The sequence below is a fragment of the Nocardioides sp. CER19 genome (assembly GCF_029846275.1).
GTDB lineage: Bacteria > Actinomycetota > Actinomycetes > Propionibacteriales > Nocardioidaceae > Nocardioides.
On sequence record NZ_JARVWS010000004.1, the window covers coordinates 112,677 to 166,829 of the forward strand.

The window sequence follows — 54,153 nt, forward strand, 5'->3', positions numbered from 1 at the left end:
GCACCACATGTGGTCGACGTGCCCGTGGGTGACCAGGACCGACACCGGCTTCAGCCGGTGCTCGCGGACCACGTCGGCCACGCCCGGTGCGGCGTCCTTGCCGGGGTCGATCACGACGCACTCGCTGCCGGGCCCGGTCGCCACCACGTAGCAGTTGGTGCCCCACGGACCCGCGGGGAAGCCTGCGATCAACACCGGGCAACCCTATCGAGCGCCCCGAACCTCTGCCGCATCGACGGTCCCGGACAGGACGGGCCGAGTTCTGACTACGATGGGCGCCTGGCCGGGCACGCATGTCGGAGGGAGCCCGGGGCAGTGTGACGACGATGATCGGACAGGGATCACCAGTGACGAGCAACGAGTGGGGCCGGGTCGACGCGGAGGGCAACGTCTACGTGACGGCGTCCGAGGGCGAACGCTGGGTCGGACAGTACCCCGACGGTTCACCGGAGGAGGCCCTGAAGCTCTTCACAGACCGCTTCGACCAGCTCGCCTTCGAGGTCGAGCAGCTCGAGCGTCGGGTCCACACCGCCAAGGCCACGCCCGAGGAGGCGACCGACGCGGTCAAGCTCGTGCGAACCAAGGTCGCCGAGGCGCACGCGGTCGGTGACCTGGCGTCCCTCGCGGCGCGCCTCGACGCCCTCACCCCCGTGATCGCCACCCAGCGCGAGGCCCGCAAGGCCGAGCGGGCAGCCCGGGCTCAGGAGGCCCGCACCGAGAAGGAGCGGATCGTCACCGAGGCCGAGACCCTCGCGCAGGGCACCGACTGGCGAAACGGCGCCAACCGGCTGCGCGACCTGCTCGAGCAGTGGAAGGTGCTCCCGCGCATCGACCGGGCCGGCGACGAGGCGCTCTGGAAGCGGTTCTCGACCGCCCGGACGGCGTACACGCGTCGCCGGAAGGCCCACTTCGCCGAGGTCAACGAGAAGCGGGAGGGCGCCCGCGCCATCAAGGAGCAGCTCGTCGTCGAGGCGGAGGCGCTGGCCGACTCCACCGAGTGGGGCCCGACCGCCGGCCGCTACCGCGACCTCATGCAGCGCTGGAAGGCCGCCGGGCCGGCGCCCAAGGACGTCGACGACGCCCTCTGGAAGCGGTTCCGTGGAGCGCAGGACGCGTTCTTCGGCGCCCGCGACGCCGCGAACGCCGCCATCGACGCCGAGTTCGCCGCCAACGCCGACGTCAAGGAGCAGCTGCTCGTCGAGGCCGAGGCGCTGCTGCCGGTCGAGGACCTCGGCGCCGCGAAGGCCGCCTTCCGCGACATCGCCGACCGCTGGGACGCCGCCGGCAAGGTGCCGCGCGACCGCATCCGCGACCTCGAGGGCCGCATGCGCAAGGTCGAGCAGGCCATCAAGGCGGTCGAGGACGAGCAGTGGCGCAAGTCCGACCCCGAGAAGTCGGCCCGCGCGGACGACATGATCACCAAGCTCGAGGCGGCGATCGCCGAGGTCGAGGACGACCTCGCGAAGGCCCGCACGTCCGGTGACGCCAAGCGGGTCGCGTCGCTCGAGGAGAACCTCGAGTCGCGCAAGCAGTTCCTCGAGATGGCTCGCCGGGCGAGCGCTGACTTCAGCTGAGGCCCTCACGGTGGTCGAGACGACCGCCTCATCGCTGGTCGAGACCACCGGCCCCTCGCTGGTCGAGACCATTGGCCCATCGCTGGTCGAGTAGCCCGAGCCCCTGGGCGAGGGCGTATCGAGACCCCCCACGCTCGGTCTCGATACGCTCGCTAGCGCTCGCTAGCGCTCGCTACTCGACCACCGACGACGGGCTCCCCTCCCCGGTCGAGACCAGCGGCCCATCGCTGGTCGAGTAGCCCGAGCCCCTGGGCGAGGGCGTATCGAGACCCCCCACGCTCGGTCTCGATACGCTCGCTAGCGCTCGCTACTCGACCACCGACGACGGGCCTCCCCTCCCCGGTCGAGTAGCCCGAGCCCCTGGGCGAGGACGCATCGAGACCCGTCCTGTGGAGAACATCCGTCGCGCACCCGCGGCTCGGCCGAGACTCAGCGGCATGGCGTACGTCTACATGCTGCGGTGCTCTGACGGCTCTTACTACGTCGGGAGCACGCGCGACCTCGAGCGCCGTGTCTGGGAGCACAACGAAGGTCTCGGCGCGGTGTACACGCGACAACGGCGACCGGTCGAGCTCGTGTGGCACGCGGAGTACGAGCACGTCGGCGAAGCGTTCGCCTGGGAGAAACGGATCCAGCGCTGGTCGCGTGCGAAGCGCGAAGCCCTCATCCGCGGCGACTTCGACGCGCTTCCCGGCCTCGCCAAGAAGGACTTCCGCAAGCGGCGGTCGGGCGAGTAGCGCGCGGGGTCTCGATACGCTCGCTGGCGCTCGCTACTCGACCAGCGACCAGGTGCTGGGTGCTCGACCAGCGACCGGGCTCCCCGGGGTCAGCTCGTGACGCGGTAGGCGTCGAAGACGCCGGGGACCGAGCGGACCGACTTGAGCACCTGGTCGAGGTGCTTGGCGTCGGCCATCTCGAAGGTGAAGCGACTCTTGGCGACGCGGTCGCGGGTGGTGCTGAGCTGCGCCGACAGGATGTTCACGTGGGCGTCGGAGATCGCCATGGTGATGTCGGAGAGCAGCCGCGAGCGGTCCAGCGCCTCGACCTGGATGTTGACGAGGTACGTCGAGTTGGCGCCGGAGCCCCACTCGACGTCGACCAGGCGCTCGGGCTGGCTCTGCAGCGACGACGCGTTCGTGCAGTCGGCCCGGTGCACCGAGACACCGCCACCCTTGGTGACGAAGCCGATGATGGCGTCGCCCGGTACGGGGGTGCAGCACTTGGCCAGCTTGCTCCAGACGTCCGGCTGCCCCTTGACGAGTACGCCGGCGTCGCTGCTGCGCGCGGTGGTGGCCCGGTGTCGTCGACCGGTGATGGTGACGGCCTCGGCCAGGTCCTCCTGCGCGCCGTCGCGGCCACCGTGCTCCTCGATGACGCGGCGCACGACCGCCTGGGCGGAGAGGTTGCCCTCCCCCACGGCCGCGTAGAGGGCGTCGACGTCGGCGATGTTGAAGTGCCGGGCGGCCAGTGTCAGCGACTCGTGGGACATGAGCCGCTTGAGCGGCAGCCCCTCCTTGCGCATGAGCTTGGCGATCTGCTCCTGGCCCTTCTCGATCGCCTCCTCGCGGCGCTCCTTGGTGAACCAGGCACGGATCTTGGAGCGGGCGCGGTTGCTCTTGACGAAGCCCAGCCAGTCCTGCGACGGGCCGGCCGTCGGCGACTTGGAGGTGAAGACCTCGACCACGTCGCCGTTGTCGAGGGTCGACTCCAGCGGCACCAGCCGCCCGTTGACCCGGGCGCCGATCGTGTGGTGGCCGACCTCCGTGTGGACGGCGTACGCGAAGTCGACGGGGGTGGCGCCGGAGGGCAGGGCGATCACGTCGCCGCGCGGGGTGAAGACGTAGACCTCGGTGCGGTTCATCTCGAACCGCAGCGACTCGAGGAATTCGCCCGGGTCCTCGACCTCGGACTGCCAGTCCATGAGCTGGCGCACCCAGCCCATGTCGTCGAGGTCGCCCTGCTTGTCGGTGTCGACCCCGGCCCGGCCGTCCTCCTTGTACTTCCAGTGCGCCGCGACGCCGTACTCGGCGCGACGGTGCATCCCGAAGGTCCGGATCTGCATCTCGACCGGCTTGCCCTGCGGGCCGATCACCGTCGTGTGCAGCGACTGGTACATGTTGAACTTCGGCAGCGAGATGTAGTCCTTGAACCGGCCCAGGACCGGGTTCCAGCGCGAGTGCAGCACGCCGAGCACCGAGTAGCAGTCGCGGTCCTCGGCGACGAGGATGCGGATGCCGACCAGGTCGTAGATGTCGGCGAAGTCCTTACCGCCGACGATCATCTTCTGGTAGATCGAGTAGTAGTGCTTCGGGCGCCCGGTCACGGTCGCCTTGATCTTCGCCTCGCGCAGGTCGTTCTCGACCTGGCTGATCACCTGGGCCAGGAACTGGTCGCGCGACGGTGCGCGCTCGGCCACGAGCCGCACGATCTCGTCGTAGATCTTGGGGTGCAGCGTGGCGAACGCGAGGTCCTCCAGCTCCCACTTGATCGTGTTCATGCCGAGCCGGTGGGCCAGCGGCGCGTAGATGTCGAGCGTCTCGCGGGCGCTGCGCTCCTGCGACTTGATCGGGACGTAGCGCAGCGTGCGCATGTTGTGCAGCCGGTCGGCGAGCTTGATGACCAGGACCCGGATGTCCTTCGACATCGCGACGATCATCTTGCGGATCGTCTCCGACTGCGCGGAGTCGCCGTACTGGACCTTGTCGAGCTTGGTGACGCCGTCGACGAGCGCGGCGACCTCCTTGCCGAAGTCCTTCGTCAGCTGGTCGAGCGTGTAGGGCGTGTCCTCGACCGTGTCGTGGAGCAGCGCCGCGACCAGGGTCGGCTCGGTCATGCCGAGCTCGGCGAGGATGGTCGTCACCGCGAGCGGGTGCGTGATGTAGGGGTCGCCGCTCTTGCGCAGCTGTCCCTCGTGGCACCGCTCCGCCGTCGTGTAGGCGCGCTCCAGCAGGGCAAGGTCGGCCTTGGGGTGGTTGGCGCGTACGGCACGGAACAGCGGCTCGAGAACCGGGTTGCCGACGGTGCTGCGCTGACCCATCCGGGCCAGGCGCGCCCGCATGCTGCGCCCCGAGGGCGGCTGGGCGACAGGCTGCTGACCGTCAGCCCGTCCCTGGCTCGCGCTCGCTCGAGGCGCCGCCACGGTCGGTTTCTCGGTCATTGCCACAGTCTAGTGAGGCGACCTCAGACCGTCAGCAAAGAGGTGACAGAGAGCGAGCTGACCGCCTGGCGGCCGGGCAGCGCGGACAGTTCCATCAGTACGGCGACGCCGGCGACCGTCCCACCACATCGCTCGACGAGCTCGCGACTGGCCGCGAGCGTCCCGCCGGTGGCGAGGACGTCGTCGACGAGCAGCACCCGCTCCCCCGGCGCGACGGCGTCCTGGTGGATCTCCAGCGTGGCCTCGCCGTACTCCAGGGCGTAGGACACGGCGTGCGTCGGGCCGGGGAGCTTGCCGGCCTTGCGCACGGGTACGAAGCCCGCGCCGAGTGCCAGCGCGACGGGAGACGCGAGGATGAACCCGCGCGCCTCCATCCCGAGCACCTTGTCGACGACGGTCGCGCCCGAGTCGTCGCGGCCGACGTTCGCGAGCGCCTGGACCGTCGCCGTGAAGGCGTCGTGGTCGGCCAGCAGCGGCGTGATGTCCTTGAAGAGGATCCCCGGCGACGGGTAGTCGGGAACGTCCCTGATCAGCTCCTCGAGCGCTGAGGTCAGAGGGAAGGTCACGACTTCTTGCCCCGCTCCGAGCGCGACTGCCGGGTCGGCTGCTGCCGGCCGGAGGCACCGCTCTGGCGGAGAGGACCACGTGCCGGCGGGGCGGTCCGCCCCTGACCGAGGCGGGTCGCCGTGGTGTCGCTACGCGGGCGCGACGGGGTGGTGTCGACCTCGAGCTCGAGGTCCTCGTCGAGCTCCCGCGGCGCCTCGTCGGCGACGGGCATGTCCTCCTTGAACGTCGGCACCGAGGCGTAGCGGTCGGCCTGCGCGCGGGCACGGGCACGCGCGCGCTTCTCCGCGAGCTTGACGTCGGACTCGTTGGACTTGAGGTGGACCAGGATGCGCGGAGCCACCCAGACCGACGAGAAGACGCCGGCGGCCATGCCGACGAACTGCGCCAGCGCCAGGTCCTTGAGCGAGGACGCGCCCAGCTGCACGGCGCTGACGTAGAGGATCGCGCCGATCGGGATGAGCGCCACGATGCCGGTGTTGATCGACCGGGCGAGCGTCTGGTTGACGGCCAGGTTCGCCGCCTCGGCGTACGTCGTCCGCGACTCGCGCAGGTTGCGGGTGTTCTCGCGGATCTTGTCGAACACCACGACCGTGTCGTAGAGCGAGAAGCCGAGGATCGCCAGCAGACCGGTGACCGCCGACGGGGTCACCGAGAACCCGGAGAGCGAGTAGACGCCCATCGTGATGACGATGTCGTGGAACAGCGCGGCGAGCGCTGCCAGCGACATCTTCCACTCACGGAAGTAGAGCCCGATGAAGAGCATCACCAGGACGAGGAAGACGCCGACGCCGATGAGGGCGCGCTGGGCGACCTCCTGGCCCCAGCTGGCGCCGATCGAGGACGGAGAGATCTGCTCGGCCGGGTTCGTGATGGTGACCGTCGACTCGATGACGTCGGTCATCTGCTTGTTGCCCGCGACGTTGAGCTCCTCGGTCACGATCGTGATGCCCGAGGTACCGGACGTCGAGACCGTCGGCTCGTGGGCGCCCGGGATGTCGGCCGCGACGATCGCCTCGCGGAGCTTGTCGACCGTGGCCTGGTTGGCCTGGGACGAGGTGAGGCCGTCCACCTTGTACTGCGTGCCGCCGGTGAACTCGACGCCGAAGTTGAACCCGTTGAGGATCACCACGAGCAGCGCCGCGAGGACGATGCCACCGGAGATGGAGTACCAGAGCGGGCGCTTGTGGACGAAGTCGATCGACTTGCGGCCGGTGTAGAGCTCGTTGCCGAGCCTGGAGAACTTGCCCATCAGGCCTTACCTCCCACGGCGACGGGGGCGTCGGTGCCGAGCGTCTCGGGACTCAGCCCGGAGAGCTTGCCACCGGCGTTGAAGAAGCGGAACCGCGCGAACCACGACACGAGCGGCTTGGTGAACCAGAACAGGACCGCGAGGTCGATGACCGTCGAGAGACCCAGCGCGAAGCCGAAGCCCTTCACGACGCCGGTGGCGAAGAAGTAGAGGATCGCGGCCGACAGCAGCGACACGATGCTCGCGCCGATTCGGGTGTGCCGGGCGCGCACCCAGCCCGTCTCCACGGCCACCCGCATCGACTTCCCGTCGCGCATCTCGTCACGGATGCGCTCGAAGAAGATGATGAACGAGTCGGCCGTGATGCCCACGGCGATGATCAGGCCCGCGATGCCGGGCAGCGTCAGCGTGAACCCGGCGGTCTTGCTCAGCAGCAGCACCATCGCGTAGGTCCACAGGGCGGCGACCGAGAGCGACGAGAGCACCACGATGCCGAGACCGCGGTAGTAGAAGAGGCAGTAGATCATCACGAGCCCGAGACCGAGCGCGCCGGCGATGAGGCCGGTGTTGAGCTGGTTGCCGGCGAGCGTCGGGCCGACGACCTCGACGGACGTCCCCGACTTCTTGAACGCGATCGGCAGGGAGCCGTACTTCAGGCTGGTCGCGAGGCTCTTCGCCTCGGTCTGGTCGAAGTCACCGGTGATCTGCGCGCCGCCGCTGATGCGGGACGACGCCGTCGGGGCCGACAGCACCTGGCCGTCGAGCACGATCGCGAACCGCTGACCGGTGTTGGCGATCGTGCCGGTGGCGTCGGCGAAGGTCTTCCGGCCGTGGCCGTTGAAGTCGAGCGTGACGACGTACTGCACCTGGTTCTGCGGGATGCCGTAGCTCGCGTCGGTCAGGTCGGTGCCCTCGATGATCGCCGGCGAGAGCAGGTACTTCTCGGTGCCGTCGGGGTTGCACGTGATCAGCGGCTGGGACGGGTCGTCCTTGATCTCCGCCGTGGTCGTGGGGCACTGGAAGTCGTTGAACTTCTGGGCCCACTCGGCCGGCGGGTTGTTCATGAACGCGACGGCCTGGTCGAACGTCGACTTGTCCGAGCTCGACCCGGCGGAGCCGGTCGGGGACGCGGTCGGCGAGGTCGTCGGCGAGGTCGTCGGCGAGGTCGTCGGGGACGTGGTCGGCGACGGGGTGGTGTCGGCCTTGCCGAAACCGACGGGCGCACGCGGCGCCGCCGCCGGCGAGGTGGGCGCAGCCGCGCCGGACGGGACCGTCTGGCCGGTGCTGGGAGATGTCGTCGACGTGCCGGAGCCACAGGCACTGGAGGAGTCACACGCCACGAGCCGGAAGCGCATCTGCGCCTGGCGGGCGACGGTGTTGACGAGGTCCTGCCGGTTCTTTCCGGGGATCTCGACGACGATCAGGTTGTTGCCCTGGGTCGTGACACTCGCCTCGGAGACGCCCGAGCCGTTGACGCGCTGGTCGATGATCCCCTTCGCCTCGTCGAGGTTCTCCTTGCTGGGGTTCCCGGCCGCCACGAGCGTGATGCGGGTACCGCCCTGGAGGTCCAGGCCGAGCTGCGGCTTCCAGCTGCCGCCGAGGGCGACCAGCCCGTAGGCGATCGCCAGCCCCAGGAAGAACGCCGCCAGGGTGCGCCCTGGCTTGCGCGTCTTTGGTGCCATCGTTGTCAGTTCTCCTCAGAGTCGGCGGTCTCGCCGGACTCCGGCTCAGCGCTGTCGCGCGTGTCCGTTTCGGTCCCGGTCGTCGTGATCACCTGGGCGATCGCGCCGCGGGCGACCTTGACGGTCACCCCCTGGGCGATCTCGACCAGGATGTGGTCGTCGTGCGTGCTGCTCACCGTGCCGAAGATGCCCGACGTGAGCATCACGTCGTTCCCTGCGGACAACGAGGACTGCAGGTGCCGAAGTTCCCGCTGCCGCCGCTGCTGTGGGCGGAGGATCAGGAGCCAGAAGACGGCGATGATCAGGACGAAGGGCAGCAGAGCGCCAAGTGAGCCCACGGGGGTTTCTCTCCAGCTGACAACGGGAACAGTGCCGACGCGAGTCGGCCGACGGGCAAGTCTAGCCACGGGCGTGGCCTGTGCCACGAATTGGCAAAGAACCCGCGCGTCAGTCCTGGAAGAGAGCTTCCTGTCCCGGGGCGACCGGCGGCGGCGTGAGCCCGAGGTGGGACCAGGCCGCCGGGGTGGCGACCCGCCCGCGCGGCGTACGGGCGAGGAAGCCGTTGCGGACGAGGAACGGCTCGGCGACCTCCTCGACGGTCTCCCGCTCCTCCCCCACGGCGACAGCGAGCGTCGAGAGGCCGACGGGCCCACCGCCGAAGCGGCGGCAGAGGACGTCGATCACCGCCCGGTCGAGGCGGTCGAGACCGAGCTCGTCGACCTCGTAGAGGTCGAGCGCGGCGCTGGCGACGTCGAGCGTGACGACGCCGTCGGCACGGACCTGCGCGAAGTCGCGCACCCGGCGCAGGAGCCGGTTGGCGATGCGCGGCGTGCCGCGGGAGCGGGAGGCGATCTCGGCCGCGCCCTCGTCGGTGAGCTCGACCCCGAGCAGGCCGGCCGAGCGGTGCACGATGAGGTCCAGCTCCGTCGGCTCGTAGAACTCCAGGTGGCCGGTGAAGCCGAACCTGTCGCGCAGCGGGCCGGGCAGGAGCCCGGCGCGGGTCGTCGCGCCGACGAGCGTGAACGGCGGGATCTCCAGCGGGATCGACGTGGCGCCGGGGCCCTTGCCGATGACGACGTCGACCCGGAAGTCCTCCATCGCCATGTAGAGCATCTCCTCGGCCGGCCGCGACATCCGGTGGATCTCGTCGACGAAGAGGACGTCGCCCTCGTTCATGCCGGAGAGGATCGAGGCGAGGTCGCCCGCATGGGTGATGGCCGGGCCGGACGTCAGCCGGAGCGGGGTGCTCATCTCGGAGGCGATGATCATCGCGAGGGTCGTCTTGCCCAGTCCGGGCGGGCCGGACAGCAGCACGTGGTCGGGCGTCCTCCCCCGCTGCCGGGCGGCCTCGAGCACGAGACCGAGCTGCTCCCTCACCCGCGTCTGACCGACGACCTCGTCGAGGGTGCGCGGTCGCAGCGCCGCCTCGACGGCCCGCTCGTCACCCTCGGCCTCGGCGGCGGTCAGCCGGTTGAGGTGGGCGGACTCGGCCGCCGCCAGCTCGTCTTCGTGGAACGCCATCGGCTACGCCTTGCTCAGGCCCTGGAGCGCGGCGCGCAGCAGGGCGCTGACGTCGGGCGTCCCGTCCGGGTCGGGTACGCCGGCCACCGCACGCTCGGCGTCCTTGGCGTTGTAGCCGAGACCCTGCAGCGCCTCCGCGACCTGGTCGCGCCACGGCGCGGCGGCGGCCGGGGCGGCCGCCGCCGCGCGGCCGACCGGTGCTCCGATCCGGTCCTTGAGCTCCAGGATGATCCGCTGGGCGCCCTTCTGGCCGATGCCCGGGACCTTGGTGAGCGTCTTGACGTCGTCGCCGGCCACCGCGACGCGCAACGTGTCGGGCGTGAGCACGGCGAGCATGGCCTGGGCCAGCTTGGGTCCGACACCGGAGGCGGTCTGCACCAGCTCGAAGAGCGACTTCTCGTCCTCGTCGGCGAAGCCGAACAGCGTGAGCGAGTCCTCGCGCACGACGAGCGAGGTCGGAAGAGTCGCCTCGTGGCCGGTCCTCAGGCCAGCCAACGTGCCGGGCGTGCAGAGCAGCTCGAGCCCGATACCACCCACCTCGACGACGGCGCTGGACAGGGTCACGGCGGCGACGGTGCCGCGGACGTGGGCGATCATCGTGTCCTTCCTGCAGCAGCCATCGCTGCTGCCTGAGCTGCGTCGATCCTGGCCTGGGCACCGCCCCGCCAGATGTGCGTGATGGCCAGCGCCAGTGCGTCGGCGGCGTCGGCCGGCTTCGGCATCGCGTCCAGCCGGAGGATGCGGGTGACCATCGCGCCGACCTGGGCCTTGTCGGCCCGGCCGTTGCCGGAGACGGCTGCCTTGACCTCCGACGGCGTGTGGAGCGCGACCGGGATCCCCCGGCGTGCCGCGCACACCATCGCCAGCCCGCTCGCCTGCGCCGTCCCCATGATCGTCGAGACGTCGGAGCGCGCGAAGATCCGCTCCACCGCGACCGCGTCGGGGCGGTGCTCCTCGATCCAGGCCTCGATGCCCTTCTCGATCGTCACCAGACGTTCGGGCACCGCCAGCGTGCTCGTCGTCCGGATGACGCCGACGTCGACGAGCCCGAGCGGACGACCGACCTGGCCCTCCACCACACCCATGCCGCAGCGGGTCAGGCCGGGGTCGATCCCGAGGACGCGCATCAGGCCGCTCCGAGCGTCGAACACATGTTCGCAGGCTACCTGTTCCGGGGCGGGTGTCTCGGTGCGACACGCGCCGGTTGGTTCATCGAGGTATGCCGGGAAATGCACACTTCCCGCGCGGAACTCCGCACGGGAAGTGAGCATTCGTCTGCATACCTCGATGAGCATGCACCGCGAGCAGACCCTCAGGCGTCGATCTCCTCGAGCACCTCGTCGGGGATGTCGGCGTTGCTGAAGACGTTCTGCACGTCGTCGAGGTCGTCGATGACGTCGACCAGCTTCATCACCTTGGTGGCGGCGGTGGCGTCGCCGACCGGGATGTCCATGGTCGCGACGAACTCGACGTCGGCCGAGTCGTAGTCGATGCCGGCGGCCTGGAGCGCCGTACGGACGGCGACGAGGTCGGTGGCCTCGGACTGCACCTGGAAGGAGTCACCGAGGTCGCTGACGTCCTCGGCACCGGCGTCGAGGGTGGCCTCGAGGACGGCGTCCTCGTCGACCTCCTTGCCCTCCTGCGACTTCGGGACGACGACGACGCCCTTGCGGTTGAAGAGCCGCGAGACCGAGCCGGGGTCGGCCATGGTGCCGCCGTTGCGGGTCACGGCGGTGCGGACCTCCATCGCGGCGCGGTTCTTGTTGTCGGTGAGGCACTCGACGAGGAGGGCGACGCCCTGCGGCCCGTAGACCTCGTACATGATCGTCGTGTAGTCGACGGCGCCGCCGTCGAGGCCGCCGCCGCGCTTGACCGCGCGGTCGATGTTGTCGTTGGGGACCGACTGCTTCTTGGCCTTCTGGATGGCGTCGTAGAGCGTCGGGTTGCCGGAGGGGTCAGGACCACCCATCTTCGCCGCGATCTCGATGCTCTTGATCAGCTTGGCGAACAGCTTGCCGCGCTTCGCGTCGATGGCGGCCTTCTTGTGCTTCGTGGTCGCCCATTTGGAGTGGCCAGACATCAGTCCCTCTTCTTCGTCGGTCGAACGTGGGGATCTTACCGTCGCCCGCTCAGCCGAGCAGATCGAGGAAGAGCCGGTGGATGCGGCCGTCGGTCTCCACCTCGGGGTGGAAGCTGGTCGCCAGCAGCCGCCCCTGCCGTACGGCGACCGGGTGGCCTGCTGCCGTCGCGAGCACCTCGACCCCCGGGCCGGTCTCCTCGACCCACGGCGCCCGGATGAACACGGCGTGCACCGGGTCGGTCAGCCCGTCGAGGGCGAGCTGCTCCTCGAACGAGTCGACCTGGCGCCCGAAGGCGTTGCGCCGCACGGTGATGTCCAGCCCGCCGATCGTCTCCTGGCCGGCGGCCCCGTCGACGATGCGGTCGGCCAGCAGGATCATCCCGGCGCAGGTGCCGAAGGCCGGCATGCCGTCCTTGATCCGGGCGCGCAGCGGCTCGAGCAGGTCGAAGATGCGCGCGAGCTTGGCCATCGTCGTCGACTCGCCGCCGGGGAGGATCAAGCCGTCGACCGACTCGAGCTCGGCCGGCCGGCGTACGGCGACCGCCTCGACGCCGAGCGCCGTCAGCGCCGCCAGGTGCTCGCGTACGTCGCCCTGGAGGGCGAGGACTCCGACCCTCGCTGTGGACAGGCCCGTGCTCACCAGCCGCGCTCGGCGAGCCGGTGCGGCACGGGGATGTCGTCGACGTTGATGCCGACCATGGCCTCGCCCAGCCCGCGGGAGACCTTGGCGACCACGTCGGGGTCGTCGAAGAAGGTCGTCGCCTTGACGATCGCCTCGGCCCGCTGGGCGGGGTTGCCGGACTTGAAGATGCCGGAGCCGACGAAGACACCCTCGGCGCCCAGCTGCATCATCATCGCGGCGTCGGCGGGGGTGGCGATGCCGCCGGCGGTGAACAGCACGACCGGGAGCTTGCCGTCGCGGGCGACCTCGCGGACCAGCTCGTAGGGCGCCTGGAGCTCCTTCGCGGCGACGTAGAGCTCGTCCTCGGTGAGCGCGCCCAGCCGGCGGATCTCCTTGCGGATCGTCCGCATGTGGGTCACGGCGTTGGACACGTCGCCGGTGCCGGCCTCGCCCTTCGACCGGATCATCGCGGCGCCCTCGGTGATGCGGCGCAGCGCCTCACCGAGGTTGGTGGCGCCGCACACGAACGGCACGGTGAAGGCCCACTTGTCGATGTGGTTCTCGTAGTCGGCGGGCGTGAGCACCTCCGACTCGTCGATGTAGTCGACGCCGAGGGACTGCAGCACCTGGGCCTCGGCGAAGTGGCCGATGCGGGCCTTGGCCATGACCGGGATCGAGACCGCGGAGATGATCCCGTCGATCATGTCCGGGTCGCTCATCCGGGAGACGCCGCCCTGGGCCCGGATGTCGGCGGGTACCCGCTCGAGCGCCATGACGGCGACGGCACCGGCGTCCTCGGCGATCTTCGCCTGGTCGGGCGTCACCACGTCCATGATGACGCCGCCCTTGAGCATCTCGGCCATGCCGCGCTTCACGCGGGTGGTGCCGGTCGAGGGGGCGGCTGCGGTGTCCTGGAGCTCCATACCGGGGATGCTAGTTCTCTTTGCCCCGGGCTCCCTACTCGGCCGCGAGCGCCTGCGTCCGCACGGTCCAGATCCGCTGGCCGACGGTGATCGTGCTGGCGATGGCCAGGGCCCACAGCGCGACGTACATGAGGATCGGCGCGTCGAAGATCGCGCCCAGGCCGGTCATCACGAGGATGGCCACGAGCCGGTCGGCCCGCTCCGCGATCCCGACCTTCGCATCGAAGCCGAGGCTCTCGGCCCGGGCCCGGGCGTAGGACGTGACCGCTCCCATGACGAGGCAGATCAGGGAGATCCACAGGTAGAGCCGGTTGTCGCCGGTGCCCGCGAAGTAGAGCGCCAGGCCGCTGAAGATCGCGGCGTCGCCGATCCGGTCGAGCGTCGAGTCCAGGAAGGCGCCGAAGGACGAGCTGCGGCCGGTCTTGCGGGCCATCGCGCCGTCGATCATGTCGCTGAAGACGAAGCAGGTGATGAAGATGACGCCCGCCAGCAGGTGCCCCCGCGGGAAGAACGCGAGGGCTCCGACGCAGACCCCGATCGTGCCGACCAGCGTCACGACGTCGGGGCTGACCTTCAGCCGGATGAGGAGGTTGACGACCGGCGCGAGGATGACGCCCGTCCAGAACGCCTTGAATCTGTCCAACATGGTGGCGTCAGGCTATCCGGCCCGACCGGTCAGGACTCGAGCGCCGCGCAGATCGCGTCGACGGCCGTCGGCGCGCCGGTCACCGACCACTCCACCCCCGCGGCCGTCGTACGACGATGAGCGCCGCCGGCCCCGAGCACGAGCGCTGCCCCGGGCAGGCGGTCCCACGGCGGCACGGAGTGCTGGCACGAGACGTGCAGCTGCCCCTGGGCGACGGCGGTGAGGTCCATCGAGCCGGACCCGAGCATCCGCACGGTGGCGGCGCCTCGCACGACGCGCCCGAACGCCTCGCCGACGGCGTCACCGTAGAACGGCGGGTGCAGGTAGGTCGTCAGGCACGACTCGTCCAGCGGCCGGTCCTCGAGCTTCGGCAGCGGTCGGCCGTTGCGGGTCGTGGGCAGGTCGGGCCCGCCGACGAACAGCACGTCGTCGTGCGGGTGGTAGACGGCTCCGAGCACGAGCTCGTCGCCGTCGGTCAGCGCCAGCGCCGAGCACCACCAGGTCAGCCCGTTGACGAAGTTGTAGGTGCCGTCGACCGGGTCGATCACCCACGTACGACCGGTACTGCCGTCTTGCGCCGACCCCTCCTCGCCGAGTACGCCGTCGTCGGGCCGCTCCAGCGTCAGCCGGTCGACCACCAGCGCCTCCGCCGCGCGGTCGGCGGCCGTGACGACGTCGGAGATCGATGTCTTGGTCTCGGCGTCGATGCCGCCGGCGCGCATGCGCAGCGCCAGGTTGCCCGCACCGCGGACCAGCTCACCGGCCAGCCGGGCGTCGTCTGCGAGGTCGCTCACGCCGACCATGCCTCGGCGAGGAGCGTCCGCGTGTCGGCCAGCAGCTCCGGCAGCGTCTTGGTGCGGCCGATGATCGGCATGAAGTTCTGGTCGCCGACCCAGCGCGGCACGACGTGCTGGTGGAGGTGGGCGACGATCCCGGCGCCGCCGGCGGCGCCCTGGTTCATGCCGATGTTGAAGCCCGGCGCGCCGGACACCGACCGGATGACCCGTACGGCCTGCTTGGTGAGCGCGGCCATCTCGGCCGCCTCCTCGTCGGTGGTCTCGACGTACTCGGCCACGTGGCGGTAGGGACAGACCATCAGGTGCCCGGCCGAGTAGGGGTAGAGGTTGAGCACGACGTAGGCCAGCTCGCCGCGGTGGACGACCAGCCCCTCGTCGTCGTCCAGCGACGGGGCCCGGCAGAACGGGCACTCCTCGGCGGACGCGTCGGTCGGCTTGCTCTGCCCGCGGATGTAGGCCATCCGATAAGGCGTCCAGAGCCGCTCGAGGGCGTCCGGCTCGCCGACGCCGTCCTGGTGGAGCGTTGGCGCGTCGCTCACTGGGTGCTGATCTCCAGCAGCCCGGCGACGACGCTTCCGGCGATCTCCTCGACCGTGCGGTCCGGGTCGATCTGGACGCCGAAGCGGCGGGCGTGGCCGTCGATCCCGAACCAGACGGTCTGGCTTACCAAGCGAATGAGGGCCTCCGGGCTGAGAGTGGGGTCCGGGTGGTTGAGCCACCGGCGGACCGACGAGAACACCGCTCCCACGATGCCATAGGCCAGCGGGTCCAAGGACGCCCGGTCCTCGTCGGAGAGCTCACCGCCGAGCGCCACGGCCCCGAGGTGGACCACCTGCGCGATCTGCCCGGCCAGCCGCTCGAGCCCCTGCTCGAGCGGGCCGCTGCCGCCCTCCTGGCGTCCTCCGCCGTGCGCGACGTCGTGGTCGGCGAGCGAGTGGAGCGCCGGGTGGGCCACCGCCCAGTGCACGTAGGTGCCGACGACCCGCTCGACGATCTCCGGCACGGTGCCGTCGAGGGTGATCTGCGGCAGGAGCTCGGCCCAGAAGCCGTCGAGGACCTTGGTCTGCACCGCCCGGTCCAGGTCGGCCCGGTCCTCGAAGTGCCGGTAGACGACGGTGCGGCTCAGCCCGGCACGCTGGGCGATCTGCTGCACGTGGACCTCGGCGCCCGGGCCGCTCTCCTCCACGACGGCGATCGCGGCGTCGATGATCTGCTGACGCCGCTCCTCCTTGTGCTGGTCCCAGCGCGCCTGCCGACCGTCGCGGGCACCGGTCGGGGTCGTCACGACCGGACCCTCGGCCTCGGCCGGCGACCCTGTGCGTGCGCGACACGCAGCATCTCGTCGATGTCCACGATCTTCACCCTAGGGCGTCCGTGCTCGGCACCGCGACGGCGCTCCTCGCGTTCGATCGCCTGCCAGCCGGCCAGATCGACCATCGCGGGCTGGCGGCGGCGTACGAGCGCGGCGACCGAGGCCGCGTCCCCGGTCGGCTCGGGGCACGCGCCGGCGTCCAGGTCGTCGAGCAGCCGCTCGACCGTCTCCTGGGAGTCGGTCTTGTTGGTGCCGATGAAGCCGTTGGGACCGCGTTTGACCCAGCCCGACACGTAGACACCGGGGCGCACCCGGCCCTGGTCGTTGGGCACGATCCCCCGTCGGGCGTCGTAGGGGAGATCGGCCACGGGGAGGCCGTGGTAGCCGACCGCACGCAGCAGCAGCCCCGTCTCGAGCACCTCGGTCTCCCCCGCCGCGACCGCCCGCGTCGCCCCGCGCTCGTCGGCCTCGAGCCGGTTGCGCGCGATCTCCACGCCGGTCACGCGGTCGTCGCCCACGACGCCGACGGGCGAGGCGAGGAACCGCAGCACGACGGTGCGCTTCGCCGGGTCGACCGAGCGGCCGGCCATCTCGCGCAGCAGCCGCTCCTTGGTGCCCGTGCCCTCGATCGGCAGGCCGCCCGTGTCGACCACGACGTTGATCCCCCGGTGGCCGGCGAGCCCGACGAGCTCGGGCACGGTGAAGGCCGCCTCCGCCGGGCCGCGGCGGCCGAGGACGACGACCTCGCGGATCCGGCTGCGGCGCAGCTGCTCCAGCGGCAGCGTCGAGATGTCGGTGGCGTCGAGGAGTGCGGGATCCTCCGCGAGGACGCGTGCGACGTCGAGCGCCACGTTGCCGTTGCCGACGACGACGGCGCGCTCGGTGTCGAGCGGGACGGCCAGGTCCTGCTTGTCGGGATGGCCGTTGTACCAGGCCACGAAGTCCGTCGCGGAGAGCGACCCGGGCAGCTCCTCCCCCGGCACCCCGAGCGGCCGGTCGGACGCGGCGCCCACCGTGTAGACGATCGCGTGGTAGTGCTCGGCGAGCTCCGCGTGGGAGACGTCCTTGCCGACCTCGACCCCGAGGAAGTAGCGGAACCCGGGCTGCCGCTCGATCTCCTTGAAGAGCTTCTGCACCTGCTTGGTGTGCGGGTGGTCGGGTGCCACCCCGAAGCGCACCAGCCCGTACGGCGTGGGCAACCGGTCGTAGACGTCGACGGTGACCTCGGGGTGGGTCAGCAGCTCGTCGGCGGCGTAGAGCCCCGCCGGACCTGCGCCGACGACGGCGACCCGGAACGGCCCCTCACGGGTGAGCCGGCGCTGCTCGGGCACCTGCGCGATCGCGGCGCGGTCGCCGTGCGGGAACACCTCGAAGTACTCGGCGTTGAGGGCCAGGAACGGCTGCTGGGCCGGCGTCAGCGTGGTGTGCGGGACGATCGCGTCGGCCGGGCACGCGGTGGTGCAGGCGCCGCAGTCGACGCAGGTGCTCGCGTCGACGTACAGCATCTCGGCCTCGGCGAAGCCGGGCTCCCCCGGCGCGGGGTGGATGCAGTTGACGGGGCATGCGATGACGCACGAGCCGTCCGAGCAACAGGACTGGATGACGACGTGGGGCACGGGACGGCTATCTGGGCGAGCGGATCGCGGGCCGGGTCAGTGCGAGGCCGCCGACGGCTGCCCGCGGAAGCGAGCAGGACGGCCGTCGATGCGCATGGCCTTCCAGATGAGCTTCGTGACGGGGTTCCGCAGCCCGAGCTCGTCCGCGAGCATCCGGACGTCGCTGAACATGTCGCGCAGTGTCTTGCGGGAGTCCGCGGAGCTCCACCAGATCTCCTTGGCCACGTCGTCCGGGATGCCCATGTCACGCCGTGCCCGCTTGCTCGGCACCATGATCACGTCGCAGAGCCACCTCATGATGACCGGGTAGAGCACCGCCAGGAGCTGCTTGCGGATCGGCCCGAGCTCGGGCACGTGGTGCTCGAGGTACTGGTGCGCGAAGCCGATGTGGCGGGCCTCCTCGGCGATGTGGATCTGCATGATGCGGTCGATGAGGGGGTGGCTGCCGCCCGCGCGCATGACCGCCTTCTGCAGGTGGTCGATCGGCTCCTCGCCGGCGAGGATGCCCACGAAGAACGCCTCGGGGAAGAACCCGCCGGCCGCCGAGAGCACCGGGATGAGCAGCTTGAAGGCGGTCGGGGCGCCGGCGACACCGGGGCACACCCGGTTGACGCCCTCCTGGAACATCTGGGTGTGGTGGGTCTCCTCCGTCACCTCGTGGGTGGCGTAGCGGAACTCCGGGTTGTCGTCCTCCATCCAGATCAGCCGCTGCATCACGCCGCCGATCAGGAGCTGCTCGAACTGCCGGCCCACCTTCGCGATCTGCGCGTAGCGGTACATCCCGATCTCGATCTGCCGCTCCTGCGGGAGCGACTTGTACCAGGGATGGCGCCCGACCTCGTCGGCGTCGCCGAGGATGAACCGCTCGTCACCGTCGCGAACCGCCAGCTCCGGCGAGTCCCACGCGATGTCCTTGAACGCGTCGAAGTGCTGGTCGACCGACGCCTGGGACAGCGTCCGCAGGGTGTCGTGGTAGTGCTGCCTGCCCTGCGGGACGTGCTTGCCGGCGTGGGTCTGCTTCTCCTGCTCGACCGCAGTCATGTCGCTCACCTCTCGTCGTGGAACGCAAGGACCACTCAGAGGTTAGTGCGACAGGCGTCGCAGATACAAGGGTTACCGCGACACGGTGTCACATTCAGATACGGCCGCGCCGGCCGTCACGCTCAGACCTGCTCGTGGGACTCCACGGCGGCGACGATGCGCGCGATGGCGTCGGCGACCGGGACACCGTTCTCCTGCCGCCCGTCGCGGTAGCGGAAGCTGACGGCGCCGTTGGCGACGTCCTCCCCGCCCGCGATGAGCATGAACGGCACCTTCTGCAGCTGGGCGTTGCGGATCTTCTTCTGGAACCGGTCGGTCGACTCGTCGACCTCGACGCGGATCCCCTGCGCCTTGAGCTGCTTGGCGACGTCGTAGAGATAGTCAGCGAAGGCGTCGGCGACCGGGATCGCCTGCACCTGCACCGGTGCGAGCCACGGAGGGAACGCGCCCGCGTAGTGCTCGACCAGCACGCCGAAGAACCGCTCGATGGAGCCGAACTTGGCCGAGTGGATCATCACCGGCTGCTGCTTGGACCCGTCCGCGGCGACGTACTCGAGCCCGAACCGCGCCGGCTGGTTGAAGTCGTACTGGATCGTCGACATCTGCCAGGTACGGCCGATGGCGTCGCGCGCCTGCACGGAGATCTTGGGGCCGTAGAACGCGGCGCCGCCCGGGTCCGGGACCAGCTCGAGGCCCGACTCGGTCGCGACCTCCTCGAGGATCCGCGTCGCGGTCTCCCACTGCTCGTCGCTGCCGATGAACTTGTCGCTCTGCGGGTCGCGGGTCGACAGCTCGAGGTAGAAGTCGTCCAGGCCGAAGTCGCGCAGGACGCCGAGCACGAAGTCGAGCAGGTGCTTGATCTCGGCGGGCGCCTGCTCGGCGGTGACGTAGGAGTGGCTGTCGTCCTGGGTGAGGCCACGCACGCGGGTCAGGCCGTGGACGACGCCAGACTTCTCGTAGCGGTAGACCGTGCCGAACTCGAAGAGCCGCAGCGGGAGCTCGCGGTAGGAGCGACCGCGGCTCTGGAAGATGAGGTTGTGCATCGGGCAGTTCATCGCCTTGAGCTGGTACTTGCTGCCCTCCAGCTCCATCGGCGGGAACATCGTGTCCGCGTAGTAGGGCAGGTGTCCCGAGGTGTGGAACAGCCCGTCCTTGGTGATGTGCGGGGTGCCGACGTAGGAGAAGCCCTCCTCGATGTGCCGGCGACGGACGTAGTCCTCCATCTCCCGCTTGATGATGCCGCCCTTCGGGTGGAACACCGGCAGGCCGGAGCCGAGCTCGTCGGGGAAGGAGAAGAGGTCCAGCTCGCGGCCGAGCTTGCGGTGGTCGCGACGCTCCGCCTCCTCGATGCGGTGCAGGTGGGCGTCGAGCTCCTCCTGGGACTCCCAGGCGGTGCCGTAGATGCGCTGGAGCTGCTTGTTCTTCTCGTCGCCGCGCCAGTACGCCGCCGCGCTCCTCATCAGCTTGAACGCCGGGATCCGCCGGGTGGTCGGCAGGTGCGGCCCGCGGCAGAGGTCCTTCCACGCGACCTCGCCGTTGCGGTCGATGTTGTCGTAGATCGTCAGCTCGCCGGCGCCGACCTCGACGCTCGCGCCCTCGGCGGCGTCGTCGGACTGGCCGGAGCCCTTGAGGCCGATGAGCTCGACCTTGTAGGGCTCGTCGGCGAGCTCGGCGAGCGCGTCGGCGTCGGTGGTGACGCGGCGCGAGAACTTCTGGTTGGCCTTGACGATCTTCTTCATCAAGGACTCGATCTTGACCAGGTCCTCCGGAACGAAGGGCGTCGGCACGTCGAAGTCGTAGTAGAAGCCGTCCTGGATCGGCGGGCCGATGCCGAGCTTGGCCTCCGGGAACAGCTGCTGGACCGCCTGCGCCAGCACGTGCGCGGTGGAGTGCCGCAGGATGTCGCGCCCGTCAGGACTGTCGATCGCGACGCCCTCGATCTCATCACCCTCGGCAACGTCGTAGGACAGATCCTTCAGCGCACCGTTCACCCGGGCAGCGATGATGCTCGGGTCGTCGGCGAACAGCTCCCATGCCTTGCTCACAGCCTGAGCCTATCGGTGCGCGTCATCCCGTTATCCGCGCCCTCCGCAGCGCTCGACACACGCTCACGACGAGCCCGGCGGCTGACCGGCGGGGCCGGTGCGTCAGCCCACCTCACCCAGTCGGAAGTCGCGGGTGATGCGGCCGTAGTGGAACGCGTCGAAGGTGACCAGGCCGACGAAGGTCGCGGCGAGGATCGCGACGTTGGCCATCGGCAGCGCCGGTGCGAACGACATGCACGCACCGACCACGAGGAGCCACCCCGCGACGACCAGGCGCGGGATGCTCGGCTCGCCGCGCACGCGCCACCGGAGGGCGGACAGCGAGGCGAGGTAGAGCGCACCGCCGCCGTAGAGCCCGAACAGCGCGACGTCGGGCACGTCCACGCTCGACCAGGCGCCGTAATCGGCGACGTCGCCGATCAGGACGCGCAACCCGACCGCGACGAGGACGATGCCGGTGACCGCGGGCAGGTGCAGGTAGGTGAAGACGTCGCGCGCCAGGCGGGTGCGGTCGTCGCCGGTGGCCTCGCGCAGGCCGCGCTCGACGGAGACGGCGATCGCGTTGAAGTAGGTGCGCCACAGGGCGATCGCGAGCGCGACGCCGAGAAGTCCGACGCCCAGCAGCGGCCAGTCGATCGCGCTGTGGGACACCGCCGACGCGACGCTCACGACCGATTCCCCGATCGCGATGATCATGACCAGCGCGTGCCGTTCGGCGAAGTGGCCCGGCGCCGCGACGCGCCAGCCCCTGGCACCGCTCAGGAAGATGCCGAGGTAGTCGACCAGCACCGCGAGGATCCAGACGGCGAGCCGCATGTCGGTGTCGAGGAACGCCCCGACGAACAGCAGCACCAGCGCCACCGACGTGGTGGCGAGCGCGTTCTGGATCGTGTGGCGGAGGTCGCCGTCGCCATCGGCGGCGAACCAGTAGATGACCAGGTGCGCGAGCCGGATCACGGCGTACGCCACGACGAAGACGACGGGGCCGGGCAGTCCGCCGGGGAGGTCGACGAAGGCCTCGTGGATGGTGAGCGCGACGACGAAGTAGCCGGCCATCGCGAAGAACATCGCCAGGCGCAGCGGGCCCTCGTCGGCCCTCGCCTGGTTGCCCAGCCAGGCGTACGCCGTCCAGCCGAACCAGATCAGCCCCATCATCACCAGCCCCTCGGCGAGGCCGCGGCCGGTGAGCCGGTCGGTGATGCTCTCGCTCACCGCCGTGATCGCGTAGACGAAGACGAGGTCGAACAGCAGCTCCAGGGTCGTGACCCGGTGGGCGTCCCCCGTCGGCAAGAACCGCGTCGGCATGCGGTCAGCGTAGGGCCGACGTAGCCCCGGCCGCGCGCCCGATTCCCAGGTCCCTCACGATCGCCCGAGCAGCATGTCGAGCGTCCGGGTCCCCACCGGGAGACCGTGGCGGTCGTAGTAGTCGAACATCGCCTCGAGCCACGGGTGCTCGACCGACGCGTCGACCCTCGTCGCCCGCCGTCCGGCCTCCGCGGCGAGCTCCGCGGGCGTCGCCACGCGCGAGGCCAGCTCGTACGTCGCCCCGAGGTGGCCCTCGTGGGTCAGGACGACCGCCGCCGCCTCGCCGACGTCGGCCAGGTCCGCGAACCCGAAGACCGCGTCGACGTCGTAGGGAACCGCGAGATCGGCGCTGAGGTCGAGGTTCTGCAGGTAGGCGCCGGGCTGCAGGATCGTCCAGGTCAGACCCGACCGCCGGACCAGGTCCTCGGACCGCGCCTTGCCCAGGTGGTGCGGCATCGAGGGGACGTACGGCGCCGCGACCGAGTGGTAGACGACCCGAGGCACACCCGCCCTCCGCATCGCCTCGAGCGCCTCGGAGACGTAGCTCGGCTCGTCGGGGTGCATGTTGGGCGCGATGAGATACGCCGCCGCGCAGCCGGCCAGCGCGTCGACGAGGTGCGGCCACTCGGCCCTGCCGATGCTCACCGACGTCACCCCGCGGCCGGCCAGGGCGCCCCGCACCGCGCGGCCGGTCTTGCCGTTGCCGCCGACGACCGCCACCCGCATCAGCCGACGACCCCGCCGGGGGCGTGGCGCCGGCGCGCGGCCAGGACGAGACCCGCGAGGATGGCGTTCGCCAGCGCGGCGGCCGTCAGCACGAGGATCCCGACGACCACGGCGGTCACGGTGAACCACCCGGCCGGGTCGCCGGTCGCCCAGGAATGGCAGTCGCCCGCCGGCGTACACGAGGCCGTGCCGCTGCTGCTCGACGGGTCGGCACCGGGGATCAGGGACAGCAGACCGTAGACCGCGTAGAAGAGAGGAACTGCGAGCACGCTCAGCGGGAGGGTCGCGACCACCGCCGCGACGATCAGGGGCGTCGAGCCCGTCGTGAAACCCAGCGTCGCGAGGACCACGACGGTGAGCACGTACGCCGTGCCCCCCGGTGTCGGCCGCAGCATCGCGCTAGCCCTGGTCGCTCGGGCTCAACGAGCCGAGGACGCCGACGATCCACATGGGCACATCATGCGCCGAGCGCGCGCTCGGCGGCCAGCAGGCATCGTGGCACGAGCGCCCGGTGGGCGCCGCCGGCCACCTGCCAGGTCAGCCGTGCGGGCGGCCGGTGGAACACGAGCATCGTCGTCCACGTCAGGCCGACGTCGTCGATGTCGAACACCATGCGGCCCGACATCCGCCCACCTCCGGCTGCCAGGACCACGCGCTCCGGCGTCTCGAAGGCCACGCGCCACCCGGCGACGGTGCACGCCGTCCCGACCCGGGCGACCCTCAGGCCGAGGACGCCGCGCCAGACCAGGGTCGCGAACAGCCCGCCGCGGGCCTCGGCGCCCCGGAGGGCGGCCGCTGCCCAGGTCCTGGCGTCCTCCCGCGGACGAGCCTGGAGCCGGAACGCGTCGGCGTAGTCGGCGTCGAACGCGTCGAGCTCGTCGAGCTCGTCGAGGAGCGCGGGGTCGGGCTCGATCCGGGTGACGGCGGGGGCGGTGGTGGTCATCGGGAGCTCCTGAGATATACGGTGCCGTATACCTCAGCACCGTACTCCCGTCCGCTGGCCTGTCAACCGAGGAAGATCCAGATGCCCTACCAGCCGCGCGTCCCGCGCCTCCGTTGGGTCGAGACCGGACTCGAGCTGCTCGCCGCGGGCGGCCCGGAAGCCGTGCGGGTCGAGGCGATCGCCTCGATCCTCGGGGTCACGAAGGGTGGCTTCTACGGGTTCTTCGCGAACCGCGACGCGCTGCTCACCGCGATGCTCGACGAGTGGGAGCGGCGAAGCACCGACGCGGTCATCGACGAGGTCGAGTCGTCCGGCGCCGACGTACGGCAGCGGCTCGAGCGGGCAGGCCTGCGCACCTTCTCGAGCAGGATGCTCCCGGTCGACCTGGCCGTCCGCTCATGGGCACGTCAGGACGATGCCGTGGCAGAGCGGCTACGGCGCGTCGACAACGCGCGGATGGGCTATCTGCGGGCGCTCTACGGCAGCTTCGTCACCGACCCGGACGAGATCGAGGCGCGCAGCACCGCGTCCTTCGTGCTGGCGATCGGGCGGCACTTCCTCGCCGCCGACCACGGGGGACGTACGCCGGGTGAAGCGGCGGAGCTCGCGTTCGACCGCCTGCTCCTGAGCGGCCTCGACGCCACCCGGGTCGTCACGGCGTCGCGGCTCGTCACGGCTCCCGCCGAGGCGATCACCGCGCTCCTCGCCGAACCCGCCTGGCGGCGGCTCGACCGGGCGTGGCGCTGGCGGGTCGAGGCGCTCACGGGCGACCGCACGCTGGTGACGTGCTCCTACGACAGGGCTGCCCACGAGGGCGCGTCGGCCGTCCGGGAATCCGACCTGCGCGCCGCGCTGGACCAGGTCGTCGCTCTCGCGTGCCCTCCGGAGCCGTGATCAGTCAGTACCCGTAGCCGCCCGAGCCGGTTCCCGTCGAGCCTGTGCTGGGCGGCATGCTGACCTTTCCCCCGGTCGTGGCCGCGGACCACTGGAAGCTCGTGCCCTGGAACTCGTCCTTGAACCCGTTCCCCCGCAGCTGGTGGGCGCCCTCCTGGGTGAAGGTGTAGAGCGGATGCCCCGCCAACGCCAGCTGGGTGCCCCCATCGGGACGGCTGACAGCGGAGAAGGTCTCCGCCAGCGTCGAGCTCGCCTGCTCGGCCTGCTGCCCGGACGCCATCAGCGGCTTCCAGAAGTGGGTGCAGGCGCCGACGCAGAGGATGTGGTCGGGCGTCTCTCCGCTCGCGTCGTAGAGCGTGTGGCCGTCGGAGGTCGCCAGCGTGCTCGTGCCGTCGACGGAGGCCATCGCGACGATCGCGCGGCCTGCGGAGGAGGCGCCGGTCGAGCCGCCCGAGGTCGAGGCGTTGCTGGAACCGCAGGCGGCGACAGCGAGTGCGATGGCGCCGAGAGCCGTCGCGGGCTTCAGAGTTCGGAGTGTTCGTGCGTTCATGGGTGAAGCACGATCTGCACCCCGGTGAGGGTTCATCCGGATCGCGGCGAAGGCGCCGTCGGTCACTTACGTCCGCGCGCAGGGACGGCACCTGGACCCGAGGCCTCCGAGACACCATGCTTGCGCCGTGCGCCCCAGCGAACGCGCCGCGAGCCGGACCGCGGTCCTCGTCTGCCAGGGCCGGGCAGCGGCCGACCGACGCCTGGCTCCGGGCCGTTTCTCCGATCCGATCGCCGTCGACCTGCTCCGGGCCGACGAGCGCACGGTCGTCGAGCAGGTGCGAGCCGCGACTCCGCCGGCCGGGTGGTCGGAGCGGGCGGCGTACGAGGCGGTTCGGGCCTGCGCCGACGTCGTCGCCGCGCGCACCGTCGCCATCGACGACGCCCTGCATGACCGCCCGCATCCCCAGCTCGTGATCCTCGGCGCGGGGCTCGACACCCGCGCCTGGCGGCTCCCCCAGCTCGCCGACGTCGACGTGACGGAGGTCGACCACCCCGCCTCCCAGGGCGACAAGCGCGTCCGGCTCGGCGATCGGCCACCGATCGCGCGGACGCTCCGCTTCGCCGCTGTCGATCTCGCCGTCGACGAGCTCGACGAGGCGCTGGACGCCAGCGGTCACGACGCCGAGGTGTCGACCACGTGGCTGTGGGAGGGGGTCGTGCCCTACCTGACGCGCGAGGAGGTCGTCAGGACGCTGCGGGCGGTCGGCCGCCGATCGGCGCGGGGAAGCTCGCTGATCGTCAACTACCAGACCCCTTCCCTCCGCGCGCGCTTCGGCCGCCGGCTCACCGAGATCGCCGCAGTGCTCGGCCTCCAGGAGACGGCCACCGCGAACGAGCCGTGGCGCACCCTGCTGACGCCCGCGCAGATGGCGAGCCTGCTCGTCGACGCGGGGTTCGGCATCCACGCGGACGAGGACCTGCTGGCCGTCTCCCGACGTCTCGGCCTCGACTCGACGGCCCGCATCTCGCTGCAGAACGGCCGCGTGGCCGTGGCGCTCCGACACTGAGCCGTCGAGAGCCCGGCAGGGGGGTGGCGTACGTCGTCCGCCGGGTCGTCGCCACAATCGCGACGTGCTCCTCTATGACGACATCGCGGCCGAGTACCTCGACTTCGCCGCCTACGCGACCGGGGACTCCGAGACGTTCCGCGACTGGTCGTCGCGGATCGCCGCCGACGACGAGGTGCTGGCGTGGCTCGCCGAGCTGCCCCCGGTCAAGCACCAGCCGAACCTCGTCTTCGCGGCCGCTCGCTTCCACGGCGTCCCGGCTCCGGCACGCTACGGCGTCCTGCGCGATGCCCTGCTCGGCGACGAGGGTCCGATCCGCGCGACGATCCTGTCCCGGGCGACCCAGACCAACGAGGTCGGGCGGCTCGCCACCCTGCTGCCGGCGTTCGCGTCCCTCGGCGCCGAGCCGCTGGCGCTTCTCGAGGTCGGCGCGTCCGCCGGGCTGTGCCTCTACCCCGACCGCTGGGCCTACGAGTGGGTGACCGACGCGGGCGTCGTACGGCTGGGCGAGCCGACCGCCGGACCCGCGTCCGTCCTCACCTGCCGCGCCAAGGGCGACGCCCCGCTCCCCCGAACCGTCCCGCCCATCGTCTGGCGCGGCGGCCTCGACCTCAACCCGCTCGACGTCACGAGCACCGACGACATGGCGTGGCTGACCACCCTGGTCTGGCCCGAGCACGACGACCGCCGGGAGCGCCTCGCGCACGCGATCGACGTGGCGGCGGCCGACCCGCCGCGTCTGCGGCGCGGCGACCTGCTGACCGACCTGTCCGCGCTGGTCGACGAGGCTTCCGCCCACGGGACCGTCGTCGTCTTCCACTCAGCGGTCATCGCCTACCTCGAGCCGACCGACCGGCTCGCCTTCGACACGATGATGCGCGAGCTCGTCGCCGCGGGCAGGTGCCACTGGGTGAGCAACGAGGGCAAGCGGGTGCTGCCCAGCATCACCGCGACCGGTCCCGCGATCCCCGAGGAGAAGCAGACGTTCGTGCTCGGCGTCGACGGGCTGGCCGTCGCCCACACGCACGGGCACGGCCGATCCATGCGGTGGCTCTAGTCCTGCCGGCACATGCCTCCGCCTCCTACTCCGACCCGGCGATGCCGACGAGGTTCCCGGCGGGATCACGGAAGTGGGCGACCGTGACCCCGCCGCCCTCGTTCCGCTGCGGCTCCAGCGCGACCGTCGCTCCGAGGGACTGCGCCTGGGCGAGGACCTCGGCCACGTCCGAGACCCCGACGTAGAAGATGGCATGGCTCTCGAACCCCGGCCCGCCCCCGATGCCGCCGGCGGCGGGGCCGGCACCCGGGGCGGGCGCGATGAACGAGTACTCGGTCGGCAGCGAGACGGCCTCGGCGACCGGCGAGCCGGGAGGGGCGTCCCAGCCGAACAACCGGGAGTAGAAGTCGCGCAGCGCGGCCGGGTCCGGACCGATCAGCTCCACGTGGACGACGGGGTTTCCCAAAGAGGCACACTGCCACCGCCCGTGCCGTGACGGGACCTGCTTTTCAGCTGCCTGCGTGGAGCCGGGCCGCCTGTCGGGTCAGGTGGTCGCGCTCGGCGCTGTTGGGCGCCCGGTCCGCGGCGACGACGTAGAGCCGGGCGGCCTCGGCGAGGTTCCCGGCTCGCTCCTGGAGGTACGCCGCCACGGCGTCCCGGCGGGGCAGGTCGGGGTCGAGCGACTCCACGACGGCCAGGGCCGCCTGCGGGCCCTCGACCTCAGCCAGCGCCACCGCACGGTTGAGCGCGACGACCGGGTTGTCCGAGAGTCGTGCCAGCTCGTCGTACCACTCGAGGATCTGGGGCCAGTCGGTCTCCGCGGTGGTCGGGGCGTCGTCGTGCAGCGCCGCGATGGCGGCCTGCGTCTGGTACTCGCCGAGCCGGTCGCGCGCGAGCGCCGCCTGCAGGATGGCGACGCCCTCCGTGATCATCGCGGCGTCCCACCGGGCGCGGTCCTGCTCGGCGAGAGGGACGATCTCGCCCGTGGCGGTACGTCGCGCGTCCCGGCGAGCGTGGTGGAGCAGCATCAGCGCCAGCAGGCCGGCGACCTCGGGGTCGTCGCACGTCGACGCCAGCTGCCGCGTCAGGCGGATCGCCTCACCGGCGAGGTCGACCTCGCCGGTGAAGCCCTCGTTGAAGACGAGGTAGAGGACCCGCAGCACCGTCCGGATGTCACCGGGGCGCGTGAACCGCTCGCCCGAGACGATGCGCTTCGCCCGGGAGATCCGCTGGGCCATCGTCGCCTCGGGGACCATGAACGCCTGCGCGATCTGGGCGGTGGACAGGCCACCCACCGCCCGAAGGGTGAGCGCGATCGCGGAGGCCGGTGTGAGGGCGGGATGGCAGCAGCGGCTCAGCAGGAGCAGGGTGTCGTCGGCCTGCTCGGCCGGACCCGGCTCGGGCTCGCGGAAGACCCGGAGCTCGCGCTGGCGTCGCGCGCTCTCCGAGCGCTGCGCGTCGACCAGCTTGCGGCCCGCCACCCGGACCAGCCAGGCCTTCGGATCGTCGGGCACGCCGTCGGGCCAGCGGCGTACGGCCTCCAGGAGCGCCTCCTGCACGGCGTCCTCGGCAGCCCCGAAGTCGGCTCCGCGGCGGACGAGGACGCCGAGGACCTGCGGCGACAGGTCCCGCAGCGGCTCGGTCATTCGGTGATCGTGGGCGGAGCGCTCAGGAACGGGCGGACCTCGATCCACTCCCTGATCGGCTCCCCGCCGGGGCCGGGCGCCGAGGACGCGTACGCCGCCGCCTCGTAGGCCCGCTCCTGGGAGTCGACGTCGATGATCCACCAGCCCGCGATCAGGTCCTTGGTCTCGGCGAACGGGCCGTCGGTGACCGGTGGCTTGCCCTCCCCGTCATACCTGACGAACGTGCCCTCGGGCGAGAGCCCCTGCGCGTCGACGAACTCGCCGCGCTCCTTGAAGTCGTCGGTCGCCCGGAGCATGAAGGCCATGTGCGCCTCGACCTCGGCCGGGGTCCACTGGTCCATCGGCACCAGGCCGCCAGGGGCGATCTCGTGGTCGCCGCGGTAGTGCTTGAGCAGCAGGTACTTCGTCATCGTCTCTCCTCGCGCTGGTGCGGCGCTTCTCGCCGCTGTCGACCCTAGGACGAAGCCGTCCGGCACTTCTCGACATACGACGGTCATCGCGTTTGGTCTCCGCCACCCGGGTACCGACCCCCATGACCTACACCGACGAGCAGCTCGAGGCAGTCCAGCACGTCGTGGAGCGCGTCGCCGCGAACTGGGACGCCGCGACCACTGACAAGGTCGACGAGGAGCTGGGGCACGCGCTGCAGGAAGCCGGCGTCGAGCTCGACGCCGAGGACGTCTACACCTTGGCGAGCGCCATCGAGACCAACCACGGCACGGTCACCGCGTCGAAGGTCCTCACAGCCTCTCGATGATGGTGACGTTCGCTTGACCGCCGTCGCGGGGAGGACGTACGCCGCCCCGGGTGCCACCATCGGACCGCCATGGTCCTCGGCCACCTGGCCGCCGAGTCCCTCGCCGACACCCCGGAGGTGAACTGAATGCCCATCGATCCCGACAAGGCCATCGGTGCCGCGCTGCCCGACCAGCCCTTCTCGTGGACGACGTCCGACGTGCTGCTCTACCACCTGGCGATCGGCGCCGGGCAGCGGCCGGAAGACCCCGTCGACGCGGCCGCGTTGCGCTACACCTTCGACGACGAGCGCCTGCAGGTGCTGCCGTCGTTCGGGATCGTCGCCCCCAACTTCCACCGGACCGACCCGCCCGCGCTCGACATCCCGGGCGTCGACATCGACCTGGCCCAGGTCCTGCACGGCTCGCAGTCGGTGACCGTGCACGGGCCGATCCCCCGCTCGGGAGCGGCGACACTGCAGACCCGGGTCAGCGACATCTGGGACAAGGGCAAGGCGGCCGTCATCGTGCAGTCGGGCACGGCCGTGTCCGACGACGGCGACCCGCTCTGGACCGTCTCGTCGGCGATCTTCGTGCGTGGCGAGGGCGGCTGGGGCGGCGACCGCGGACCGTCCACCGCGGTCGCGCTGCCCGAGCGTGCGGCGGACGCGGAGACGACGTACGCGGTCGCGCCCCAGCAGGCCCTCCTCTACCGCCTGTGCGGTGACCGCAACCCGCTGCACGCCGACCCCGCCTTCGCGGCCCGGGCCGGCTTCCCGCGGCCGATCCTGCACGGGCTGTGCTCCTACGGGATCGTGCTGCGCGAGGTCACCGAGCTGCTCCTCGACCGGGATGCCTCCCGGGTCGGCGGCTTCACCGCCCGGTTCGCGGGCATCGTGTTCCCCGGCGAGTCGATCCGGGTCGAGGCCTGGGACGAGGGCGCGTCCATCCTCGTGCGGGCGAGCATCGCCGGCGGCGAGCGCGACGGGTCCCCCGTCCTCTCCGACTGCGTGGTGACGAAGGCGTGACGCCCGGCCGTGCGTCGGGCCTCCAGCTGGGCGATGGGTCGTACTTCGGGCGACGCGCTGGACGGCACGCCGCCCGAAGCTGACCCCCTCCCCCCATGAGGCTTCAGAGGCGCGTGACCATCCGCGCCGCGCGGCGGCGGATCCGCGCCGGTAGGGCGGCCGCCAGGCCTGCGCGAGCGCGACGGTACTGCTCGAGCTCGTGCGGCGTGGGCCGGTGCCCGAAGAGTCGGGTGAACTGCTCGACGATGGACTGGTCGCCGGCCTCGGCGGCGTAGTAGCTGGTCGTCATGGCAGACGCTCCCTCAGGCCCGCTACACGAGCGCCTGCTCTTCGACGCCGCGCCACGAGAATGACCCGAGACGGTAAAAATGGCAAGAGGTGTTCAGCAGGCGGTCACCGCCGGCGCCACCGGCCGAGAAGTGCCCAGGTTGGGTACCGCGCGTCATGACCACCACACCGACCGATCCTGACGACCCGCGCGTGACACCGGACCCGCCGAACCCGATCGAGCCCGGGCACGAGCCAGGCCCCGGCGCCGAGCCCCAGCCGGACGACGGGGTCGGCTGAGCTCGCGTGCCGGAGACGATGACCTTCGCCGGCCTCCGGATCGCGTACGACGAGCGAGTCCTCGCCCCTCGGACGTGGACCGCGCTGCAGGCGGAGTGGGCGGCCGACGTGCTCGACGAGGCGCCCGACGGGCCCGTCCTCGAGCTGTGCTCCGGCGCCGGCCAGATCGGGCTGCTCGCCATCAGCCGCCGGCCACGGCGGCTCGTCTGCGTCGACGACTCGGCCGTCGCGTGCTCCTACGCCCGCCGGAACGCGGAGGCCGCGGGCCTGGGCGACCTGGTCGAGGTGCGGGAGCGCGACCTCGCCCACGCCGCAGCGCCCGACGAGCGGTTCGCGCTCGTGCTCGCCGACCCTCCCTGGGTCCCGACGGCGGACACCGACCGCCACCCCGCGGATCCGCCCGAGGCGATCGACGGCGGCCCCGACGGGCTCGACGTCGCGCGAGCCTGCCTGCGGGTCGCCGCTCCCCTGCTCCTCCCGGGCGCGTCCGTCCTCCTCCAGCTCGGCACGAGGGAGCAGGCCGACACGCTGGCCGCGCAGCTGACCGACCTCGTCCTCACGGAGGTCCGTCAGGGCGAGGGCGGGGTCGTCGTGCTCCTGGGCGCCGGGTGAGCAGCGGGAGCCGGTGGAGGACGACGTCGTCGAGACGGCCCGCGTCGGCGATCGCCGTCAGGTAGGTGCAGAACGGCTGGCGGCGCCGGTCGGTGGGCGAACCCGGGTTGAGCAGGCGCAGCCCCGTGGGGGTCGTCGTGTCCCACGGGATGTGGCTGTGCCCGAAGACGAGGACGTCGATCTCGGGGTACTCCGCGCTGCACCGCCGCTCCCGGCCCTGGCTCGGACCGGTCTCGTGCACCACCCCGACGCGCAGGCCTTCGACCTCGACGCGCGCGACCTCGGGGAGCCGCTCCCGCAGGACGCCGTGGTCGTTGTTGCCGTGGACGCCGACGAGTCGGCGGGCCCGCCGCTCCATCTCGTCGAGGAGGGACACGTCGACCCAGTCGCCCGCGTGGACGACCAGGTCGGCGGCCTCCACCTCAGCCCACAGCGCGGCCGGCAGGTCTCTGGCGCGCTGGGGCACGTGGGTGTCGGAGACGATCAGCAGGCGCGTCGACATACCGCGACCGGCTCGTCAGGTCTGCCGCTCGGCGGCACTCGCCTCGAGCTCGTCGTGGAGGTGGTGGCGCAGGCCTCGGTCGGGCCGGGCCAGGACGAAGTAGACGGTCCCCACGAGGGCGATCACGAACATCACCAGCAGCGTGATCCAGTCGAGGTTGAAGTAGGCCCTCGGCGAGGACAGACCGGTCGGGAGCACGACGTTGACCAGCATCAGCCCGAGGTAGAGCAGGGCCAGCCAGGTCACGACCGTGCCCCAGCGGCCGAGCGTGAACCGCCCCTCGGGCACCCAGCCGCGGGACCGGGCGACGGCGGCGGCGATCACCGTCAGCAGGAACGACAGGTAGATGCCGCTCACCCCGAAGGAGACCAGGGCCACCAGCGCGTTCACCCCGCCGGGGTAGGTGATGAACCCGAAGTGCTTGTCCTGGGCGGGCGAGGCGAACACCAGCAGCACGAACAGGGTCGTGACGACCGCTCCGGCGATCAGCGCGTTGACCGGCGTACGGAACCGCGGGTGCACGCGCCTGATCCAGGCGGAGCCGGGGAGGGCGCCGTCGCGCGAGTAGGAGAACGCCAGCCGACTGCCGGCGCCCTGGATCGAGGTGCCACAGGAGAAGAACGCGAAGATGATCATCAGCAGCAGGAAGTCCTGGATCCAGGACGGGAGCTGTCCGAGGATGGACGGTACGCCGCCCGCGACCGCGTCGCTGACCCCCTTGGCGCCGTCGCCCGGGACCGCCAGCAGCAGTGCGGCCGTCAGGACGATCGAGCCGATGCCTCCCCAGATCACGGCCAGCCGCATGGCGCGCGGCACCTGCCGCCCGGCGTCCTTGGTCTCCTCGGAGATGTCGCCGGCCGATTCGAAGCCGTAGTAGATGTAGACCGGCGCCAGCACGGCGACCAGGCCGGCGGCCAGCCAGCTTCCGTGGAAGTCGAGGCCGAGCGCGTTCGTCGACGCGTGGGTCTGCCCCTGGGTCGAGAACAGGTAGCCGAGGCCGTGGTGGAAGCCGTGGATGGCCAGGATGATCGCGATGCCGAACGTGCCGACGATCTCGACGTAGACGCCGAACTGCGCGACGCGGCCCATGACCTGCGCGCCGGTGATGTTGAGGACGGTCTGGATCAGCAGCAGCCCGACCGTGATCAGCAGGATGGTGAGGTGGTCGGCGGGATCGAGGTTCCAGCCGAACCAGTTGTGCGTGAGCGCGGCGAAGTAGCCCACGACGCCGGTGTCGACGGCGGCGACCGTGATGAGCAGCGCGAGGCCGTAGAACCAGCCGACGAACCAGCCGTAGCCGGGGCCGACGCTGAACTTGGAGTACTGGTAGAGGGCACCCGCGACCGGGTAGTGGCTGGCGAGCTCACCGAAGACCAGCGCGACCAGCAGCATCCCGGCGATCGGGATGAGGTTCAGCCAGATGTACGCCGGCCCGCCGGTGCCGAGGCCGAGCACGAACAGGGAGTAGATGCCCACCATCGGCGAGAGATAGGTGAACGCGACCGAGAAGTTGGCGAAGAGCCCGAGGACTCGACGCAGCTGCGGTTGGTAGCCCAGGCTCGCCAGGCGAGCGTCATCAGCGTCATGCCCGGCGCCGGCCTGCGCACCCTCTTCGCTCATCGCGTTCTCCTCTCTGTGGCCGACTCGGCTGGCTGCCACGAGATCAGCGGGCCGCGATGGACACAGGCTGGCAGCGAGTGACGCGCTGTCGCAATGGGTAGTGGCGGTCGTGTGGACCTGACTCGCACCAAGTCCGTCGACGAGATCCTCGCCACCGGCGCCGACCTCCCCGATGAGGAGGGCGGTCGGCTCCGCCGCCAGCTCGGCCCGATGGACCTGATGAGCTTCGGCATCGGCATCGTGATCGGCACCGGGATCTTCACGCTGACGGGCGTCGCCGCGAAGAACTTCGCCGGTCCCGCGGTCATGCTGTCCTTCGTGCTGGCCGGCGTCGTCAGCCTGCTGGCGGCGCTCTGCTACGCCGAGCTCGCGTCGGCGGTCCCGACCGCCGGGTCGGCGTACACCTATGCGTACGCGACGATCGGCGAGATCTTCGCCTGGATCATCGGGTGGGACCTGGTGCTCGAGTTCGCGCTCGGTGCCGCCGTCGTCGCGCGGGGCTGGGCGGCCTACCTCGCCAGCCTGTCGCACGTCGTCCCGACCAGCCTGTTCGGGGAGTCCGCGCCGGTCGACGTCGGGGCCGTGCTCATCGTGCTCGTGCTCGGCGCCGTCGCCTGGGTGGGGATCCGTGAGTCGAAGTGGCTGACCAACCTGCTCGTCGTCATCAAGGTGCTGGTCTGCGTGTTCGTGATCGTGGTCGGCGCCTTCTACGTGAAGACGGCGAACTGGCATCCGTTCATCCCGCACAGCAAGGCGCCGGAGGAGACCACCGGTGGCCTCACCCAGCCGCTGTGGCAGGCGGTCGCGGGTGTCGAGCCGTCGATCTTCGGCATGGCCGGGGTGCTCTCCGCGGCGGCGATCGTGTTCTTCTCCTACACCGGCTTCGAGGCGGTCGCGAACCTCGGCGAGGAGACTCGCCGGCCGCAGCGGGACCTGCCCATCGGCCTGCTCGGCACCCTCGCCGTCTGCTCGGTCCTCTATGTCGGCGTGTCGGCGGTGATCACCGGCATGGTCAACTACCGGGACGTCGACGAGGGTGCGCCGATCTCCGAGGCGTTCAAGTCCGTCGGCCTGGGCTGGGGCGCCTCGCTCATCAGCCTGGCGGCGATGTGCGGGCTGACGTCCGTCATCCTGGTCGACATCGTGACGATGTCCCGGATCGGGTTCGCCATGGCGCGGGACGGCCTGTTGCCGCCGAAGCTGTCGCGACTGCACCCGCGGTTCGGGACGCCGAGCGTGATCACCGGCGTGACGGTGGCGATCATCGCCGTGCTGGCGGCGTTCGTGCCGCTGGCCGACCTCGCCGAGATGGTGAGCATCGGCACGCTCTTCGCGTTCGCCGTCGTGTCGCTCGCCGTGCCGATCCTGCGGCGGACCCGCGCCGACCTCGACCGGCCGTTCCGCACGCCTCTCTTCCCCGTCCTCCCGATCGTCTCGGCCGTCCTCTGCGTCGCCCTGATGGCGAACCTCGCGATCGAGACGTGGCTGCGCTTCCTGATCTGGCTCGTCATCGGGTTCGTCGTCTACTTCGGCTACGGCGTGCGGAGCTCGCGCGCGACCCGGGGCGGCGAGGTCACCGCCCGCCGCTGACGCCCGCCGCTGACGGCCGGGTACCGTCGAGAGGCGTGCCCGCCCGCACCGCCGGCCGACTGGCCCTCTCCTTCCTGCTGGCAGCGCTCCTCACGCTGACGCTGGGCGCGCCGCCACTGGTCGACCACGGCGGCGCCGTCCCGCCGGCTGCGAGGGGCCATGCGGTCCTGGCGCTGGGCGACTCGGTGCCGTCCGGCCACGCGTGCGACTGCCAGCCGTTCCCCCAGACCTACGGGTCCCTGCTGAGCCAGCGGACGGGTGCGCCCGTGTCCGTCGACAACCGCGCGGTCGGCGGCCTGGACACAGCCGACGTGATCGCCCAGCTGCGCACGCCCGACGTCCAGGGCGCCGTACGCCGGTCCGACGTCGTCCTCCTGACCATCGGCGCCAACGACTTCGGCGACCACCACGACCAGGTCGTCAGCGGCACGTGCGGAGGCGGCGACCGGGACTGCGTCAGCGACGAGCTCGACGCCCTGCGTGCCCATCTGACGGCGGTGCTCGCGACGATCCGCAGCCTGCGCCAGGGCCGGCCGACGACGATGCTCGTCACCGGCTACTGGAACGTGTTCGAGGACGGCGACGTCGCCCGACGCGCCTACGGCACCGCGGGCCTGCGGGCGTCGCTGGCGTTGACGCGGCGGGCCAACGCGGTGATCAGCTCGGTGTCCGCCTCCGCGGGCGCACGCTACGTCGATCTCTTCACGATCTTCGAGCAGCCCGGACGCAACGTCACCGCGCTCATGGCCGCGGACGGCGACCACCCGAACGCGGCGGGGCACGCTCTCATCGCGCGCACGCTTCTCGACGCCGGCCTGCCACGCACGAGCTGAGGGCCGTCTACGGACGGAAGCCGGCGGCGTTCTCGCCGAGCCATCGCAGCGCCTGCGGCATCAGCCCGATCCACACCGAGTCGCGGTGTCCGGCGTTCTGCAGGACCACGGCACGTACGGCGGTCGGCTTCCGCGTGGCGCCCAGGAGCCGGGCGCTGGAGTTGTAGCTGACCGGGTCGGCGTGGGAGGTCTCCACCCACAGCGACACGGGAGGCGCCTGGCGGGCGACCGTCTGCGACAGGTCGTAGCGCCTGCCCAGCCGGCTGGTGGGGCCGAACGGCTCGTAGAACGGCCCGAAGTCGGGTCTGAAGTAGCCGCCCAGCACGATCCCGGAGCCGTACTGCGCCGGGTGCAGGATCGTCGCCATGGCGGCGTCGAACCCGCCGGCGGAGTAGCCGATCGTGGCCCAGGCGGCCCGGTTCGCGACCACGCGGAAGTGCTGGCCCACCCAGTCCGGGACGTCGCGCGTCAGCCACGTCTCGACCTGGGGTGCACCGGCCGGCCCGTTCACGCCCTCGGTGTCGACGCCGCGCGGGATCTCGACGTCCGGCATGACGACGACCGGCGGGCGCAGCTCGTGGGCGCGCACCACCCCGTCGACGATCTGGCCGATGTGGAAGATCTTGACCCAGTTCAGTGGCTCGCTCGGGTAGCCGTGGAAGGCCTCGAGCACCGGGTAGTGCTCCCGGGTGGCCGACGTGTAGCCCGGGGGCAGCTGGACGAGGACGTGTCCCGTCAGCCCGCTGAGCGCACCGTGGACGACGTACTTGACCAGCCCGGTGGAGCCCACCGGCCGGGTCAGGGGCGGCGGGTGCGCCGCGACCGACGCAGCGTCGCCCGTGACCGCGATGCTCGCCGCGCGCCGCTCGCCGCCACCGCGGTGCAGTGAGGTCTGGGCGACGTGGCCCGTGACGGCCCCGCGCAGGTCGCCCCAGCCGGCGAAGAACAGGTAGCTGGCGTTGAGCTGGGTGGCCGCGGTCAGCAGCACGAGCAGGTTGACCAGCGCCAGGGCGCCGACCCGTCCGGCGACGTGCCAGGGAGTCGGTCGTGTCAGTCTCGGCCAGAGCACGATGACGGCGAGGAACGCCACGACGGTGAGCACGATGATCCCGTCGAGGAAGAACGAACCGGTGAGTGACATGCGTGTCCCCCTGGCGCCGGACCTGGCTCCCCCCATGAAAGCGCCGCTGCCTGAGGGCAGGCTGATGACCGGCGAACCGGTTGCTCAGCAATCCGTTGAGGTGCTCGCCTCCACGTCGCCGAAGCGGGCGAGCACGAGGGACGCGCCCACGGCGAGGACGAATCCCCACGCGGCCACCGCTCCCCATCCCGGCCTCGGGTGGTCGCCCAGGACGACCAAGCCGACCAGGGCCGGCAGCACGGTCTCACCGACCACCAGGGGTGCCGTCGCCTGGACGACCGTTCCCCGCTGGAGCGCCGTCGCGTACGCCGTCAGGCCGAGCGGCGTCGCCACCAGCAGTGCGTAGAACGCCGGTGCTCCGACGACCGCGCGGACGAGGGCGCCCAGACCGCCGTCGGTCGCCGACACCGACAGGATCCGCGCGGCCACCGCGACCACGCCGAACCCGAGCCCGCCGACGGCGCCGAGCATCCAGGCACCCTCACGGCCGCCGACCCGGGACAGCGGGACGGCGGCGACGACCAGCGCCAGCGCCGCGCCGAGGACCAGCCACTGCGCGCCCGTGCCGAGGAGATGTGCGGCCTGCGGAGCGGCCGAGAGCCCGACGAGTGCCAGCCCGGCCACCAGGACCACCAGTGCCGCCACCTCGAGCCTCCGCATCCGGAGGCCGACGGTCGCGAACGCCACCACGGCGGTGACGGCCAGGAAGCTCGCCGTGACCGACTGGACGACATACAGCGGCAGCGTCCGGAGGGCCACCAGTGACAGCACGAAGCCGACGGCGTCGAGGGCAAGGCCCACCGGGTAGCGCCAGGTCCCCGCGAGCCTGACCAACAGGCGCGGGTCCAGCCGGATCGCCGGCTCCACGCCGGTCGCGGCGGCGGACTGGAGGACCGAGCCGACCCCGTAGCACAGCGACGTACCGACCGCGCACGCAAGTCCGACGGGCATGGCTTACGGTACGGCGGCGGCTTCATCCAACCGTCATGTGGCGCGACGCATAGTGGCCGCGTCAACCACGAGTGCGGAACGGAGATCCGATGACTGCCCTGTCCCCGGAGGCGGGTCACCGCGAGAACAGCCTCGCGCGGGCCACGCGGCGGAGGGCCAGACATCGGGTCCCGCGGGCCCTCGCCGCCCTGGGCACGCCGAAGACCATCTCGCGGCTCGTGTGGCTCGTCGGCGTCGTCGCGGTCATCAGCGCCGCGTCCCCCGCCTTCCACAGCCGCGTGCTGCTGGTGACCGGCACCGTCCCGCCGGTGTTCCCCGCGGCGGCCACGACCGGCACGCTCGCCGCCGGCGTGGTGCTGATGCTCCTGGCGACAGGCCTTCGGCGGGGGAAGTACCGCGCGTGGCTGCTGGCCACGGTGCTGACCGCCTTCGCGACGATCGCGCACCTGGTCAAGGGCCTGGACGTCGAGGAGGCCACGCTGACGGCGTCGGTCTTCGCGTTGCTGGTGTCGGCACGGCACCGCTTCCGCGCGCGCCCCGATCCGCGGTCGCCACGCCGTATCGCCGCGGTGGTGGTCCTCGGGATCCCCCTCGCAGCCTTCCTCGGGTTCGTCTGGATCAGCGTCGACCTCGACGGGCTCGCCCCCAGCACCACGGTGCACGCCAAGCTCACCGAGGCCTTCCTCGGACTGGTCGGTGTCCCGGGCCCGGTCTCGTTCGTCGAGCCGGGCATGGCGGCGCGTACGTCGGCGGGGCTCGCCGTGCTGGGCGCGGCCCTGGTGCTGCTGCTCGTCGTCGTGGCGCTCCAGCCGGCGGCCGGCCCTCACCGGCTCGACCTCGCGGAACGCGAAGGCGTCCGCAGCCTGCTGGGCCGGTGGGGTGCCGTCGACTCGCTCTCGTGGTTCGCGCTGCGCGAGGACCGGGCGGTGATCTTCTCGCCGAGCCGCAAGGCGGCGGTCAGCTATCGCATCGTCGGGGGCGTCTCACTGGCGGCCGGCGACCCGCTCGGCGACCCGGAGGCCTGGCCCGGTGCGATCGCGGCCTGGCTCCAGGAGGCGGACTCCTACGGATGGCGTCCGGCCGTGCTGGGCGCCAGCGAACAGGGCGCGGAGGCGTACTACCGCGCCGGCCTCGACGCCTTGGAGCTCGGCGACGAGGCCGTCCTCCAGACGGCCGACTTCACGACGGAGGGCCGCCGCATGCGGGTGGTCCGTCAGGCGGTGACCCGGTGCCGGCGCGCCGGCCTGAGCACCACCTGCAACCGCGTCGGCGACCTGGACGAGGCCACCCGCAGCGCGCTCCTGGCCAGCGCGGAGGCGTGGCGCGACGGCGAGGTCGAGCGCGGGTTCTCCATGGCCCTGGGCAGGCTGGCCGACCCCGAGGACGGGGACGCCGTGGTGGTGCTGTGCCGCGACGCCTCCGGTCGGCTCCGCGGCCTCCTCCAGCTGGTGCCGTGGGGCGACGACGGCCTCTCGCTCGACGTCATGCGCCGCGACCGCTCCAGCGAGAACGGCATCATCGAGCTGATGGTCGCCGACCTGATGGCGCAGGCGCCTGCCCTGGGCGTCGCTCGCGTCTCGCTCAACTTCGCCGTCTTCCGCCACGTGTTCGCGCGTGGCGAGCGCCTCGGCGCCGGACCCGTCCTGCGTCTGTGGCGGGCGATCCTGGTGCAGGCGTCGCGCTTCTGGCAGATCGAGTCGCTCTACCGCGCCAACGCCAAGTTCCAGCCGGAGTGGGTGCCGCGGTTCGTCTGCTTCAGGGCCGTGGGCGACCTGCCCAGCGTGTCCGTGGCCGTGCTCCGCGCCGAGGCGTTCCTCGTCGCGCCGGCGTGGTGGCGCAACCTGGGACAGCGCGCGCGGGAGCGCGGGTCCGTCGACGGGGTGGCCTGAGCGTTCCGCCATCCGCCGGTCAGCGTCGGCCGCCGTCGACGTGGATCGTCTGGCCGTCGACGAACCCCGAGCGCATCAGCCAGATCGCTGCCTCGACGACGTCGTCCAGGTCGCCGTACCGCCCGACGAGGGTCTGCCCGGCCGCCCCGGCGAGGAAGCCCGACTTCGCCTCGCCCTTGCTGTCCCAGGCGCCGCTGTCGATGACGCCCGGCGCGATCGCGTTGACCCGGACCGGGGCGAGGTTCGCGGCGAGGTGGCGCGCGGCGAAGTCGACCGCGCCGTTGGTCACGCCCTTGACGGTCGACCCCGGTCCGGGTCGCCAGCCGACGACGCCGGCGAACAGGGTCATCGAGCGGCGGATCTCGACGTGCTTCGCGACGAGCATGGGTCCGATCACCTTGGCCTCGAACGCGGCGACGATCCGGTCGCGGTCCAGCTCGGCGATCGGGACATCGTGAGGGAGCGAGCCGAGGGTCACGACGTGGTCGACCGCGCCGAGCTGCTCGGCGGCGGCTGCGATCGACGCCTCGTCCGTGAGGTCGATCCGTACGGCGCCCTCGATCGTCGACGGCTCACGCGCGCCGACCACCACGTCCATGCCTTCGTGCCGAGCCCGCTCCGCGATGGCCGCGCCGATGCCCCGACCGCCGCCGATCACCAGGAGTCGCTGTCCGTGTAGTTCAGTCATGCGAGCGACGGTATGCTTTTGATACCGAGTTACTGCAAGGGAACCGGAGGATCCCGATGGGCTACAACGTGATGGCTCGCACCTGTCCCTCCCGCGTCGTGCTCCACCGGATCGGCGCCCGCTGGACGGTGTTCGTCGTGAACGCGCTCGAGCACGGCCCGAAGCGCTTCGTCGAGCTCAAGACCCACATCCAGGGCATCACCCCGAAGGTCCTCACCGAGACGCTGCGAACCCTCGAGCGCGACGGCCTCGTCCTCCGCACCGACCACGAGGAGAACCCGCCGCGCGTCGAGTACGAGCTCACAGAGCTGGGCCGCTCGCTCCTGGAGCCGCTCCGTGCGGTGCGCCGCTGGGCCGAGGCACACGTGCCCGAGATCGAGGCCGCGAACGCCGCGGCGGCCGCTAGGGAGTCCTGACGCGGCGCGATCGGATCTGCCCTCCCGAGGCCAGCATGCGCGCCGCACCGGCAGCACCGACCAGCAGCCTCACGGCCATCCCGGGGAGTGTCGCCGACGGTCTGACATTCCGGGTGCCATCGGCCACAATCAGCCCGTGACCGGTCCCGTGCCCTCTGCGTCGCCGCGACCCGCGAGCTCAGCGACACCGGGCACGGTCTCTGTTGCCGCGGCCGTGACGATCGCTGCGGCAGCTGTCACCGGGATGGCCCTGCTGTTCATCGCGGTCGGGTTCGTCGTCGTGGGCCGCGCCCTCCTCGACGACTTCGACGAGGCAGACTCCGTCGTGCCCTGGTTCTTCAGCATCGTCGGAACACTGCTCGCCTTGTGCACGATCGCCGTCGTCGCATCCCTGGGGCTACTGAGGCGTCGCCGCTGGGCCTGGTGGACGCTGCTCGCGCTCTGCCCGATCACGGCCGGGCTCGGCGTCGTCTCCGGCTACTACCTGCTGCCACTGGGCGTGGCGGCCGCAGCCTCCACCGTCTTCGTCCTGCTGCTCCTCCCCGCGACCCGCGCGTGGACGTCGGACTCCGGGCCATTCGTCGACGGCCACCCCGTTCGGGACCGTCCCTCCGAGCTGTGTTGACCTGCCGAGGATCCAGTCTCGGACTGTGTCTGGTCTTGCCGAGCGGCCGCTAGCCGCACGGAGTCGGTTCGACCGGCCCACGTCAGTCGCTTTCATCGGCGTCGGTTTGGCGTGGCTCCTGGTGATCTCGCCGCCCGGGGGCGGCGACGGGATGGAGGACGTGGTCTTCTTCCTCATCGGAACGGCTTACCTGGTTCTGGGTGGCCTCTGGACGGCCTCGAGCGCGATGCGGACGCCGAACACCGCCTGGGAGCAGGTCATCGTCCCCGGCGTTCTCTGGGTGCTCACGGTCGTCTTCTGGACCGTGGTGTGGTTCAACCTCGGGATCACGGCGGCGCACGATCCCGACACGGCGTACTTGGTCAACGGTGTCTCGCTGCCGGAGGACATCGGCCGTGGGCTGTTCGCTGGCACCGTGTCGTTCCTGATGTGGCTGGCGCCGTCCGTGGGGTTGAGGAGTGCCCGGCGCTGGATCCAGCCTGGGTGGCCCGCTCTCAGACGTCGAACAGCGTCGGCTGATCACCCTTGGGGAGGCTGCTGCCGCCGCGCGGACCTGGCCGCTCGGATCCTGAGCAAGCAGCTCGACATCGGCATCGCTCAGCGTCGGGTTCGACGCGATCGATCCGCGAACCGTCGGATGCGGGTCCCGTGCCAACGCCGCCACGACGGTCACGTCCTCGGTCACTTCCGCCAGTCGTTCGCGCACCGAGTGGGCGGGCTCGTGCATCGAGCCGAATCAACCGTTCCGCGTCGTCGCCTTGGGCAGAATGACCTGCATGAGCTCGTGGGGGCCAGGGGCCTTCTCCAACGACGAGGCGGCCGACGTACGCGACGAGTACCGCGCCCTGCTCGAGAACAAGGTCCCCGACGGTGAGGCCACCCGGCATGTGATCGCAGGGTTCGCGACGTCCGCCGGGATCGACGACCCCAACCTCTGGATCGCGCTCGCGGCATCCCAACAGGAGCTCGGACGTCTCGACGACGACGTCAGAAGGCGCGCGATGCAGTTGATCGACTCCGGTGAGGCGCTGCGGTCGTGGCTCGAAGGCGAGGGCACGTGGATCAGCCCGGGCAGAGCCCGGCACCTGCTCGAACGGTCGCCCGTCGCCAAGCGGTCCTGGCCGAGCTGCGGGCGCGGCTCACTGGTCCACAGCCAGCGCCGAAGCGGGTCCGCAGACCGCGGCAGCATGTCACCGACCTGGAGCCCGGCGATGTCCTCTCCTTCACCGTCGGAGCGGAGACCGCACTCTTTCGCGTGTTGCGTGTCGACCGCGATCGGACCGGGACCGTCCCGGTCGTGGGGTGGCTGGACTGGGAGGGCACCGAGCCACCCGACGGCGAGGCCATTCGCCGGCTTGCCGTACGCGTCCAGGATGACGTCGATCTGGCCCGTTACGACATGCCCAGAGCGCCCCGGCCGCTCATCGACCGCCTCCTCACGCCGATGCCGCGGGGAAAGGACTGGCGTGCGGCAGGGTTCGTACTCGCTGCCCGGGTACCCCCAGTTCCCGAGGATGCGACACGCGAGTCGTGGGGCGGCATGCACTGGGAGAGCCTGGCCTTCGACATCGTCCACCGGCTGGGCGGCCACGAGCTGACCTAGGAGTCCGCCTGGCCCGCGCCAGATCCTGGGCGTGGCCGCCTGCGATCAGTCGACTTCTTCGATGCGAGTCAGGACCAGTCGGTCGTCGCTGGTGCGCCGGTAGATGTCGACGTTCGCGGGGGCGAGCGGACCGCTCGTGCACGGCGTCAGTCAGGCTTGATCACCATCGAGCGGATCTGGTCGCCCTGGACCTCGAACGCGATGTCACTCGTGCCGTTGAACCCGTCACCGCGCACATCGAGCGTGACGACGTACCCCTCGCCGTCCTGACGCGTGCGGAGCGCCGCGAACCGGGTGTTCTTGCCGATGTTGTCCGTGTGGTCCCACGACGCCACCCCGTCGCGGCCGTGGAACTTCCGACCCCAGTCCTCGAGGTAGGCGTCCTCGGTGAAGGCTGCGACGAAGGCAGCATGATCACCCGCGTTCGTCGCCTCGATCATCCGCTGGACAGCCGCCGGGGTCTCCATGGGCCCGATGCTGCCATGTGGACGACATCGAGATCGCGTCTTGCATCCGGTACTCAGGTCCGGGTTTACCGTCATCGCGTGGAAGACGTGATGACGACCGAGGCGTGCACCCTGCCGACCGCGGAACGCCCCTTGCGGCTGGCGGAGTTCGACGCGCTGTTCGCGTCGTCCGCGCGCAGCGTGGTCCGCCGTGACCTCGAGGTGCAGATCCACCTGACTGGGGCCGAGGGGCTGCTCGAGTCGGCACGGGACCTCGCCGAGCGGGAGACGGCCTGTTGCTCGTTCTTCACGTTCGCAGTGGAGGGAACCGACGACGACTTCACGATGTCGATCTCGGCGCCGCGGGAGCGACGCGACATCCTCGACGCTCTGGCGACCCGGGCGAAGGAGGGGTCGGCATGAGCCTGCGTGCGAGCCAGGTGGCCGATGCGGCAGGGGTGAACCGGGAGACCCTGCGCTACTACGAGCGCCGTGGGCTCCTGGCCGCCCCGGACCGCAGCCCCGGCGGTCACCGGATGTACGACGAGCAGGCGGTCGTGACCCTGCGCGTCATCAAGGCCGCCCAGCGGCTGGGGTTCACCCTGGACGAGGTCGCCGATCTCATCGAGGTCGGCCGTCGCCGCGGCCGCGACTCGAGCCTGCAGGCGCGAGCGGCCGAGAAGCTCGTCGAGGTCGAGGCGCGCATCGAGGACCTCATCCTGATCAGGACCAACCTCCGGGCGGCCATCGCAGCCGGCTGCGACGACCTGCACCAGTGCGCGAGCAGCGACTGCTGCCCCATCCCGTTCGTCGACCTGGCCGACGTCACGACTCCCGAGAGGACCAGCCCCCGATGAGCGACTCGACGAGCGGCAGCAAGCGCTACCTCATCGGCGGCGGTGCCGCTGCCTGCGCCGTCTGCTGCGCTCCCCCGATCCTCGCGCTGGTCGGGATCGCCGGAGCCGGCACCGTGGCGACGATCGCGACCCTCGCCTTGGCCGGGCTGGTGTTCGCCCTGGTCGTCGCCGCGATCAGCGTGGCGACGTTCGTCGTGCGGAAGCGGCAGCGGGACCGGACGTACACCGCGCTGGGATCGAGCCATCGCCGTGGCCCGCTCCTCGATCGCGACGCCTGAGCCGACACAGCGGAAGCCAGCGCGACGACCCCCTCACACGACCACCAGGACGAGCAGGCCGCCGACGGCGACCGCGGCGACCAGCATCGCGAGGCCGAACTGCCGCCAGCCGGGCGCAGCGAGCGTCACCGCGATCGTCAGGCCCGCGAACACGGCGGTGAGCGCCAGGGCGACGTCCCAGGCGCCGTACGCCCAGACGGCGGAGACCAGCAGGCCACCAGCGACGCCGACGGCCGCCCCCGGCAGCGGGCCGGGCTGCTCTCCGTGCGGGTCGGGTGACGGGTCGTCCACGCATCCAGCGTCCCACCCGCCCACCGACGTCGGCACGGACACCGCCGCCGCGGCTGCGCGAACAGGTCATCGCCCTCAACCCCACCTGCGTCTTCGCCCACTGCCACCGACCCGCCGACGACCTCGACCTCGACCACATCCGCGAGCACGACCGCGGTGGCGAAACCAGTTCCGAGAATCTCGCCCCACTCCACCGACCTTCGAGACACCGGCTGACTCCTCCCCGGCGCTTATGCGAGCATCGCGAAGTCGCCTCCGACCTCGTGGCGCTCACCTTCGATGCCCGTGACCCGCACGCGCTCGCCGACTTCTGGCCCGGCCTGCTGCGCGGGGCACGGACCGAGGGCACGCGCGGATCGGTCGCGCCGCTAGTGTGCGACCAGTGAGGAAGATCGGACTTCTCGGCGGGATGAGCTGGGAGAGCTCCGCGCTCTACTACCGGCTCGTCAACGAGGGCGTTCGTGACCGCCTCGGCGGTCTGCACTCGGCGGTGTGCGTGATGGGTTCCGTCGACTTCGCCGAGATCGAGCGACTCCAGGTCTCCGGTGAGTGGACCCAGGCGGGCGAGCTCCTGGCCGACGAGGCACGCGGCCTGGTGGCCGCCGGGGCCGAGTGCGTCGTGCTGTGCACGAACACCATGCACAAGGTCGCGCCGACGATCGAGAACGCCGTCGACGTACCACTGATCCACCTCGTCGACGTCACCGCCGCGGCGGTCAAGGAGGCGGGACTGCGACGCGTGGCGCTCCTCGGGACCCGCTTCACGATGGAGGAGTCGTTCTACCGCGACAGGATGGCGGCGTACGGCGTCGACACGATGGTGCCGGACGCCGACGAGCGCACGGTCGTCAACGACGTGATCTACGACGAGCTGGTCGTCGGTGTCGTCGACGACGCCGCGCGGGCGGCGTACCGCCGGATCATCGATCGCCTCGCGCACGCCGGAGCGGAAGGCGTCATCCTCGGCTGCACGGAGATCGAGCTGCTCATCGCGCAGGACGACTCGCCCGTCCCGGTCTTCGCGTCCACGGCCCTGCATGCCGAGGCCGCCGTCGACTTCGCACTCAGCTCGGCGTGACTAGAACGTGTTCTAAGAACGTGTAGCATGTGTCTCGCACCCGGCCGGGCACGGGTGACGGCGACGGCGGGCGGAGGACACGTGGCGATCGGGTCAGCGACGAGCAAGCAGGAGCGCAGCAGCGGTTCACCCGCCCAGCGGGAGCGCCGCACGCGGATGCTGGACGCGACGATCGGGCTCGCCTCGGAGGGCGGCTTCGACGCGGTCCAGATGCGTGAGGTGGCCGAGCGGGCCGACGTCGCGCTCGGCACGCTCTACCGCTACTTCCCCTCGAAGATCCACCTGCTCGTCGCGGCGCTCTACCGCGAGCTCGAGACGACCGAGGCCCGCACCGCGACGCGGGCCACCCCGGGCGACACCCCGCACGAGCGGGTGATGTTCATGCTGAGCAGGATGACCCGAGGCTTGCAGAAGCAGCCCCAGCTCACCGAGGCGCTGGTGCGGGCGTTCATGTTCGCCGACGCCACGGTGTCTGACGAGATCCACTCGGTCGGCATGCGGCTCACGACCATGATCTCCCGCGCCATCGCCGGCGATCCGGAGCACGACGAGGCCACCGACGAGGAGGCGGCGATCATCCGGATCATCGCCGACGTCTGGCTGGCCGCCCTCGTGAGCTGGGTGACAGGACGGACATCGGCAGCCGAGGTGGAGCGCTCCGTCGACGTCGCGGTCGGGCTGTTGCTCCCCTAGCCGCCAGAGGAGTGCGTAGCGCCCACCGCTCACCGCTCACCGCTCATCGCGATGCCGCCTCATGCTCCTCGGCCCGGCGGCGCGGACATCTTGCGGTGGTCCCAGCTCGCGACGTGCTCGGGCTCGACGATCACACCGACCCGCTTGCGCGCCTGCTGGGCGACGATCTCCTCGCCGAGCTCGCCGGTGTCGACGCCGCCGGCCATCACCGCGAGGACCTGGGCACCGAGAGCGCGTACGTCGTCGTAGTCCTCGACGAGGACGGCTCGGCCACGGATGCTGACGCCGCGCAGCTCGAAGTAGTCGTCACCGTCTTCGACCAGGCAACTGATCCGTGGATCGCGCCGCAGGTTGACGATCTTCTGCGACGAGCCGTAGGTCCAGAACGCGATGCGGCCCTTGTCCAGGACGTAGAACAAGGTGGTCAGGTGCGGCTCGCCGCCCGGTCCCACGGTCGCCACCTGTACCTTCCTGCGGTTGCGGAGGAGCTCCTCCGTCTCCTCGTCGGTCAGCCGGACGCCCTGTCGTCCTCGCGCACTCATCGATCTCCACTCTTCTCCGCAACCAGAACACGTTCTACCGTACCGGAACCGTGAACCCTGCCGCATGCCCTCGCAGCGGCGGCGGGGCCCGTGGGACGCTGCTGCCATGCGGTTCGTGCTGAACGTGTTGTGGCTGGTGCTCTCCGGGATCTGGTTGAGCATCGGCTACGTGATCGCCGGTGTCCTGCTGTGCCTCACGATCATCGGGATCCCCTTCGGGATCGCTGCCTTCCGGATCGCCAACTACGCGCTCTGGCCGTTCGGGCGCACGATCATCCGGACCGAGAGCGCGGGCGTCGCGTCGGCGATCGGCAACGTGCTCTGGTTCGTCCTGGCCGGCCTCTGGCTGGCCATCGCTCATGCGCTGAGCGGAGTCGCGCTGTGCGTGACGATCATCGGGATCCCGCTCGGGATCGCGAACTTCAAGATGATCCCGGTGTCGCTGCTGCCCCTCGGTCGGACCATCGTCGACAACGACGACCTGCGGGCTGCCTACACCGCGGGGCCCTATCCCCGGCAGCCGGGGCAAGGCACCATGTGACCGTGAAGATCTCGGGCACCTGGCCCTGGCTCGTCGCCCTGGTGGTGGCCGCGCTCCTGGGCGGCGGCATCGGGGCCGCCACCGTGCTGGCGGTCCACGACGACCCGGGGACGTGCTCCACGGTGTCGGTGGCCTCCGACGTGCTCCCGTCGGTCGTCACCGTCGAGGTGACCAGGCCGGACGGCGCGGGCGGCAACGGCACCGGGGCCGTCTACCGCTCGGGCGGCTACGTCCTCACCAACGAGCACGTGGTCTCCGACGCGGTCGGCGGGCAGGCGACGATGATCGTGCGCTACGACGACGGCTCCACCTCGCCCGCGACCATCGTGGGCGTCGACGTCGCCACCGACCTGGCCGTGGTCAAGGCCGCCGACGGCGCCAAGGGCCGGCCGGTCCTGAGCACCGGCAACTCCGACGCGCTCGACGTCGGCCAGCCCGTCATCGCCCTGGGCGCGCCGCTGGGTCTGTCCAACACCGTGACGAGCGGGATCGTGAGCGCGCTCGGCCGCTACGTCCCGGTGCCGTCGGGCACCGGCCGCACCGCCCACCTCCTGGACGCCATCCAGACCGACGCCTCGATCAACCCCGGCAACAGCGGCGGTCCGCTCGTCGACTGCGCCGGCCAGCAGGTCGGCGTCAACTCGGCGATCAGCACGGTCCCGAACGCCGAGGGCACCGCCGGTGGCGGCAGCGTCGGCCTCGGCTTCGCCATCCCGATGACGATCGCGGGACCGATCGCCCGACAGCTCATCTCCACCGGCCGCGCCGACCACCCGGTCATCGGGCTGGCCGCGCACCCGGTGACCAGCACGGAGGGCGGCCGACCGGAGGGCCTCGCCGTCACCGACCTCCTCCCCGGCGGGCCGGCCGCGAGCGCCGGCCTCGCCGTCGGCGACGTCATCACCCAGATCAACGGCGCCCCGGCGGTGAGCACCGAGCAGCTCGTCCTCGTGAGCCTGCGGCACGAGCCGGGCGACACCGTGACGCTCACCTACCGACGCGGCGGGAGCGAGCACACCGCGAAGGTCACCCTGGGCGCACCCTGACCGGTCGAGGTGCGTCGGCGCTGGTCGAGGTGCGAGGAGCGCTGGCGACGAGCCTCGAAGCCGAGCCGATCAAAGCGCGAACCTCCACCAGCGAACCTTCATGGTCGCTTCATTCGGCGCTGCCTACGGTCCAGCCATGCGCTGCGTCATCGTCGTCCCCACCTTCAACGAGGCCGCCACCGTCAAGACGCTGATCAACACGGTCGGCGCCGTCCGGCGGACCATGACGGACGCGACCGTCGACGTCCTCGTCGTCGACGACAACAGCCCGGACGGCACCGGCGACCTGGTACGGCGTCATCGCGCGTTCGGCGAGTGGCTGCACCTGCTCCCCCGTATCTCCAAGGACGGGCTCGGGGCCGCCTACCGGGCCGGCTTCGCGGCCGGGGTGGCCGACGGCTACGACGCCGTGGTCCAGATGGACGCCGACGGCTCGCACCCCGCCGCCGAGATCCCCGCGATGATCGCCCTGCTGGAACGCCACGACATCGTGGTGGGCTCTCGCTACGTCGCTGGTGGCGCGACGGAGAACTGGCCGGCGCAGCGCCGGCTGCTCTCCTGGGCCGCCAACTCCTACGCACGCGGCGTGCTCGGCCTGCACACGCGCGACGCGACGTCCGGCTTCCGGGCGTGGCGGACCTCGGCGCTGGTCGCCGCCGGGGTACTGGACACGACGTCCAACGGCTATGGCTTCCAGGTCGAGAACACCTGGCGCGCCGAGCGGCTCGGGCTGCGCGTCTGCGAGCACCCCATCACGTTCGTCGAGCGGACGGCCGGCGCATCGAAGATGAGCCCCGAGGTCGCCCGCGAGGCGGCCGTCCTCGTCCTCCGCTGGCGGCTCGCCGAGCTGCGCGGGCAGCGGCCGGTCCCGAGGGAAGCGACCGCATGAGACGGTCGCACGCCTGGGCCCGGCTCCGGTTCGTCGCGTCGTGGCTCGTCGCGCTCGCACTCGTCGGCGTCGGTCTCCCGCGTGCGGTCGACCTCTCCTGGCACGGCGTGATGCCGGTGCTGCGCGGCATCCACTGGCCGGCGGCGCTCGCCCTGACGGCGCTGTGGCTGGTCGGGCTGTTCGTCCACTCGTTCGTCCTCACGGCGGCGGCGCCGAGCCTCACGCACCGCCGCGCCCTCACCCTCAACGTCACCGGTAGCGCGATCTCCAACGTGGTCCCCCTCGGCGGTGCCGCCGGCGTCGAGCTCAACCGCCGGATGATGCGGGCCTGGGGCATCGACGCGCGGGCGTTCACCGGCTACACGTTCCTCACGAACCTGTGGGACGTGGGCGCCAAGCTCCTCCTGCCCGTCGTGGGCGTGATCGCCCTCGAGCGCGCGGGCGAGGCGGTCACACCGCAGCTGCGCACCGCGTCACTGCTCGCGGGCGTCACCTTCGCCGGCCTGGTCGCCGTCGCGGCGACGCTGCTGGCCAGCCTGCGGGGCGCCGTCGCACTCGGCCGTGCCGGCGAGTGGGTCGCGCGCCCCGCGTTGCGTCTCCTCGGGAAGCACCCCGAGCTCGACCTGTCCGCCGCCCTCCTCGACATCCGCAACGAGTGCGTCGGGCTGGTCGGGCGCGGCTGGCTGCGGATGTCGGCCGGGATCATCGGCTACGTCGCGCTGCAGGGCCTCCTCCTCGGCTTCTGCCTCCACCTGACCGGCGCCGGCACCACCTGGGCCGAGGTGCTGGCCGGGTTCGCGGTCGAACGCATGCTGACGGTCGTCCCGATCACTCCTGGCGGCGTCGGCATCGCCGACCTGGGCCTGGTCGCGGTGCTGCTGGCCCTCGGCGGGGACCCGGCCGGCGTGACCGCCGCCGCGGTGCTCTACCGCGCCTTCGTCTTCGCCGTCGAGATCCCCGTCGGTGGGGGCGCGCTCGGTCTCTGGCTGCTGGGCCAGCGGCTGACCGCGCACCGCCCCGCGGCGTACGCCCGGGATCCTGGAGGCAGGCGCCGCGTCGTCCACGTCACCGACGTCTTCCTCCCGCGCCTGGGGGGCATCGAGACGCACGTCGACGACCTGGCGCGACACCAGCGCGCCCAGGGTCTGGAGGTGGACGTGCTCACGCCGACGGCGGCCGGCGAGGCCGACCCGCCGTGGGTGCGCCGCCTGTCGGTCGCCGCCGCGCGCCGGGCCGTCACCGACTACGACGTCGTGCACGTCCACGTCTCGATGTTCTCGCCGTACGCCGTCGGGGTGGCTCGCGCCGCCATGTCGGCGGGCATCCCGACCCTCCTGACCGTCCATTCGATGTGGCTGGGGGCCGGCGGCATCCTCAGGCTCGCCGCCCTCGCGGGAGTGCGGCGCTGGCCGGTGGCGTGGTCGGCGGTCAGCGACGCCGCTGCCGAGAGCTTCCGGCGGTCCCTGGGCACCGTCGATGTGGCCGTGCTGCCGAACGCGATCGACGTGGCCGCCTGGGGCGCCCGGCCGCCGGACCGCGAGCCGTCGGACGGCCCGGTCACCGTCGTGAGCGTCATGCGGCTGATGCGACGCAAGCGCCCGCTCCAGCTCCTCGCCCTGTTCCGTCGGGTGCGCCGGCTGGCGCCCGATGACGACGTCCGCCTCGTCATCGTCGGAGACGGCCCGCTCCGGCCGCGGATGGAGCGGTACGTCCGCCGGCACGACCTCGGCCGGCAGGTCCGCATCACCGGTCGCATCCCCCGTGCCGAGGTCCTCGACCAGCTGCGGGCGGCCTCGCTCTACGTCGCGCCCGCGCCGAAGGAGTCGTTCGGCATCGCCGCGCTGGAGGCACGCTGTGCGGGGCTCCCGGTCGTCGCCAACAGGCGCAGCGGCGTCGGCGAGTTCGTCCGCGACCGGGTGGACGGCGTACTGGTCGCCGACGACGCCGAGATGGCCGTCGCCCTCGCCGACCTGGTCCGAGACGCCGACCTGCGCGCCCGGATGACGGCGCACAACCGACGCGTCGCCCCGCGCTTCGACTGGAGCGACGTCCTCGAGCGCACCGAGGCGCTCTACCAGGAGGCGGCGGAGCGCGCCGCACGCGCCCCCGAGCCGACCGTCGTCCCGGGCCGGCTGGCCGCCCGAGCGTGAGACACCGATGTCGACGATCGTCTCCCTGCACGCCCACCCCGACGACGAGGCCCTGCTGACCGGCGGCTGGCTCGCCCAGCGCGCCGCCGCCGGCGACCGCGTCGTGCTGGTGTTCGCCACCGACGGCGACGCCGGCCTCACCGCCCCCGCCCACGGCCCCGCTTCCCTTGGGGTCGTACGCCGCGCCGAGGCGCACGCCTCCGGGCGAGCCCTCGGCGCGGCTCGGGTGGTCTGGCTCGGGTACGCCGACTCGGGCATGGCCGACTCACCCACCTCGGGCCCGGGCCGGCTGGTGGACGCCGACGTCGCCGAGGCCGCCCGTGCCGTGGCCGCGATCCTCGACGAGGAGGACGCCGACGTCCTCACCGGCTACGACCCGCACGGCGGCTACGGACATCCGGACCACGTCCGGGTCCACCGCGTCGCTCGCACGGCCCAGCAGCTGGCCCGCCGACGGCCGGCGCTCCTCGAGGCGACGATCGACCGGACGTGGCTGCTCCGGGTCGTGCGGGTGCTGCGACCCTTCGCGCGGCTGCTGCCCGGCCTCACGCTGCCGGGCCGCGACGTCTACACCGCGCGTGCCGACGTCTCGCTGGCGGTCGACGTCACCGGCCAGCTCGACGCCAAGCGGGCCGCGCTCGCCGCGCACGCGACCCAGGCCGGCGGCGGGGTGCGCACGGTGCGCTTGCTCCTCACGCTTCCCCGTCCGTTGGCCCGACGCGTACTGGGGACGGAGTGGTTCCTCGTCGTTCCGTAGCCGAGGCGCGCCCACGACGAGCGGCGTCGCCGATCTCGTCAGCGTCCTCAGCACGGGCGAGCCGACGCAGCCCCCAGCCCATGAGGGTGAGCGCCAGCAGCTGGCCCGCGATCGCTGCCCAGCCGTGGGCCGGCAGCTCCCCGAAGACCGCGACCCCGAAGGCGATGGCGACCAGGACGTCGACCACGTTGAGGAGCGGCATCGACGCCGAGAGCGGGGCGGCCCGGTAGGCCCGCTGGTTCAACGCCATGCCGGAGAGCCCCGTGAGCACGAGCGCCCAGGCGGGCCACGCGGTCGTGAGCGCCCAGAGGTGCTCGGCGACCCCGTGACCCGCGGCACCTCTCGCCGCCGCGAGCTTGACGAGTCCGGCCGTCAGGCCGAACAAGATGCCGCAGGCCACCCCGTACCCCGTCGCCTTCGGAACACCGCGTCGCCGACCTGCCCACCACGCGATCGCGACGGCCAGCGCGCCGCCGACCATCGTCACCACGGCGGCGACGCCCGACGAGGGGGGCTGCGACGAGCGGGGATCGGCCGCGATCAGGAAGATCGCGAGTCCGGTCGCCGTCACGGCCACCGTGCCCACCTCGCCGCGGCCGGGGAGCCGGCGGCCCAGCGCGGCACGGATCGGGACGGCGACCACGATGCCGGAGACCACGACGGGCTGGACCAGGACGAGGACGCCGAGGCGCAGGGCCACCGCGTGGAGCAGGAACGCCGCGAGGGCGAGGCCCTGACCGACCACCCAGCGACGCCGGCGGAGAAGCGCACGGACGGCGGCCGCCGTACCGACGTCGTCGGGCAGGTCGGCGTTCGCGTGGTGCTGCAACGAGCTCGACACGGCGAAGCCCGCCGCGGAGCAGGCGGCGACACCGAGCGCGACG

At 71.6% G+C, this 54,153-nt stretch carries 63 protein-coding genes and 1 pseudogene (2 of these 64 running past the window's edge); 27 read left to right on the top strand and 37 right to left on the bottom strand.

Going from position 1 to position 54,153, the window contains the following annotated elements:
* Positions 1-195 carry the 5' end (the start) of an MBL fold metallo-hydrolase gene (locus QDS12_RS19940; protein ID WP_279882434.1) on the bottom strand. It extends 504 nt beyond the left edge of the window, so 195 of the gene's 699 nt are visible here — the first part of the coding sequence; it begins with the start codon at positions 193-195; its stop codon lies off the left edge, out of view.
* Between the two features lie 152 nt (positions 196-347).
* Between QDS12_RS19940 and QDS12_RS19945 the strand changes: the two genes are divergently transcribed.
* Together QDS12_RS19945 and QDS12_RS19950 are read left to right on the top strand one after the other, a co-directional pair.
* The gene (locus QDS12_RS19945; RefSeq protein WP_279882436.1) at positions 348-1,574 is read left to right on the top strand and encodes a DUF349 domain-containing protein; all 1,227 of its coding nucleotides are present in this window, start codon (positions 348-350) and stop codon (positions 1,572-1,574) included.
* Positions 1,575-2,011: 437 nt separating this feature from the next.
* Positions 2,012-2,311: a GIY-YIG nuclease family protein gene (locus QDS12_RS19950; protein WP_279882438.1), complete on the top strand. Its 300-nt coding sequence runs from the start codon at positions 2,012-2,014 to the stop codon at positions 2,309-2,311.
* 89 nt (positions 2,312-2,400) lie between these two features.
* Here QDS12_RS19950 and QDS12_RS19955 read toward each other — a convergent pair whose 3' ends face one another.
* The 22 genes from QDS12_RS19955 to QDS12_RS20060 form a co-directional block, all read right to left on the bottom strand.
* Positions 2,401-4,632 carry a bifunctional (p)ppGpp synthetase/guanosine-3',5'-bis(diphosphate) 3'-pyrophosphohydrolase gene (locus QDS12_RS19955; protein ID WP_279883486.1) on the bottom strand — a complete coding sequence of 744 codons (2,232 nt, stop codon included), beginning with the start codon at positions 4,630-4,632 and terminating at the stop codon, positions 2,401-2,403.
* A 122-nt stretch (positions 4,633-4,754) separates the two neighbouring features.
* A complete protein-coding gene (locus QDS12_RS19960; RefSeq protein ID WP_279882440.1) occupies positions 4,755-5,297 on the bottom strand; it encodes an adenine phosphoribosyltransferase in 543 nt (180 codons plus the stop codon).
* On the bottom strand, positions 5,294-6,547 hold the full coding sequence (secF, locus tag QDS12_RS19965) for a protein translocase subunit SecF (RefSeq protein WP_279882442.1): 1,254 nt from the start codon (positions 6,545-6,547) through the stop codon (positions 5,294-5,296). The genes QDS12_RS19960 and secF overlap by 4 nt, the downstream gene beginning before the upstream one ends.
* Positions 6,547-8,229 carry a protein translocase subunit SecD gene (gene secD, locus QDS12_RS19970; protein WP_279882444.1) on the bottom strand — a complete coding sequence of 561 codons (1,683 nt, stop codon included), beginning with the start codon at positions 8,227-8,229 and terminating at the stop codon, positions 6,547-6,549. Before secD ends, secF begins: the two co-directional genes overlap by 1 nt.
* A gap of 5 nt (positions 8,230-8,234) precedes the next feature.
* Positions 8,235-8,567: a preprotein translocase subunit YajC gene (yajC, locus tag QDS12_RS19975; RefSeq protein ID WP_279882445.1), complete on the bottom strand. Its 333-nt coding sequence runs from the start codon at positions 8,565-8,567 to the stop codon at positions 8,235-8,237.
* Positions 8,568-8,676: 109 nt separating this feature from the next.
* Complete coding sequence (gene ruvB / locus QDS12_RS19980; protein WP_279882447.1) at positions 8,677-9,750, bottom strand: Holliday junction branch migration DNA helicase RuvB; 1,074 nt, start codon at positions 9,748-9,750, stop codon at positions 8,677-8,679.
* A 3-nt stretch (positions 9,751-9,753) separates the two neighbouring features.
* Positions 9,754-10,347, bottom strand: a complete 594-nt coding sequence (gene ruvA / locus QDS12_RS19985; RefSeq protein ID WP_279882449.1) for a Holliday junction branch migration protein RuvA — start codon at positions 10,345-10,347, stop codon at positions 9,754-9,756.
* Positions 10,344-10,877, bottom strand: coding sequence for a crossover junction endodeoxyribonuclease RuvC (gene ruvC, locus QDS12_RS19990; RefSeq protein WP_279883488.1), 534 nt, complete (start codon positions 10,875-10,877; stop codon positions 10,344-10,346). Before ruvC ends, ruvA begins: the two co-directional genes overlap by 4 nt.
* Positions 10,878-11,062: 185 nt before the next feature.
* Entirely contained in the window at positions 11,063-11,830 is a 768-nt protein-coding gene (locus tag QDS12_RS19995) for a YebC/PmpR family DNA-binding transcriptional regulator (protein WP_279882451.1), read from the bottom strand.
* A gap of 49 nt (positions 11,831-11,879) precedes the next feature.
* Positions 11,880-12,458: a pyridoxal 5'-phosphate synthase glutaminase subunit PdxT gene (gene pdxT / locus QDS12_RS20000; protein ID WP_279883490.1), complete on the bottom strand. Its 579-nt coding sequence runs from the start codon at positions 12,456-12,458 to the stop codon at positions 11,880-11,882.
* A gap of 8 nt (positions 12,459-12,466) precedes the next feature.
* The gene (gene pdxS, locus QDS12_RS20005) at positions 12,467-13,375 is read right to left on the bottom strand and encodes a pyridoxal 5'-phosphate synthase lyase subunit PdxS (RefSeq protein WP_279882453.1); all 909 of its coding nucleotides are present in this window, start codon (positions 13,373-13,375) and stop codon (positions 12,467-12,469) included.
* Positions 13,376-13,409: 34 nt separating this feature from the next.
* Entirely contained in the window at positions 13,410-14,021 is a 612-nt protein-coding gene (gene pgsA / locus QDS12_RS20010; RefSeq protein WP_279882455.1) for a phosphatidylinositol phosphate synthase, read from the bottom strand.
* Positions 14,022-14,050: 29 nt separating this feature from the next.
* Positions 14,051-14,815, bottom strand: coding sequence for an inositol monophosphatase (locus QDS12_RS20015; protein ID WP_279882457.1), 765 nt, complete (start codon positions 14,813-14,815; stop codon positions 14,051-14,053).
* Complete coding sequence (locus QDS12_RS20020; protein ID WP_279882459.1) at positions 14,812-15,357, bottom strand: HIT domain-containing protein; 546 nt, start codon at positions 15,355-15,357, stop codon at positions 14,812-14,814. The genes QDS12_RS20015 and QDS12_RS20020 overlap by 4 nt, the downstream gene beginning before the upstream one ends.
* Entirely contained in the window at positions 15,354-16,103 is a 750-nt protein-coding gene (locus tag QDS12_RS20025; RefSeq protein ID WP_279882461.1) for a TetR/AcrR family transcriptional regulator, read from the bottom strand. The genes QDS12_RS20020 and QDS12_RS20025 overlap by 4 nt, the downstream gene beginning before the upstream one ends.
* Positions 16,100-17,746, bottom strand: coding sequence for an FAD-dependent oxidoreductase (locus QDS12_RS20030; protein WP_279882463.1), 1,647 nt, complete (start codon positions 17,744-17,746; stop codon positions 16,100-16,102). The genes QDS12_RS20025 and QDS12_RS20030 overlap by 4 nt, the downstream gene beginning before the upstream one ends.
* A gap of 36 nt (positions 17,747-17,782) precedes the next feature.
* Positions 17,783-18,787 carry a diiron oxygenase gene (locus QDS12_RS20035; RefSeq protein WP_279882465.1) on the bottom strand — a complete coding sequence of 335 codons (1,005 nt, stop codon included), beginning with the start codon at positions 18,785-18,787 and terminating at the stop codon, positions 17,783-17,785.
* Positions 18,788-18,909: 122 nt separating this feature from the next.
* Positions 18,910-20,832 carry a threonine--tRNA ligase gene (gene thrS / locus QDS12_RS20040; RefSeq protein ID WP_279882467.1) on the bottom strand — a complete coding sequence of 641 codons (1,923 nt, stop codon included), beginning with the start codon at positions 20,830-20,832 and terminating at the stop codon, positions 18,910-18,912.
* Between the two features lie 102 nt (positions 20,833-20,934).
* Entirely contained in the window at positions 20,935-22,137 is a 1,203-nt protein-coding gene (locus QDS12_RS20045; protein ID WP_279882469.1) for a low temperature requirement protein A, read from the bottom strand.
* Positions 22,138-22,191: 54 nt separating this feature from the next.
* Positions 22,192-22,857, bottom strand: coding sequence for an NAD(P)H-binding protein (locus QDS12_RS20050; protein WP_279882471.1), 666 nt, complete (start codon positions 22,855-22,857; stop codon positions 22,192-22,194).
* A 5-nt stretch (positions 22,858-22,862) separates the two neighbouring features.
* Positions 22,863-23,258, bottom strand: a complete 396-nt coding sequence (locus QDS12_RS20055) for a hypothetical protein (protein ID WP_279882472.1) — start codon at positions 23,256-23,258, stop codon at positions 22,863-22,865.
* Positions 23,259-23,320: 62 nt separating this feature from the next.
* Positions 23,321-23,806, bottom strand: a complete 486-nt coding sequence (locus tag QDS12_RS20060; protein WP_279882474.1) for a hypothetical protein — start codon at positions 23,804-23,806, stop codon at positions 23,321-23,323.
* An 81-nt stretch (positions 23,807-23,887) separates the two neighbouring features.
* Here QDS12_RS20060 and QDS12_RS20065 point away from each other — a divergent pair, with 81 nt between their 5' ends.
* The gene (locus QDS12_RS20065) at positions 23,888-24,700 is read left to right on the top strand and encodes a TetR family transcriptional regulator (RefSeq protein WP_279882476.1); all 813 of its coding nucleotides are present in this window, start codon (positions 23,888-23,890) and stop codon (positions 24,698-24,700) included.
* Between the two features lie 4 nt (positions 24,701-24,704).
* Here QDS12_RS20065 and QDS12_RS20070 read toward each other — a convergent pair whose 3' ends face one another.
* Complete coding sequence (locus tag QDS12_RS20070) at positions 24,705-25,250, bottom strand: hypothetical protein (RefSeq protein ID WP_279882478.1); 546 nt, start codon at positions 25,248-25,250, stop codon at positions 24,705-24,707.
* A 127-nt stretch (positions 25,251-25,377) separates the two neighbouring features.
* Between QDS12_RS20070 and QDS12_RS20075 the strand changes: the two genes are divergently transcribed.
* Both QDS12_RS20075 and QDS12_RS20080 read left to right on the top strand, forming a co-directional pair.
* On the top strand, positions 25,378-26,259 hold the full coding sequence (locus QDS12_RS20075) for a class I SAM-dependent methyltransferase (RefSeq protein WP_279882480.1): 882 nt from the start codon (positions 25,378-25,380) through the stop codon (positions 26,257-26,259).
* A 64-nt stretch (positions 26,260-26,323) separates the two neighbouring features.
* Positions 26,324-27,316, top strand: coding sequence for a DUF2332 domain-containing protein (locus QDS12_RS20080; protein WP_279882482.1), 993 nt, complete (start codon positions 26,324-26,326; stop codon positions 27,314-27,316).
* Positions 27,317-27,341: 25 nt separating this feature from the next.
* Here the strand turns inward: QDS12_RS20080 and QDS12_RS20085 are convergent, their stop codons facing one another.
* From QDS12_RS20085 to QDS12_RS20095, 3 genes are read right to left on the bottom strand one after another with little or no spacing between them, the layout of a single operon-like run.
* Positions 27,342-27,722, bottom strand: coding sequence for a VOC family protein (locus QDS12_RS20085; RefSeq protein WP_279882484.1), 381 nt, complete (start codon positions 27,720-27,722; stop codon positions 27,342-27,344).
* A gap of 43 nt (positions 27,723-27,765) precedes the next feature.
* The gene (locus tag QDS12_RS20090; protein WP_279882486.1) at positions 27,766-28,902 is read right to left on the bottom strand and encodes a DUF6596 domain-containing protein; all 1,137 of its coding nucleotides are present in this window, start codon (positions 28,900-28,902) and stop codon (positions 27,766-27,768) included.
* Positions 28,899-29,312: a YciI family protein gene (locus tag QDS12_RS20095; RefSeq protein ID WP_279882488.1), complete on the bottom strand. Its 414-nt coding sequence runs from the start codon at positions 29,310-29,312 to the stop codon at positions 28,899-28,901. Before QDS12_RS20095 ends, QDS12_RS20090 begins: the two co-directional genes overlap by 4 nt.
* Before the next feature lie 122 nt (positions 29,313-29,434).
* Between QDS12_RS20095 and QDS12_RS20100 the strand changes: the two genes are divergently transcribed.
* Both QDS12_RS20100 and QDS12_RS20105 read left to right on the top strand, forming a co-directional pair.
* Entirely contained in the window at positions 29,435-29,659 is a 225-nt protein-coding gene (locus QDS12_RS20100; RefSeq protein ID WP_279882490.1) for a hypothetical protein, read from the top strand.
* A 126-nt stretch (positions 29,660-29,785) separates the two neighbouring features.
* Positions 29,786-30,664: a MaoC/PaaZ C-terminal domain-containing protein gene (locus QDS12_RS20105; RefSeq protein ID WP_279882492.1), complete on the top strand. Its 879-nt coding sequence runs from the start codon at positions 29,786-29,788 to the stop codon at positions 30,662-30,664.
* Between the two features lie 103 nt (positions 30,665-30,767).
* On the opposite strand, the gene QDS12_RS20110 is transcribed toward QDS12_RS20105, so the two are convergent.
* Positions 30,768-30,953, bottom strand: a complete 186-nt coding sequence (locus QDS12_RS20110; protein ID WP_279882494.1) for a hypothetical protein — start codon at positions 30,951-30,953, stop codon at positions 30,768-30,770.
* 155 nt (positions 30,954-31,108) lie between these two features.
* On the opposite strand from QDS12_RS20110, the gene QDS12_RS20115 reads away from it, so the two are divergent.
* Together QDS12_RS20115 and QDS12_RS20120 are read left to right on the top strand one after the other, a co-directional pair.
* Positions 31,109-31,231, top strand: coding sequence for a hypothetical protein (locus QDS12_RS20115; protein WP_279882496.1), 123 nt, complete (start codon positions 31,109-31,111; stop codon positions 31,229-31,231).
* Positions 31,232-31,237: 6 nt separating this feature from the next.
* Positions 31,238-31,843 (top strand): RsmD family RNA methyltransferase, encoded by a 606-nt coding sequence (locus tag QDS12_RS20120; protein ID WP_279882498.1) that lies wholly within the window; start codon positions 31,238-31,240, stop codon positions 31,841-31,843.
* Here the strand turns inward: QDS12_RS20120 and QDS12_RS20125 are convergent.
* Both QDS12_RS20125 and QDS12_RS20130 read right to left on the bottom strand, forming a co-directional pair.
* The gene (locus QDS12_RS20125) at positions 31,788-32,345 is read right to left on the bottom strand and encodes a metallophosphoesterase (RefSeq protein WP_279882499.1); all 558 of its coding nucleotides are present in this window, start codon (positions 32,343-32,345) and stop codon (positions 31,788-31,790) included. The two genes, QDS12_RS20120 and QDS12_RS20125, sit on opposite strands and share 56 nt — an antisense overlap.
* A 15-nt stretch (positions 32,346-32,360) precedes the next feature.
* Positions 32,361-33,965: an amino acid permease gene (locus QDS12_RS20130; RefSeq protein ID WP_279882501.1), complete on the bottom strand. Its 1,605-nt coding sequence runs from the start codon at positions 33,963-33,965 to the stop codon at positions 32,361-32,363.
* A gap of 111 nt (positions 33,966-34,076) precedes the next feature.
* On the opposite strand from QDS12_RS20130, the gene QDS12_RS20135 reads away from it, so the two are divergent.
* Positions 34,077-35,555, top strand: coding sequence for an amino acid permease (locus tag QDS12_RS20135; RefSeq protein ID WP_279882503.1), 1,479 nt, complete (start codon positions 34,077-34,079; stop codon positions 35,553-35,555).
* Between the two features lie 35 nt (positions 35,556-35,590).
* Positions 35,591-36,388, top strand: coding sequence for an SGNH/GDSL hydrolase family protein (locus tag QDS12_RS20140; RefSeq protein WP_279882504.1), 798 nt, complete (start codon positions 35,591-35,593; stop codon positions 36,386-36,388).
* A gap of 7 nt (positions 36,389-36,395) precedes the next feature.
* Here the strand turns inward: QDS12_RS20140 and QDS12_RS20145 are convergent, their stop codons facing one another.
* The gene (locus tag QDS12_RS20145) at positions 36,396-37,529 is read right to left on the bottom strand and encodes an alpha/beta hydrolase-fold protein (RefSeq protein ID WP_279882506.1); all 1,134 of its coding nucleotides are present in this window, start codon (positions 37,527-37,529) and stop codon (positions 36,396-36,398) included.
* An 84-nt stretch (positions 37,530-37,613) separates the two neighbouring features.
* Positions 37,614-38,480, bottom strand: coding sequence for a hypothetical protein (locus QDS12_RS20150; protein ID WP_279882508.1), 867 nt, complete (start codon positions 38,478-38,480; stop codon positions 37,614-37,616).
* A gap of 89 nt (positions 38,481-38,569) precedes the next feature.
* Between QDS12_RS20150 and QDS12_RS20155 the strand changes: the two genes are divergently transcribed.
* The gene (locus QDS12_RS20155; protein WP_279882510.1) at positions 38,570-40,369 is read left to right on the top strand and encodes a phosphatidylglycerol lysyltransferase domain-containing protein; all 1,800 of its coding nucleotides are present in this window, start codon (positions 38,570-38,572) and stop codon (positions 40,367-40,369) included.
* A gap of 19 nt (positions 40,370-40,388) precedes the next feature.
* On the opposite strand, the gene QDS12_RS20160 is transcribed toward QDS12_RS20155, so the two are convergent.
* Entirely contained in the window at positions 40,389-41,057 is a 669-nt protein-coding gene (locus tag QDS12_RS20160; protein WP_279882512.1) for an SDR family oxidoreductase, read from the bottom strand.
* A 56-nt stretch (positions 41,058-41,113) separates the two neighbouring features.
* Here QDS12_RS20160 and QDS12_RS20165 point away from each other — a divergent pair, with 56 nt between their 5' ends.
* The 3 genes from QDS12_RS20165 to QDS12_RS20175 all read left to right on the top strand — a co-directional run bounded on the left by QDS12_RS20165 (position 41,114) and on the right by QDS12_RS20175 (position 43,701).
* On the top strand, positions 41,114-41,473 hold the full coding sequence (locus tag QDS12_RS20165; protein WP_279882514.1) for a helix-turn-helix domain-containing protein: 360 nt from the start codon (positions 41,114-41,116) through the stop codon (positions 41,471-41,473).
* 214 nt (positions 41,474-41,687) lie between these two features.
* Positions 41,688-42,098 (top strand): hypothetical protein, encoded by a 411-nt coding sequence (locus tag QDS12_RS20170; RefSeq protein ID WP_279882516.1) that lies wholly within the window; start codon positions 41,688-41,690, stop codon positions 42,096-42,098.
* Between the two features lie 1,057 nt (positions 42,099-43,155).
* Complete coding sequence (locus QDS12_RS20175) at positions 43,156-43,701, top strand: hypothetical protein (protein WP_279882518.1); 546 nt, start codon at positions 43,156-43,158, stop codon at positions 43,699-43,701.
* Positions 43,702-43,847: 146 nt separating this feature from the next.
* On the opposite strand, the gene QDS12_RS20180 is transcribed toward QDS12_RS20175, so the two are convergent.
* Positions 43,848-44,168 carry a nuclear transport factor 2 family protein gene (locus tag QDS12_RS20180; RefSeq protein WP_279882520.1) on the bottom strand — a complete coding sequence of 107 codons (321 nt, stop codon included), beginning with the start codon at positions 44,166-44,168 and terminating at the stop codon, positions 43,848-43,850.
* A 78-nt stretch (positions 44,169-44,246) separates the two neighbouring features.
* On the opposite strand from QDS12_RS20180, the gene QDS12_RS20185 reads away from it, so the two are divergent.
* The 3 genes from QDS12_RS20185 to QDS12_RS20195 are packed head-to-tail and all read left to right on the top strand — an operon-like array spanning position 44,247 to position 45,282.
* Complete coding sequence (locus tag QDS12_RS20185) at positions 44,247-44,570, top strand: hypothetical protein (protein WP_279882522.1); 324 nt, start codon at positions 44,247-44,249, stop codon at positions 44,568-44,570.
* The gene (locus tag QDS12_RS20190) at positions 44,567-45,004 is read left to right on the top strand and encodes a MerR family transcriptional regulator (protein WP_279882524.1); all 438 of its coding nucleotides are present in this window, start codon (positions 44,567-44,569) and stop codon (positions 45,002-45,004) included. Before QDS12_RS20185 ends, QDS12_RS20190 begins: the two co-directional genes overlap by 4 nt.
* The gene (locus QDS12_RS20195) at positions 45,001-45,282 is read left to right on the top strand and encodes a hypothetical protein (protein ID WP_279882526.1); all 282 of its coding nucleotides are present in this window, start codon (positions 45,001-45,003) and stop codon (positions 45,280-45,282) included. Before QDS12_RS20190 ends, QDS12_RS20195 begins: the two co-directional genes overlap by 4 nt.
* A 33-nt stretch (positions 45,283-45,315) precedes the next feature.
* Here QDS12_RS20195 and QDS12_RS20200 read toward each other — a convergent pair whose 3' ends face one another.
* On the bottom strand, positions 45,316-45,573 hold the full coding sequence (locus QDS12_RS20200) for a hypothetical protein (RefSeq protein ID WP_279882528.1): 258 nt from the start codon (positions 45,571-45,573) through the stop codon (positions 45,316-45,318).
* Here QDS12_RS20200 and QDS12_RS20205 point away from each other — a divergent pair.
* The 4 genes and pseudogenes from QDS12_RS20205 to QDS12_RS20220 form a co-directional block, all read left to right on the top strand.
* A pseudogene (locus QDS12_RS20205) lies at positions 45,558-45,758 on the top strand (HNH endonuclease signature motif containing protein); the annotation flags it as partial. The gene QDS12_RS20200 and the pseudogene QDS12_RS20205 sit on opposite strands and share 16 nt — an antisense overlap.
* Positions 45,759-45,836: 78 nt before the next feature.
* Positions 45,837-45,959 (top strand): hypothetical protein, encoded by a 123-nt coding sequence (locus QDS12_RS20210; protein WP_279883529.1) that lies wholly within the window; start codon positions 45,837-45,839, stop codon positions 45,957-45,959.
* On the top strand, positions 45,956-46,651 hold the full coding sequence (locus QDS12_RS20215) for an aspartate/glutamate racemase family protein (protein ID WP_279882530.1): 696 nt from the start codon (positions 45,956-45,958) through the stop codon (positions 46,649-46,651). The genes QDS12_RS20210 and QDS12_RS20215 overlap by 4 nt, the downstream gene beginning before the upstream one ends.
* A 27-nt stretch (positions 46,652-46,678) precedes the next feature.
* Entirely contained in the window at positions 46,679-47,344 is a 666-nt protein-coding gene (locus QDS12_RS20220) for a TetR family transcriptional regulator (protein ID WP_279882532.1), read from the top strand.
* A gap of 59 nt (positions 47,345-47,403) precedes the next feature.
* Here the strand turns inward: QDS12_RS20220 and QDS12_RS20225 are convergent, their stop codons facing one another.
* The gene (locus QDS12_RS20225; RefSeq protein ID WP_279882534.1) at positions 47,404-47,886 is read right to left on the bottom strand and encodes a pyridoxamine 5'-phosphate oxidase family protein; all 483 of its coding nucleotides are present in this window, start codon (positions 47,884-47,886) and stop codon (positions 47,404-47,406) included.
* 106 nt (positions 47,887-47,992) lie between these two features.
* On the opposite strand from QDS12_RS20225, the gene QDS12_RS20230 reads away from it, so the two are divergent.
* The 5 genes from QDS12_RS20230 to QDS12_RS20250 all read left to right on the top strand — a co-directional run bounded on the left by QDS12_RS20230 (position 47,993) and on the right by QDS12_RS20250 (position 53,269).
* Entirely contained in the window at positions 47,993-48,427 is a 435-nt protein-coding gene (locus tag QDS12_RS20230) for a YccF domain-containing protein (protein WP_279882536.1), read from the top strand.
* A gap of 2 nt (positions 48,428-48,429) precedes the next feature.
* Entirely contained in the window at positions 48,430-49,473 is a 1,044-nt protein-coding gene (locus QDS12_RS20235) for a trypsin-like peptidase domain-containing protein (RefSeq protein ID WP_279882538.1), read from the top strand.
* Positions 49,474-49,609: 136 nt separating this feature from the next.
* Positions 49,610-50,362, top strand: coding sequence for a polyprenol monophosphomannose synthase (locus tag QDS12_RS20240; RefSeq protein ID WP_279882540.1), 753 nt, complete (start codon positions 49,610-49,612; stop codon positions 50,360-50,362).
* Positions 50,359-52,512, top strand: coding sequence for a glycosyltransferase (locus tag QDS12_RS20245; protein ID WP_279882541.1), 2,154 nt, complete (start codon positions 50,359-50,361; stop codon positions 52,510-52,512). The genes QDS12_RS20240 and QDS12_RS20245 overlap by 4 nt, the downstream gene beginning before the upstream one ends.
* A 7-nt stretch (positions 52,513-52,519) precedes the next feature.
* The gene (locus tag QDS12_RS20250) at positions 52,520-53,269 is read left to right on the top strand and encodes a PIG-L family deacetylase (protein ID WP_279882543.1); all 750 of its coding nucleotides are present in this window, start codon (positions 52,520-52,522) and stop codon (positions 53,267-53,269) included.
* Here the strand turns inward: QDS12_RS20250 and QDS12_RS20255 are convergent.
* Positions 53,205-54,153, bottom strand: partial view of a DMT family transporter gene (locus tag QDS12_RS20255; protein WP_279882545.1) — the 3' portion only. Its footprint extends 8 nt past the window's final position; 949 of the gene's 957 nt are visible here — the last part of the coding sequence; the start codon falls outside the window, past its right edge; it ends in the stop codon at positions 53,205-53,207. The genes QDS12_RS20250 and QDS12_RS20255 overlap by 65 nt on opposite strands.

What these genes read in the sequence shown, in the direction of transcription:
- QDS12_RS19950 (WP_279882438.1), top strand. Translation starts at nt 2,012, where the DNA reads ATGGCGTACGTCTACATGCTGCGGTGCTCTGACGGCTCTTACTACGTC.
- QDS12_RS19955 (WP_279883486.1), bottom strand. Translation starts at nt 4,632, where the DNA reads ATGCGGGCGCGCCTGGCCCGGATGGGTCAGCGCAGCACCGTCGGCAAC.
- secF (WP_279882442.1), bottom strand. Translation starts at nt 6,547, where the DNA reads ATGGGCAAGTTCTCCAGGCTCGGCAACGAGCTCTACACCGGCCGCAAG.
- secD (WP_279882444.1), bottom strand. Translation starts at nt 8,229, where the DNA reads ATGGCACCAAAGACGCGCAAGCCAGGGCGCACCCTGGCGGCGTTCTTC.
- ruvB (WP_279882447.1), bottom strand. Translation starts at nt 9,750, where the DNA reads ATGGCGTTCCACGAAGACGAGCTGGCGGCGGCCGAGTCCGCCCACCTC.
- ruvA (WP_279882449.1), bottom strand. Translation starts at nt 10,347, where the DNA reads ATGATCGCCCACGTCCGCGGCACCGTCGCCGCCGTGACCCTGTCCAGC.
- ruvC (WP_279883488.1), bottom strand. Translation starts at nt 10,877, where the DNA reads ATGCGCGTCCTCGGGATCGACCCCGGCCTGACCCGCTGCGGCATGGGT.
- QDS12_RS19995 (WP_279882451.1), bottom strand. Translation starts at nt 11,830, where the DNA reads ATGTCTGGCCACTCCAAATGGGCGACCACGAAGCACAAGAAGGCCGCC.
- pdxS (WP_279882453.1), bottom strand. Translation starts at nt 13,375, where the DNA reads ATGGAGCTCCAGGACACCGCAGCCGCCCCCTCGACCGGCACCACCCGC.
- pgsA (WP_279882455.1), bottom strand. Translation starts at nt 14,021, where the DNA reads ATGTTGGACAGATTCAAGGCGTTCTGGACGGGCGTCATCCTCGCGCCG.
- QDS12_RS20035 (WP_279882465.1), bottom strand. Translation starts at nt 18,787, where the DNA reads ATGACTGCGGTCGAGCAGGAGAAGCAGACCCACGCCGGCAAGCACGTC.
- QDS12_RS20045 (WP_279882469.1), bottom strand. Translation starts at nt 22,137, where the DNA reads ATGCCGACGCGGTTCTTGCCGACGGGGGACGCCCACCGGGTCACGACC.
- QDS12_RS20055 (WP_279882472.1), bottom strand. Translation starts at nt 23,258, where the DNA reads ATGCTGCGGCCGACACCGGGGGGCACGGCGTACGTGCTCACCGTCGTG.
- QDS12_RS20060 (WP_279882474.1), bottom strand. Translation starts at nt 23,806, where the DNA reads ATGACCACCACCGCCCCCGCCGTCACCCGGATCGAGCCCGACCCCGCG.
- QDS12_RS20065 (WP_279882476.1), top strand. Translation starts at nt 23,888, where the DNA reads ATGCCCTACCAGCCGCGCGTCCCGCGCCTCCGTTGGGTCGAGACCGGA.
- QDS12_RS20070 (WP_279882478.1), bottom strand. Translation starts at nt 25,250, where the DNA reads ATGAACGCACGAACACTCCGAACTCTGAAGCCCGCGACGGCTCTCGGC.
- QDS12_RS20090 (WP_279882486.1), bottom strand. Translation starts at nt 28,902, where the DNA reads ATGACCGAGCCGCTGCGGGACCTGTCGCCGCAGGTCCTCGGCGTCCTC.
- QDS12_RS20095 (WP_279882488.1), bottom strand. Translation starts at nt 29,312, where the DNA reads ATGACGAAGTACCTGCTGCTCAAGCACTACCGCGGCGACCACGAGATC.
- QDS12_RS20100 (WP_279882490.1), top strand. Translation starts at nt 29,435, where the DNA reads ATGACCTACACCGACGAGCAGCTCGAGGCAGTCCAGCACGTCGTGGAG.
- QDS12_RS20105 (WP_279882492.1), top strand. Translation starts at nt 29,786, where the DNA reads ATGCCCATCGATCCCGACAAGGCCATCGGTGCCGCGCTGCCCGACCAG.
- QDS12_RS20110 (WP_279882494.1), bottom strand. Translation starts at nt 30,953, where the DNA reads ATGACGACCAGCTACTACGCCGCCGAGGCCGGCGACCAGTCCATCGTC.
- QDS12_RS20115 (WP_279882496.1), top strand. Translation starts at nt 31,109, where the DNA reads ATGACCACCACACCGACCGATCCTGACGACCCGCGCGTGACACCGGAC.
- QDS12_RS20125 (WP_279882499.1), bottom strand. Translation starts at nt 32,345, where the DNA reads ATGTCGACGCGCCTGCTGATCGTCTCCGACACCCACGTGCCCCAGCGC.
- QDS12_RS20130 (WP_279882501.1), bottom strand. Translation starts at nt 33,965, where the DNA reads ATGAGCGAAGAGGGTGCGCAGGCCGGCGCCGGGCATGACGCTGATGAC.
- QDS12_RS20145 (WP_279882506.1), bottom strand. Translation starts at nt 37,529, where the DNA reads ATGTCACTCACCGGTTCGTTCTTCCTCGACGGGATCATCGTGCTCACC.
- QDS12_RS20150 (WP_279882508.1), bottom strand. Translation starts at nt 38,480, where the DNA reads ATGCCCGTCGGACTTGCGTGCGCGGTCGGTACGTCGCTGTGCTACGGG.
- QDS12_RS20155 (WP_279882510.1), top strand. Translation starts at nt 38,570, where the DNA reads ATGACTGCCCTGTCCCCGGAGGCGGGTCACCGCGAGAACAGCCTCGCG.
- QDS12_RS20160 (WP_279882512.1), bottom strand. Translation starts at nt 41,057, where the DNA reads ATGACTGAACTACACGGACAGCGACTCCTGGTGATCGGCGGCGGTCGG.
- QDS12_RS20165 (WP_279882514.1), top strand. Translation starts at nt 41,114, where the DNA reads ATGGGCTACAACGTGATGGCTCGCACCTGTCCCTCCCGCGTCGTGCTC.
- QDS12_RS20180 (WP_279882520.1), bottom strand. Translation starts at nt 44,168, where the DNA reads ATGGAGACCCCGGCGGCTGTCCAGCGGATGATCGAGGCGACGAACGCG.
- QDS12_RS20190 (WP_279882524.1), top strand. Translation starts at nt 44,567, where the DNA reads ATGAGCCTGCGTGCGAGCCAGGTGGCCGATGCGGCAGGGGTGAACCGG.
- QDS12_RS20195 (WP_279882526.1), top strand. Translation starts at nt 45,001, where the DNA reads ATGAGCGACTCGACGAGCGGCAGCAAGCGCTACCTCATCGGCGGCGGT.
- QDS12_RS20220 (WP_279882532.1), top strand. Translation starts at nt 46,679, where the DNA reads ATGTGTCTCGCACCCGGCCGGGCACGGGTGACGGCGACGGCGGGCGGA.
- QDS12_RS20225 (WP_279882534.1), bottom strand. Translation starts at nt 47,886, where the DNA reads ATGAGTGCGCGAGGACGACAGGGCGTCCGGCTGACCGACGAGGAGACG.
- QDS12_RS20230 (WP_279882536.1), top strand. Translation starts at nt 47,993, where the DNA reads ATGCGGTTCGTGCTGAACGTGTTGTGGCTGGTGCTCTCCGGGATCTGG.
- QDS12_RS20240 (WP_279882540.1), top strand. Translation starts at nt 49,610, where the DNA reads ATGCGCTGCGTCATCGTCGTCCCCACCTTCAACGAGGCCGCCACCGTC.
- QDS12_RS20245 (WP_279882541.1), top strand. Translation starts at nt 50,359, where the DNA reads ATGAGACGGTCGCACGCCTGGGCCCGGCTCCGGTTCGTCGCGTCGTGG.
- QDS12_RS20250 (WP_279882543.1), top strand. Translation starts at nt 52,520, where the DNA reads ATGTCGACGATCGTCTCCCTGCACGCCCACCCCGACGACGAGGCCCTG.